The sequence below is a fragment of the Methylobacterium sp. WL9 genome, from assembly GCF_008040035.1.
Lineage (GTDB): Bacteria > Pseudomonadota > Alphaproteobacteria > Rhizobiales > Beijerinckiaceae > Methylobacterium > Methylobacterium thuringiense.
Genome location: NZ_VRVE01000010.1, coordinates 1 through 56,820, shown reverse-complemented (window position 1 = coordinate 56,820; position 56,820 = coordinate 1). Strand labels below are relative to the sequence as shown.

The following is a 56,820-nucleotide window of genomic DNA, read 5'->3' as shown; positions in this document are numbered from 1 at the left end:
CCGCGGTTGGGCCCGAAAAGATAGGCGCGCGAGAGCATCGCCCGGAAGGCCGATCGAGGCCGACCGGCACTCTTTCGCCATAGCCTGGATGATCCAAGCGCCGGGATCGCCCTACGCATTCCTGTCGAAATTCGCGAGCTGGTCGCGGCGCAGCTGGGGCTCCGCGGGGCGACCGCGCTATCGGACGCGGATACGACGCCCTGCTTGAGCAGGGCAGGCGTGACCGTTAAAAGGCGGGCACCCAGACAGAAAAAAAGGCCGCCCCGGTGAGGGAGCGGCCCAAGTCTAGGGAGGAAACGCCCAAGAAGGGCTGCGAGACCGCGACGCCATCGCGATCTCACTCAGCAAAGCTAAGATGCTGCGGCGCAGCATGCAACTATGGCTTAACGCATGACTGCTGCGGCGCAGACGCAGGTGCATGCAGTCAGATTATGCCTTTCGATCACGATCGAGCTGTTGAAGCAGCTCGGCCAGGCGGGGATCCAGCGCTTCGTCGATCACGGGTTCGTACATCGCCTGCAACTGCCGGCCGAGGCGCTGGCGGGTCAAAGCGTTCAGCATCGGCTGGGCTTCGGCATCTGGCACGGATGACGGGACTGGTTGGGTGGCATCGGTCATAGCTGGCTAGATTGCCTCGGACCGGCGCACGACAACCGGGGCGGACGTATGATGTCCTGATGCGCCCTTGCATTCCGCAACGTGATCGACCCCTTGCCTCCGGCCCGACAGCACGTCATCCCCCGACCACGAAACGGCAAGGAGCCGCCCGGTGGACGTTACGCAGATCAGCCATCACGACCTCGACGGCTACGGAGCCTGCATCGTCGCGGGCAACTTCGCGGATGTGAAGCGCGTGGTGCACGTCCCGCGCTATTCCGATGTCGGCGCCGTCCTGCAGGCGGAAGGCGAACGGCTGGCGAAGGCATCCGCCGCCGAACTCCTGCTCGTCACCGACCTCAGCCTCGAAGGCGACGCGGTCCGGTTCATCAAGGGCTTCGCCGCGGCAAACCTAAAGCGCCCGGAGGAGCGCCGGCATCGCCTCGTGGTCCTCGATCACCATGCCTCGTCCGTCGAACACCTGACCGCCCAGGGGCTGGCCGCCCTTGCGTCCGAGGCGGAGGGTGGGCCGGCCGTCTACGATGCAGGCGATCCCCTGGTCCACGTCGCGATCGACACCGGCCGTTGCGCGACGCGCATGGTCTTCGAGAACCGCGATCTCATCTCCAGCCGCGAACTCGAGACTGGGCTGGAAGGGCGGCTGGCCGCGCTCGTCTCGGCGATCGACGCCTTCGACCTCTGGCGCAAGCCCGATCCGGCCTTCCGGCAGGGCATCCTCGCCAACGAGGTGCTGTGGGAAAGCACGGCCGCCTACGTTCCGGCCGGACATCCGTGGCACGACCGTTTCATCGGCGACCTGCTGATGGCGATCGCCGGCGAGTTGCAGGCGCGCGTGCCCCCGGCCGAGATCGAGCTCCAGGTGCCGGCCCTCCGCAAGCGGGTCGTGGACGCGCTGCTCGCCGGCGAGCCCGACGATGATGGCGCGCTCACCACGCGGGCGAGGCTCCACGCCGCGCTGTCCCGATCGCCCGTCCTGTTCAGGACCCTCTCCGACGGCACCAAGCTCTCGTTCGGCCTGGACGGCGGCGTCTTCCAGTCGGTGTCGGATCACATCATGGAGCGCGGGGACACCGACCGTGTGATCAACGCGGCGCGCGGCGGCGGCATGTCGTTCCGCTCGAGGAACGGGACCGCTCTCGAAGCCGCCCGAAAGTTCAGGGGCGGCGGCCACGCAGATTCCGCAGGCGGCAAGCTGCCCAACGGATCCGCATTCTCGCTCGCCGACGCGGCCGCGCAGATCGAACCCATCCTCTGCCCGCCGCTCCCGAAGGAGTCGGACAGTCCGTTCGCGGCCTTGAAGGGCTGGAAGAGCTGAGGCCGGCACGGCTCCCGTCGACGACGGGTCCGTGGGCGAAGCGGCGTCGGGAGGATGGTCCGGCCCCGCCCTCCCGGCCGTTCACGGCGCTCAGCGCCGAACCGATCCTGCGGCAACCCGCCGCCGCGTGGATCGACGACGATCGGGTTGCGCATAAGTCGAGGCGATTGCCGAAGGCCGGCTGCCGCTGCTATCGCGGTCGGCGGAGGCGAACGGGGTCTGGTGGCCCTCCTGGTCTTCAAAACCAGTGGTACGCCAACAGCGTACGGTGGGTTCGATTCCCATCCGCTTCCGCCAGGATTATCGTCCGGCCGCTTTCTTCCGTCACGGCCGGCAGGAGCCGGCCGTCATTTCCCGCACTCGCCCTCGGCCTTCGGGTCGGCCTTGGCCATGTCGAAGCGGGTCACGGTCCCGTCGATGGCGAAGTCGCCGTAATCGAGATGGAGGCCGCCGCTGACGCCGTTCTCGTAGAGATCGAAGCTCAGGGTGTAGATCGGCATGCGCTCGCCCTCCCCTTGCGTGAAGTAACTCAGCGTCACCGGCCAGCGCCGCATCGTGGCCATCTCGCCCTCGCGCAGGGGCTTGTCGCGGTCGCTGCCGGCGGCGGCCGGCGTGGCGGAGGCCCGGCCGATCACGGCCAGCGTGTCGTAGACCTTGCGGCCATCGTCCGAGCCGTCGAACACCTTCACGGCGACGGTGGTCTCACCCTTTCGGGCCGCCTCGATCAACCGCAGCATGTGATGGCTCGGAAACAGCACGAGGCCGTCGGCCGTATACTGGTCGCGTTTCGGCTCTTTCAGTTTGACCTTGAGCGCCTCAGCCGAGGCTTCGGCGGTACCGTCGATCGGTGGGGACGCGGTTCCGTTCAGGACAGCGCCGGTCTTGAAGCGCAGGCTCTTGCCGTCGCCGGTCTCGAAAGTGGTGTTGCGCAGATCCGAGGTGCGGTCGCCGGCTTCGCCCGAGCCGATCACCGTCACCTGCCGGGTCTGGATCGTGTAGCCCTTGCAGGCGTCGCCCGCGAAATCGATGACGATGCGCCCCTGCGCGCTCTCGACGGCGCGGGTACCCTGGCTCTTGGCCAGCGAGAGATCGTAGACCGCGCGGTGGTTGGCGAGGCGGATCGGCGCCGCCTCGGGCGTCGCAGGCGCACCCTGCGTCGCCGCCGCGGCGGCGGGCATCGCGGACGCGACGAGGAAGCAGGCGGTCGCGAGGCTGGGGCGCATGAGGTCTCCCGAAGCGGTCAGGGGGGCGATGACGGGACGGCCGCCGATCGTTGCGAGAACCCGCGGCCGAACCGGCATGCAGAAGGTTCCGAGGGCTTCACATAGGCGTTCGACGGCGCCCGGCAAACCGGGCCTGCCGCTTCCCGACAATACTATCCGACCGGCACTGACAGCCGCGAAAACGACCGTTCTGCAACAGAATACGAAAATTGTGTCGCGGACACCGACTTTGGCCGGACTATCCGGCTCTTTCGGATCGCTCGAAATCTGCATTGTTTCACATGTGAATCGTGCGTGATGCGGACTTGACGCTCGAAAACCGGGCCTGAGGTTTATTCTCCTCGCGCGATCCGCTTTTCGCGTCTCCCTTTGCCGTTGGAAACCATCACGCCCCCCAACGCGACGCTTGCACCGGGATCGAGCCGTCCTGTAGGTTCGCCTTGTCTGCGGGGCGACACCCGGCGGACCATTCGACAGGTCGCCGGAACGCGCGTGGCGGGCTTGTTTTGCGTATCGCCGTCCAACACCACCGCGCGGAGCACCGGGCCATCGATGAGCGCGACTGAATCGGAGGGGGCCATGGTGGAAGCTGTCCCGAGCTGGACCGACGAGCGCGTCGAGTCGCTGCGCCGCCTTTGGGAAGAGGGCTTGAGCGCGAGCCAGATCGCCGCGCAGCTCGGCGGCGTCACCCGCAACGCGGTCATCGGCAAGGTTCACCGGCTCGGCCTCGCCGGCCGCGTCAAGCCAAACGGCGCCGCCGGACAGGTGACGGGCCGCAAGAAGCCCGGCCTCGAGGCGGAGGCCGCCGTCGTTCTGGCCGAAGAGCCGACGCTGCCGGAACCGCCGGCCGTGATCTCGCACCGGCCTGCACCCAATTTTCCGCTGGTAGCCCCGGTGGCGGTGGCCGAGCCCAACGGTCTGGCCGTCTCGGAGCGGGTCACGATCATGGATCTGCGGGAGTCGATGTGCCGCTGGCCCCTCGGCGACCCGACCTCGCCGGATTTCCGCTTCTGCGGCGGTCGCGCGATCACCGGCCTGCCCTATTGCACGGCGCATGCCCAGATCGCCTACCAGCCCGCGGCAGAACGCAAGCGCGACAGGCGCGTGGCCGGAATCCGCTGATTTTTCGAGGATGCCCGGCTGAGCTGCGCCGGGTTCCGCTCCATTCCGTCCTTGCTTCGCTGCGCCCGCGATGACGGTGGAGAGGCCTCGATCAGGCTGCAAAAAAGTGGCAACGGTTTCTTGCGCGGAGCCTGTTCTAAACTTTTGAATCGATGACGTTTTCTGCGTTTTGATCGATTCGATCAACACGCCGCGTGATCTACGCCTCCGAAAACATCTCGTCGAACGAGTAACCCGAGCCGCGCACGGTGCGGATCGGATCGTTCTGCTTGGCGCGGTTGATGGCCTTGCGCAGCCGGCCGACATGGACGTCGACGGTGCGCTCGTCGATGTAGACGTCGTGGCCCCAGACACCGTCGAGCAGTTGCTCGCGGGAGAAGACGCGGCCGGGGCTGCGCATCAGGAATTCGAGCAGCTTGAACTCCGTCGGACCGAGATGGATCTCGCGGCCCGAGCGCCGGATGCGGTGGCTGAGGCGGTCGAGCTCGATGTCGCCGGCCGCAAGCGTGCTGGAAACGTGCGCGGGCTTGGTCCGCCGTAGCAGCGCGCGCACGCGGGCCAGCAACTCCGGCACCGAGAACGGCTTGACGATGTAGTCGTCGGCGCCGGTGGCGAGACCGCGGACCCGGTCGCCCTCCTCGCCGCGCGCGGTGAGCATGATGATAGGCAGGCGCTCCGTCTCGCGCCGGGCGCGGATGCGCCGGCACAGCTCGATCCCCGAGAGGCCCGGCACCATCCAGTCGAGCAGGATCAGGTCGGGCAGCTGCTCGCGCAGCAGCAGGTCGGCCTCGTCGCCGCGCGTGGCGCAGACGACCTCGAAGCCCTCGGCTTCGAGGTTGTAGCGCAGGAGGGTGGTGAGGGACTCTTCGTCCTCGACGATCAGGATACGCGCGTTCATGGGTCGCCCGGCGGGCTCGTTTCGCTCCAAACCTTAGACGCTCGGCTCGACGGTCGCATAGTTCGACGCATCGTTCTTCGGACGTTCTCCCGCCAGCGTTTCCCCGGTGACGAGGTAATGGATCGTCTCGGCGATGTTGGTGGTGTGGTCGCCGATGCGCTCGACGTTCTTGGCGCAGAACAGGAGGTGCGTGCAGAACGAGATGTTGCGCGGATCTTCCATCATGTAGGTCAGGAGCTCGCGGAACAGCGAGTTGTAGAGCGCGTCGATGGCGCCGTCGCGCTCCCAGACGTCGTGCGCGGCATCGAGGTTGCGGCTCGAATAGGCGTCGAGCACGTCCTTGAGCTGCTCCTGCACGAGGTCGCTCATGTGCTCCACGCCGAGCACGATCTTCTGCGGCTGGGGCTGGTCGGCGATGGCGACGACGCGCTTGGCGATGTTCTTGGCGAGATCGCCGATCCGCTCGAGGTCGCCCGAGACGCGGATGCCGGAGATGGTCTCGCGTAGGTCGATGGCGAGCGGCTGGCGGCGCGCGATCAGCAGCACCGAGCGCTCCTCGATCTCGCGCTGGAGGATGTCGAGGCGCTTGTCGGCGGCGATGACCGCCTGGGCCAGCGCCGTGTCGCGGCGGACCAGCGCCACGGTGGCATCGGTCACCATCTTCTCGGCGACGCCGCCCATCTCGGCGATCTGGCGGCGCAGGTCTTCGAGATCCTGATCGTAGGACGAGACGATGTGGTCGGGCATGTCGAGGCTCCGGCGCGGGCCAAATCGATGAAGGGAAACCAGGCTCAGCCGAAGCGGCCGGTGATGTAGTCCTGGGTCTGGCGCTGGTCCGGGTTCATGAAGATCTTCGTCGTCGGCGCGAACTCGACGAGTTCGCCGAGATACATGAAGGCCGTGAACTGCGAGATTCGCGCCGCCTGCTGCATGTTGTGCGTGACGATGACGATCGTGAACTCGGAGCGAAGCTGCTCGATCAGTTCTTCGATGCGGCCCGTGGAGATCGGATCGAGGGCCGAGGTCGGCTCGTCGAACAGGATCACCTCGGGGCGCTGGGCCACCGAGCGGGCAATGCAGAGGCGCTGCTGCTGGCCGCCGGAGAGCCCGGTGCCGGCCTGCTTCATCTTGTCCTTGACCTCGTCCCAGAGCGCGGCCTTACGGAGCGCGTCCTCGACGCGGCCGTCGAGCTCGGACTTGGGCAGGCGCTCGTAGAGGCGCAGGCCGAAGGCGACGTTGTCGTAGATCGACATCGGGAAGGGCGTGGGCTTCTGGAAGACCATGCCGACGCGGGCGCGCAGCTCGTTGAGGTCGACCTTGGGGTCCAGCACGTTCTGGCCGTCGAGCAGGATCTCGCCGGTGGCGCGCTGCTCCGGATAGAGCGAGTAGATCCGGTTGAAGGTGCGCAGCAGCGTCGACTTCCCGCAGCCGGACGGGCCGATCAGCGCCGTGACCTGACGGTCGTGGAAGTTGAGGTTGACGTTCTTCAGGCCGTGGAACTGGCCGTAGTAGAAGTTCAGGTCCTTGACGGCGATGCGGACCGGCGCGGATTCGTTGGCCGGGTTGCGGCCGGCGAGCTGGCCGCTCATCGAGGTGGTCGGGCTCATGAGGTCAGAGTCCTTGGGCTGTTGCGGAGCGGGGCGCGGTCAGCGCGCCCGCGTGTCCTTGATGACGAGGCGCGCGACGATCGACAGCGCCAGGATGGTGACGGTGATGAGCAGCGCGCCGGCCCAGGCGAGGCTCTGCCAGTTCTGGTAGGGCGAGAGCGCGAACTGGTAGATCATCACCGGCAGGTTCGGGATGCCGCCGAGCAGGTTGGCGTTGAACCAGCTGTTGTTGTTGAGCGCGGTGAAGAGCAGCGGCGCGGTCTCGCCGGCGATGCGGGCGAGCGCCAGCAGGATGCCGGTGACGATGCCGGCCGACGCCGCCCGCCAGGTCACGCTCTTGATCACGTGCGAGGGCGGTGCGCCCAGCGCCACGCCGGCCTCGCGCATCTGGCTCGGCACCAAGCGCAGCATGTCTTCGGTGGTGCGCACGATGACGGGTGTGGCGATGATGGCGAGCGCCACGCCGCCGGCCCAGCCCGAATAGGTCCCCATCGGCCGCACCATCAGGGTGTAGACGAACAGGCCGATCAGGATCGAAGGGGCCGAGAGCAGGATGTCGTTGAGGAAGCGGATCAGGTCGGCGAGCCGCGAGTTGCGGCCGTACTCGGCGAGATAGGTGCCGGCCATCACGCCGACCGGCGTCGCGATGACGATGCCGATGACGGTGAGTACGAGGCTGCCGAGGATCGCGTTGGCGATGCCGCCGCCTTCCGAGCCCGGCCCAGGGGTCGGCTGCGTGAAGATCATCGGCGAGAAGCCCTTGATGCCTTCCACGATCAGCATCAGCAGGATCGAGCCGAGCACGACGATCCCGATGATCGTCGCCAGGGTGCTCCCAGCGATCAGGATCTTGTCGGCGACGCGGCGGCCGGGACGCACACGGTTGGCGCGCGGCGGGTACGCGGCGGCCGGGGCGGTGGCGAGGATGGGGTTGCGGGCGTCCATGGGTCGAGGCTCCCGGTGCTCAGGCGAGCTTCGCGCGGCGCGTCAGCAGCCGGGCGATGATCAGGACGATGAAGGTGATGACGAAGAGCAGGCAGCCCAGCGCCATCAGCGCGTTGAGCTGCATCCCGTCGGCCTCGTTGAACTCGTTGGCGATGCGGGAGGCGATGGTCGAGCCCGGATCGAAGATCGAGGCCGAGAGCCGGTTCGCGTTGCCGATCACGAAGGTGACGGCCATGGTCTCGCCCAGCGCCCGGCCGAGGCCGAGCATGACGGCGCCGATGATCGAGACCGAGGCCTGGGGCACCAGCACGTGGCGCACGACCTCCCAGGTGGTGCAACCGATGCCGTAGGCGCTCTCGCGCAGCACGGTCGGGATCTGGTCGAGCATGTCGCGGGTGATCGAGGCGACGAAGGGCACGATCATGATCGCGAGGATGATGCCCGCGGTGAGGATGCCGACGCCCGAGGGTACGCGGGCATAGAGCAGCGAGCCGACGATCGGCAGGCCCTCGAAGACGTTGGAGACCGGGGTCTGCACGAACCGCGCGAAGAGCGGTGCGAAGATGAACAGGCCCCACATGCCGTAGATGATGCTCGGCACCGAGGCGAGCAGCTCGATGGTCATCGAGACAGGCTTACGGGCCCAGCCGGGGCAGAGCTGAGTCAGGTAGATCGCGATACCGAGCGAGATCGGCACGCCGATCAGCAGTGCCAGGAAGGCGGAGGCGAGCGTACCGATCACGGCGACGAGGGCGCCGTATTGCTCGGTGCCGATGTTCCAGGCGCTCGAGGTGATGAAGCCGAAGCCGAACTCGCGAAACGCCGGCCAGCCGCCGTAGATGATCGAGCCGAGGATGCCGGCGAGCACCAGGAGGACGAGCAGCGCGGAGCCGAGGGACGCCGCCTGAAAGGCGCGGTCGAGGCCCTTGCTGGGGCCCTTGCGGACCGACGCTGTCTCACGGGCCAAGGCGAGGGATTGGGTCAACGCGGTCATCCGCTGGAGCTCTTCAATGCGGGGGCGTTTAGCGCGGGTTGAGCGGGCTGTCCCCTCTCCCCACAGGCCTCGGGCTTGCCCGAGACCTGAACCTTGGTGCCAAAATCGGGCATGCCCGATTTTGGTTGGGGAGAGGATGGCCCCTGCGTCGGCAGGGGTCGGGAGAGGGGAGCGCGTTATCCGGAGAGTGCGGAGCCGCCCCTCTCCCGCCTCGCATCCGCGAGGCACCCTCCCCCGCAGTGGGGGGAGGGTTGAACCGTCTCACATGCCCGAGACGGGCTTCCCGTCCTTGCCCTTGATGCCCTTCCACTCGTCGTGGATGAGCGCGACGACGTTGTCCGGCAGCGGCACGTAGTCGAGGTCGACGGCGAGCTTGTCGCCGTTCTTATAGGCCCAGTCGAAGAACTTGAGCACGTCGGCGGCCTTGGCCGGGTCGGCCGGCTCCTTGTAGACCAGGATGAAGGTCGCGGCCGTGATCGGCCAGGCATCCTCGCCGGGCTGGTTGGTCAGCGAGATGCCGAAGCCGGGCTGGGACTTCCAGTCGGCGCTGGCGGCGGCGGCCTGGAAGGCCTTGTCGTCCGGCTGCGGGTACTTGCCGGCCTTGTTCTGGATCAGCGCGTAGCCGAGCTTGTTCTGCTTGGCGTAGGCCGATTCGACGTAGCCGATGGCGTTCGGGACCTGCTTGACAGTGGCGGTGACGCCCTCGTTGCCCTTGCCGCCCTGCCCGGCCGGCCAGGAGATCGTCGTCGCGGCCCCGAACTCCTTCTTCCAGCCCTCGGAGGCCTGGGAGAGGTAGGTCGTGAAGATGTTCGTCGTGCCCGACGCGTCCGAGCGATAGACCGGCGTGATGTTGGCGGCGGGAAGCGTGACGCCCTCGTTCAGCGCGGCGATCTTCGGATCCGACCACTTCAGGATCTTGCCGGCGTAGATGTCGGCGATGATCTCGCCGGTGAGCTTGAGCTTGCCCGGCTCGATCCCGGCGATGTTCACGACCGGAACCACGCCGCCCATGACGGTCGGGAACTGGACGAGGCCGTCCTTCTCGAGCTGCGCGCCCTTGAGCGGCGCGTCGGTGGCGCCGAAATCGACGGTCTTGGCCTGGATCTGCTTGATGCCGCCGCCGGAGCCGATCGACTGGTAGTTCAGGCCCGTGCCGGTATCCTTGCGGTAGGCTTCGGCCCACTTCGAATAGACCGGGAAGGGGAAGGTGGCGCCCGCGCCGGTAATGTCGCCGGCAAGAGCCGGGGCGGCGAGCTGGAGGGTCGCGAGACCAAGGGCCAGCGCGAAGGTGAAGGGTTTCACGTGCATCTCCGTGTCTGTCGGGCGAACGGCCGCGGCGCAGTCGCCAGGCTGTCCGGGCTTCTGCCCTGCCCGTTTCGGCAGTGCGGCATTAGCCTCTCGACGAAGCCGGCCATATGACGACGACATGACACGCCGATGACATGTACCGGCAACGCTCAGGAACGCGTGCGGACGATACTGGAACGTCGTCCCGAAAAGGCGCTGCCGGTCGTCGGCAAAGCCGATGCTTTAAAAGGCTGAGCTCTCCGGCGATCATGCCGACGTCCCCGCTGTCGGATCTTCAGCCAAGCAGCGTCGGTGACCGGCTGCCGTGTCATGCTCTTGGACGGCGTCATGATCGCCCCGTGGCGGGGGATGTCGATATGCGATGACGGTCGGAAAAATCTGGCGTCATCGAAAATACGAACCGCTTCATGCATCCGCGCGTTGCTTCTCGTCAGGTCCGACGATGGCGATTGCGTGCGGGTCCAAATGAGCGAGTATCGCTGTTCGTGAGGCCGAGTCTCGTGAGGCCAAGTGTGGAGAAGTTCGACGTGGCGGCAAAACCGCCATCTCCCGTCGACGGCGTCGTGCCGGTCGATCCGCCAGACGCGGCCTTTCTCGCCCTGCACGGCGAGCGGGAAGCGCTCGAGCGTGAGCTGACGCTGGCTCAGCAACAGCAGCGGTTCGGAACCGACGACGCGGAGATTGCGGGAGCACACCGACGCGAGGCGTCGCTGCTCAAGGATCTCGACCGTGTGATGACGTTGATCCGGGCCGCCGAGTATCGGCGCCAGCCCGGTGCGCGACGCTGGTAGAGGCCGATCAGAGCAGGCTGCGAAAAAGTGGCAACGGTTTTTCGCGCGAAGCCTGCTCTCAACTTTTGAATCGATCACGCTTTCTGCGTTTTGATCGATTCGATCAAAGCGTAGCGTGATCTATGCGGCGGAGCGCCGCTGATCCCGCTCCTTGTGCCGAAGGCGCAGCAGCAGATCGATCTGGGCGTCGGGGATCGGTTGGGTCTCGACCGCGCCCTCGTAGACGGCCCGCAGGGCGGTGCCGAGACGTTCACGCGTCTCACCGCTGAGAGCGGGATGCCTCCGCTCGGAGCCGGTGGCGTCGGTCTGCCGCGCAAACTGTGCCATGGACGGAACCCTGATTCTGCTCTTCGGTGCGGTTAACCACCGCGCGAAAATATCGCCTCGGACCAAACTCGCCGGACATGGTTAACAAAGGTTTATCGTTAAGGTTATCTTTTTGTCGCGGCCTGGATCAAACCTCCGACGACTGTAGCAATCTGGCCGCAGCCGCGCGGGCCTCGTCGGTAATTGTCGCGCCTGCGAGCATCCGGGCGATTTCTTCCCGCCGGGCCTCGCTCGCCAGCGAGGCGACGCGGGTGGCAACCCGGTCGGCACCCCGCACGGCGTCCTTGGCGATCAGGAAATGCGTGTCGGCGCGGGCCGCGACTTGAGGGGCGTGGGTGACGGAGACCACCTGTACCCGCTCGGATAGTCGCGCCAGGCGCGCTCCGATGGCGTCGGCGACGGCGCCGCCGACGCCGGTGTCGATCTCGTCGAAGATCAGCGTCGGGGCCGAACCCTTGTCGGCGAGCACTACCTTCAATGCCAGCATGAACCGTGAGAGCTCGCCGCCCGAGGCGACCTTCATCATCGGCCCGGGCTTGGTGCCGGGATTGGTCTGGGCGTGGAATTCCACGCGATCGATGCCGGCGGTGTCTCGTGACTCCGGATCGACGACGATCTGGGTAATGAAGCGGGCGCGCTCCAGCTTCAGCGGCGGCAACTCGGCCTTCACCGAGGCGTCGAGGGACTTTGCCGCGCGTGCGCGGCCCTCGCTCAGGGTCTTGGCTGCCTTGGCGAAGAGCGACTCGGCCTCGTCGAGATCGCGTTCCAGGCCGCCCAAGGCCTCCTCGCCGGCGTCGATGGCGGCCACATCCGCCTCGTAGCGGCCGCGCAGCATCGCGAGGTCGTCGGCGGCGACGTCGTATTTCCGCGAGGCGGCGCGGAGGGCGAACAGCCGTTCCTCGGCTCGCTCCAATTCGCGCGGGTCGAACTCGGCCTCGAGGATCGCGGCGTCGATGACGGCGCGGGCCTCGTCGAGGGCCGTGAGGGCGGCATCGAGCGCCGCGACGCACGGCTCGACCAGGGTGGGGGCTTGGCCCGCACGCCGTTCGAGCTTGCGCACGGCCGAGGAGAGATGCGCCGCGCCCGCATTCGGGCCGCCGACCGCGTCCAGCGCTTCATGCAAGTCGCGGGCGATCTTTTCGCTCTGCTGCATCACGGTGCGGCGCTCGGCCAGCGCGGCCTCCTCGCCGGCCTGCGGATCGAGCGTCGCGAGTTCGTCGACGGCGTGGCGCAGGAAGTCGGCCTCCTTGCGTGCGGCCGCGACGCGGGCGCGATGCTCGCCGAGTTTTTCGCGCGCGGCGCGGACGCGCTTCGCTGCCTGAGCGGTCGCGGCGAGCGGCTTCTGGAGCCCGCCGAAGGCATCGAGGATGGCGCGGTGCGTGGCTGGGTCGGCGAGCGCGCGGTCGTCGTGCTGGCCGTGGATCTCGACGAGCGCCGTACCGATGGCGCGCAGCACCTGCACGCCGACCGGCTGGTCGTTGACGAAGGCGCGGGTGCGGCCGTCGGCGAACTGCGTGCGGCGCAGGATCAGGTCGCCCTCGGTGTCGATCTCCGCTTCCTGCGCGATCTTGCGGGCGGGGTGGTCGAGGGGTGCGTCGAATACCGCGGTCACGCCGCCCTGCGGCTGGCCGTGGCGCACGAGGCCGCCGTCGCCGCGGCCGCCCAGCGCCAGCGCGAAGGCGTCGAGTAGGATCGACTTGCCCGCACCGGTCTCGCCCGTGAGGACACTCAGTCCTTCGGAAAAGTTCAGCGCGAGCTTGTCGATGAGAACGATGTCGCGGATCGCGAGCTGGACGAGCATGCCGCGCGGCGGGACCAAGCTGTGAAAGGACGTCGCTGTTTAGAGCGCGCTCCGCCTAAGTGGAACCCGGTTCGGCGTGAGAGCGCGCGACAAGGCGTAATACCGGAACCAACGCAGAACTCACGCTCAAAATGAGAAAGGCGGAAGCGTTCCCGCTCCCGCCTTTCCAGATCCCGTGAGGCGCCCTGCCTATTCGGCGGCGGCGGTGCGGCCGATGACGCCGCGGTAGATCTTGGAGAGCCACGAGCCCTTTTCCTCGCGCGGCTCCAGGCCGCCGGTCTGCAGGAGCGCGAAGGCGTCCTTGTACCAGGGGCTGTCCGGGAAGTTGTGGCCGAGCACGGCGGCGGCGGTCTGCGCCTCCGCGGTGATGCCGAGCGCCATGTAGGCCTCGGTCAGGCGCTCCAGCGCCTCCTCGGCATGGCGGGTGGTCTGGTACTTCGAGACGACATCGCGAAAACGGTTGATCGCGGCCGGGAAGTTGCGCTTCTCGAGATAGTAGCGGCCGACTTCCATCTCCTTGCCGGCGAGCTGGTCGCGGGTGATCTGGATCTTGGCCTTCGCGTCCGCGGCGTATTCCGACGTCGGATACTTCTGGACGAGCTCGGTCAGGGCGACGAGCGCCTTCTCGGAGCGGTCCTGGTCGCGGGTGACGTCGGGGATCTGCTTGTACTGCGACATCGCCATCAGATACTGCGCGTAGGCAGCATCCTTGGTGGCGGGATGACGCTGCAGGTAGCGCTTCGAGGCGCTGATCGCGTCGTCGTATTTCTGGCCTTCGTAGTTCGAATAGGCCGTCATCAGCAGCGCCTTGCGGGACCAGTCCGAATAGGCATAGCGCTTGTCGAGGTCGTCGAATTTTTGGGACGCGATCTCGAAGTTGCGGTCCTCGAGATTGGCCAGGCCCTCGCTGTAGAGCTTGTCCGCCGGAATGTCCGCCTGGACTTCGGGCTTGTACTTCTCGGCGAACCAGTTGCTCGGGTCCAGATTGTCGAGAAAACCGCAATAGCCCGGGGTCGTGCCGAGCAACATGAGCGTGGCCGCAAGGGTGACGCTCTTCACGGTGGCGCTCTTAACGCCGTTACGGGCAAAGGTCAGAGGCATCCCTGTCACGTCCTCTCACGGGAGCGACCTCTACGGGCCGGGATCCCTACGCCATCATGTCGCCGGACGAGCGGCAGGATGCCGTCTCTCGCCGTTCACGTGACTTTAACCGTGGCTATCGATTCGGGCGCGAAAGCGGCGGCGATGGGGCGGAGACGGTGTCGTCCCCAGTCGCGGCCCAGTGTGTCTTGCGAGTTACAGATCGGCCGCGAAGGCGGCGATGCCGAGGCCGGCGCCGAGCTCCACCAGGGAGGTCTCGCGGCGCGTGTTCTGGGCCTCGATGATGCGGTAGTTGGCGCGGTCCGAGAACAGGGCCGAGAGGACGCCGACATTCATGCGGTGGCCACCGCAATAGGAGCGGTATGCGCCCTGAAGCGGCAGGCCGGCGAGCGCGAGGTCGCCGACCGCGTCGAGGATCTTGTGGCGGACGAATTCGTCGGCGAAGCGGAGGCCCTCGGGGTTGACCACGGAGTTCTCGCCGACGGCCACGGTGTTCTCGAGGGAGGCGCCGAGCGCGAAGCCGGCTTTCCAGTAGCGCTCGACGTCCTTCATCATGCCGAAGGTGCGGGCGCCGGCGATGTCGCGGCGGTAGCTCGCCGGGGTGAGGTCCATGGCCTTGCGGCTGCGGCCGATGACCGGGCTCTCGAAATCGATCTCGACGTCGAGGCGGAAGCCGCGGTCGATCGGGCGGAGTTCGGCGAAGGAGCGGCCGACCTCGATGCGGACCGGGCGGAGGACCTTGATCCAGCGCTTCGGAGCGGAGCAATTCGCGAGGCCGACGCTGTCGATGGCCCGTACGAAGGGAAGCGCGCTCCCGTCGAGGATCGGCATCTCGGGGCCGTCGATCTCGACGAGGACGTTGTCGAGGCCGAGACCGTAGAGCGCCGACATCAGGTGCTCGATGGTGGCGACCGCGCCGCTCTCGACGTCGCCGATCACGGTGCAGAGTTCGGTGGCCGACACGCAGGCGTGGTGGGCCTTGATGAGCCGGTCGTTGCCGTTCGGCATGCCGGTCCGGAGAAAGCAGATCCCGTCGTTGGCGGGAGCCGGGTGGAGCGTGATCTCGACCGGATTGCCCGAATGGACACCGATCCCGCTCAGGGAGATGGACGCCTTCAGCGTCGTTTGTTGGTTCGTCCGCATTCCCTTAGCCCTCGGGCAGGACCCGGCCCACACACCCTCGAACGAGAGCGTACCGCCTGAAAAGTCCGTCCGCTGCTTGAAGCCCCTGCGAGCGCTAACCGTCCGAAAACCGTCGCGCCTTTTTCGTTCCGGGGAAATTTATAGCTGCGCTGCAAACGCTGGCCAAATCACGGTTTCTTACGTTCTGTTACAGCCACGGTTCCGCCACAAAGTTTCAAAAGCGGAAATCTTTCAAGGACTTAACGCATAGTTAAGCCCGGGACCTTTCGGTCCCGGGCCTGTGGCGCAAAAGCTTCAGCCGAACGGTGGATCGGCGCTCAGTTGGCCTGCCGGCGCAGGAAGGCCGGGATTTCGAGGTGGTCGTCGTCCATCAGCCGCGGCTGGGGGGCGACTCGGCCCTGCGCGTCGAGGTTGCCCTGGGCCGGGCGGTACTGCGGAGCCTGGACCACCGGAGCGCGAGCCACGGGAGCCTGCGCGACCGGGGCGGCGGGCTGACGCATCTGCGGCAGCGGCGCGGCCTCGGCTTCCTCGCGGCGTCCGCCGAAGCCGACCGTGGCGAGGCGGCGCAGCAGGGACATCCGCTTCGAATCCTGCTCGGGCTCGGCCTGAACCGGGGCCTCGCCGCGATTCTGACGGATCTGAGCCTGCGTGTGGGGCGGCAGATCGGAGATCTGCGGCATCCGCGGGGCGCGGGCGACCTGCGGGCGCGGCGGCACGAACGGGCCGGCCTGGAGCGGCGCCGCCTCGGGAGCGGGCGCCTGGGCCTGGGGCTGCTCGTAGGACATCTGCGTACGCGGGGGGGCCTGCGTCAGCACGACGTCGTCACGCCCCACCGGCGCCGGGGCTGGCTCGGCGGCGACGGGCTGCGGTGCGGGAGCCTGGATCGCCGGTGCGGCGGTCTGGAAGTCGGAGATCGGGCGCGGCGTCTGGGCGATCTGCGGAACCGGCTGGGCGGCGCGGATGCGGGCCTCGGCGCGGAGCTTCTCGGCGACTTCGGCGATGCGCTGCTCGGTCTCGGCGACGACCATGTTGTTCGGCGAGTTCGCCGAGATCAGGGCCGGCTCGATGCCCGTGGCGACCACCGACACGCGGATGATGCCTTCCAGGCTCTCGTCGAAGGTGGCGCCGAGGATGATGTTGGCCTCGGAATCGACCTCCTCGCGGATGCGGGTGGCGGCCTCGTCGAGCTCGTAGAGGGTCAGGTCGGCGCCGCCGGTGATCGAGATCAGCAGGCCGCGGGCGCCCTTCATCGAGACTTCGTCGAGGAGCGGGTTGGCGATGGCGGCTTCCGCGGCGCGGTGCGCGCGGTTCTCGCCGGAGGCCTCGCCGGTGCCCATCATCGCCTTGCCCATGCCGCGCATGATGGCGCGGACGTCGGCGAAGTCGAGGTTGATCAGGCCTTCCTTAACCATCAGGTCGGTGATGCAGGCGACGCCCGAATAGAGCACCTGGTCGGCCATCGCGAAGGCGTCGGCGAAGGTGGTCTTCTCGGTGGCGACGCGGAACAGGTTCTGGTTCGGGATCACGATGAGGGTGTCGACGGCGGCCTGAAGCTCGGCGATGCCCGAATCGGCCGTGCGCATGCGGCGGGTGCCCTCGAACTGGAAGGGCTTCGTCACGACGCCGACGGTGAGGATGCCCATGTCGCGGGCGGCGCGGGCGATGACGGGAGCCGCACCGGTGCCGGTGCCGCCGCCCATGCCGGCGGTGATGAAGCACATGTGCGCGCCCGAGAGCTGGTCGCGGATCTCGTCCATGACCTCTTCGGCGGCGGCCGAGCCGACTTCAGGGTGCGAGCCGGCGCCGAGGCCCTGGGTCACGCCGAGACCCATCTGGATCACGCGCTCTGCCTTCGAGGAGGTCAGCGCCTGGGCATCGGTGTTGGCGACGACGAACTCGCAGCCGAGCAGGCCGGATTCGATCATGTTGTTGACGGCGTTGCCGCCGGCGCCGCCGACACCGAAGACGGTGATGCGGGGCTTGAGTTCCCGGATGTCCGGCGCCTGCAGGGAGATGGCCATGGTGTGAAGCCCCTTCAAACTCTTAGCTTTGGGTGTGCGCCCTGGAGCGCCCGGTTCGTTGTCGATCGGCCATCCTCGCGGGCGGCCGGGTCAGTCCGTTTCAGAAGCTCTCGCCGATCCACTGCTTGAGCTGGTCGAAATATCCGCCCGTCCCGGTCGCCGCCAAAGCGCGCTGCCGGCGTGGCTCGAAGTGCTCCGCATGGGCGACCTGCGGGTAGACCAGCAGCCCGACCGCGGCCGAGAAGCTCGGCCCCTTGGCCGCCTCGGGCAGGCCGCGGATGCCGAGCGGGCGCCCGATCCGGACCTGTCCCTGCATCACGCGCCGGGCCGTCTCCGGCAGGCCGACGAGTTGGCTCGCGCCGCCCGTCAGCACCAGCCGGTTGCCGGCCTGCGCCGCGTAGCCGGCCTTGCGCAGCCGGTCGCGGACGAGTTCGAGGATTTCCTCGACCCGCGGCTTGATGATCCGCACGAGCTGCGAGCGCGGAACGTGGCTCGGCGTGTCGCCCTCGTCCTCGCCGACGCCGTGGACCGCGATCATGTCGCGTTCGTCGGACGGCGTGGAGATGGCCGAGCCGTAGAGCGTCTTGAGGCGCTCGGCCGCCGCGACCCGGGTCGAGAGGCCGCGGGCGATATCCATGGTGACGTGATGGCCGCCGACCGCGATGGCGTCGGTGTGGACGAGGTGTCCGCCGGAGAAGACGCCGACGCTGGTGGTGCCGCCGCCCAGGTCCACCACGGCGCAGCCGATCTCGGCCTCGTCGTCGACGAGGACCGACAGGCCGGCGGCGTAGGGCGTCGCGATCACCGCCTCGACGCCGAGATGGCAATGTTCCACCGCCAGCATCAGGTTGCGGGCCGCGGCCGCCTCGCTGGTGACGACGTGGAGGTCGACGCTCAGTGCGTTGCCGATCATGCCCGACGGGTCGATCACGGCGCCCTGCCCGTCGAGGGCATAGCCGGTGGGGAGAGCGTGCAGAACGGCGCGGCCGGTGCCGACGCCGTGGGCGCTGGCCGTCTCGAGCACGCGCTCGACATCGGCGCCGGTGACGGTGCCGGAGCGGACGTTCACGCGCGCCTCGAAACGCTGCGAGGCGAGCCGGCCGCCGGACATGTTCACGATGACCGACTGCACCTCGACCTTCGCCATCCGCTCGGCGGCATGGACCGCCTGGCGGATCGCGTTCTCGGCGGCTTCGAGGTCGACGATGGCGCCGCCCTTGAGGCCGACCGAGCGCTGGTGGCCGATACCGATGATGCGGGCGATGTGGGTGCGGCCGCGCAGGGTCGAGAGGCTCTCGATCGGCTGCAGCTCGGCGATGAGGCAGACGACCTTGCTGGTGCCGATGTCGAGCACCGACAGCGTCGCGCTCCGGCGGGCTGAGAGAGGCTTCATACGCGGCGTGAGGCCGTGGTGGGATTGCATGGGACGCTTACCGAAGGGAGGACGCTGCAACGGGGTCGGCGGAAACGAGACGGCTCATGTCGCGGTCCCCTTCTTCGTCTTCTTACGTGCCTCCGCGCGTGCCGCGGCGGCCTCCTCTGTCAGTCGCAGCACCACGCGGTCGGCGAGGCGCAGGTCGACCGCGATGATGTCCTTCTCCAGGAGGCGGTTCTTCCGCTCCAGTTCGACCAGCCGGGCCAGCGCTTCGCCCGCACCGGTCTCGGGCAGGCGGATGTCGACGCCGTCGAGCTTCAGCGTCCAGCGCCGGCCGGAGACGTAGCTGCCGGCCTTGACGCGCTCGCCGAGCGGTCCGGCGGCGTCGATCAGGCCGAGATATTCCTGCAGGTGGACGTTGGCGTCCTCGCCGACCACGAGCGGCAGGTTGGCGTAGCGGTCGTCGCGCATCTCGTCGATGACGGTGCCGTCGGCGGCGATCACCCGGATCTCGCCGTTCTTCTGCCAGAGTGCGGCGGGTTCGCGCTCGACCTGCGTGATCACGATCTCGTTGGGATAGAGCTTGCGCACCGACGCCGTGGCGATGAGCGGCACGGCCATCAGTTTTTCGCGGACCTGGGCGACGTCGAGGAAGGGCACGGAGGTGCGCCAGTCGATGCCGGCAGCCTGCATGACCTCGCGCTCGTACATCCGCGAGAGGCCGGAAATGGTGACGCGGTCGACGCCGAAACCGGCGATGCGCGCTGCGATGTCGAGGGGGCGGCCGTTCTCGGCGACGAAGGCGTCGTAGCGACCGCTGGCGACGAAGCCGAAGACGGAGAGCGTGGCGATGGTGCCGGCGATCAGCGCAACACCGAAGCCGCGCGGGATCCGTGCCTCGATCGGCAGGGACGCCCGGTAGCGGCGGGACCGCAGCGCCGGCTTCAGGACACCCTGGAGCCGGCTCGCGATCGCCGAGGGGAAGCCGGCGCCGTCCGGATGCCCGGCGGCGTTCAGCGTCCCAGAGAGGCGTCCTCCACCATCCATCGAACGAGCTCACCGAAACTCAAGCCCGCATGGGCTGCCATCTCCGGCACAAGGCTCGTCGGGGTCATTCCGGGTTGCGTGTTGACCTCCAGGACGACGAGGGCGCCGGTTCCACCCGGCGTGTCGTCGTATCGAAGGTCCGCACGGCTTACGCCCCGGCACCCGAGTGCTTGATGCGCCGTTAACGACAACTCTTGGACACGCTGGTAAACATTTGGTTTAATTTCGGCCGGGAGGACGTGGATCGACCCCCCCTCGGCGTACTTCGCGTCGAAGTCGTACCACTCCCCCGAAGCGGGCTTGATCTCGATGACTCCGAGTGCCCTGTCGCCCAGCACGGCGCAGGTCAGCTCGCGGCCCGCAACGTAAGTCTCCACAAGGACTTCCTCCCCGTAGACCCACTCGTCCGAGGCGAGGATCTGAGGCGGATGCGAGCGCCCGTCACGCACGATGATGACCCCCATGGAGGAGCCCTCGGCGATGGGCTTAACCACGTATGGCGGAACCAGCGCGTGTGACTTCGCTGCAACGTAACGGTTAACGACGCGGCCCTCGGGGACGGCGACGCCTGCGGCATGCATCACCGTCTTGGCGCGCTCCTTGTGCATCGCCAGCGCCGAGGCGAGGACGCCGGAATGGGTGTAGGGAATCTTCAGGATTTCCAGAAGGCCCTGGATGGTGCCGTCCTCGCCGGCCGGGCCGTGCAGGGCGTTGAGCGCCACGTCGGGCTTCAGTTCAGTCAGCACGGTCGCCACGTCCGGCCCGACATCGACCGGGGTAACCCGGTAGCCCTCGCCTTCCAGCGCCGCGACGCAGGCATTGCCCGAACTCAGCGAGATTGGCCGCTCGGAGGACCAGCCGCCCATCAGGACGGCGACGTGCTTGGGCATGGGTGGGCTCCGAATGACGCCGTAAGGCTTGGAGGATGTGACTGGGTCAGATTGCGTCGGCTGATACGCCGATCCGCTTGATCTCCCAATGCAGCGCGTAGCCCGAGTGTTCGCGAACGCGTCGGCGCACCTCCTCGCCAAGCCCCTCGATGTCGGCCGCGGTGGCCCCATCGCGGTTGATCAGGAAGTTGCAGTGCATCTCGGAGACCTGCGCGCCGCCCCGCGTCAGCCCCCGGCAGCCGGCGGCGTCGATGAGCTGCCAGGCCTTGCCGCCGTCCGGGTTCTTGAAGGTCGAGCCGCCGGTGCGCTCGCGGATCGGCTGCGCCGCCTCGCGGGCCGCGGTGACGCGATCCATCTCGGCTTCGATGGCTTCGCGGTCGCCCGGGCGACCGCGATAGAGGGCGCTCGTGAAGATCACGTCGTCGGGTGCGGAGCAGTGACGGTAGGAGAAGCCCATTTCGGCGTGGCTGAAACTGCGCAGGTTGCCGGCGCGGTCCACGCCACGCACCTCGAGGAGAACGTCGGTGGTCTCGCCGCCATGGGCGCCGGCGTTCATGCGCAGCGCGCCGCCGACCGAGCCGGGGATGCCGCGGTAGAAGGCGAGCCCGTCGAGACCCGCCTCGGCCGCGGCTTTGGCGAGTCGCATGTCAGGCACGGCGGTGCCGGCCCGCAGCGTATCGCCGTCCACCGCCACCGAGCCGAAGGGTTTTCCGCCGAGCCGGATCGTTACGCCGGGAATGCCGCCGTCGCGCACGATCAGGTTCGAGCCGAGGCCGATCACCGTAACGGGCACGGCCGGATCGAGCGCACCGAGCAGCAGCGCCAGATCCTCCTCGTCGGCCGGGCTGAACAGCACCTCGGCCGGACCGCCGACGCGGAACCATGTCAGGTCGGCGAGCGACTGGTTGGCGATCAGGCGGCCGCGCAGGGCAGGCGCGGCGGCGCGGATGTCGTCGATGAGTGACGCGGTCATCGGGGTTCCCTCACCCCTTCAAAGCCGTCAACTCACCCGGCAGCGCATAAGCCCACTGCGTGATCGTCCCCGCCCCGAGGCATACGACGTAATCGCCCTCCCCCGCATGGCCTGCGACGATCCCCGCGAGGTCCTCCGGCTTTTCCAGCGCCACGGCGTCGCGGTGGCCGCGAGAGCGGAGACCCGAGACGAGGGAGTCTCGGTCGATGCCCTCGATCGGGGCTTCGCCGGCAGCGTAGACCGGGGCGACGATGACGGTGTCGGCGTCGTTGAAGCAGGTGCAGAAATCGTCGAACAGCGATTGCAGGCGGGTGTAGCGGTGCGGCTGCACGATCGCGATGACCTTGCCGTCGGTGGAGGCGCGGGCCGCCTTGAGCACGGCGGCGATCTCGACGGGGTGGTGGCCGTAATCGTCGAAGATGATGGCGCCGTTCCACTCGCCGGTGCGGGTGAAGCGGCGCTTGACGCCGCCGAAGCCGGCGAGCGCCTTGCGGATCGCGTCGGCCGGCACACCGAGTTCGTGGGCGACAGCGAGCGCGGCGGTGGCGTTGAGCGCGTTGTGCTTGCCCGGCATCGGCAGGACGAGGTCCTCCATCTCGAGGCGCAGGCCGGGCCGGCGGTCGCGGATCATCACGCGAAAACGGCTCTGGCCGCCTCTGAGGTCGACGTCGAGCAGGCGCACGTCGGCCTGCGGATTCTCGCCGTAGGTGATGATGCGCCGGTCCTCGATATGGCCGACGAGGTCCTGCACGATCGGGTGGTCGATGCACATCACGGCGAAGCCGTAGAACGGCAGGTTGTCGATGAAGCGCCGGAAGGCGTCCTTGATCGCGTCGAACGAGCCGAAATGGTCGAGATGCTCGGGGTCGATATTGGTAACGATGGCGACGTCCGCCGGCAGCCTCAGGAAGGTGCCGTCCGACTCGTCGGCCTCCACCACCATCCACTCGCCCGCGCCCATGCGCATGTTGGTGCCGTAGGCGTTGATGATGCCGCCGTTGATCACGGTGGGGTCGAGGTTCCCGGCGTCGAGCAGGGTCGCGACGAGGGAGGTCGTCGTGGTCTTGCCGTGCGTGCCGGCCACCGCGACGCAGGACTTGAAGCGCATCAGCTCGGCGAGCATCTCGGCGCGGCGCACCACCGGCAGGCGGCGGTCGCGGGCGGCGATGAGCTCGGGGTTGTCGCGCTGGATCGCGGTGGAGACCACGACGATGGCGGCATCCTCGACGTTTTCGGCCGCATGCCCGACGAAGGTGCGGATGCCCTTCTCGGCGAGGCGCCGCACGTTCGCGTTGTCGTTCGCGTCGGAGCCCTGCACGGTGTAGCCGAGGTTCGACATCACCTCGGCGATACCGGACATGCCGATGCCGCCGATGCCGATGAAGTGGATGGGTCCGAGTTTATCCGGCAGCTTCATAGGGTGCGTTCCGTCTTGGGCGCCGAAGCGAACATACGAAAAGAATCAGGTGCGGGCGGCGGTCTCGACGACGAGTGCCGCCAGACGCTCGGCCGCGTCGAGAATGCCCGCGGTTTTGGCGGCCTTGGCCGCTGTGGTCAATTTTTCGGGGTTTCCGAAGAAGTCGACCAACTCGGCCGTCAGCCGGTCCGGGGTGAAAGCGGTCTGCGGCAAGTGCAGCGCCGCTCCGATCGCACTGAGCGTCTCGGCGTTCGCCGCCTGATCCTGGTCGAGGGCGCCGGGGAGCGGCACCAGGATCGACGGACGGCCGATCGCGGCGAGCTCGGAGACCGTCGAGGCGCCGGAGCGTGCGACGATCAGGTGGCTGCGCGCCATGCGGCCCGGTAGATCGCGAAAGAACGGGGCGGCTTCGATGCCGGCGAGGCCCATGGCGAGGTAGCGGTTCTGAACCGCCGTCAGGTCTTCCGGCCGGGCCTGCTGGACGATATGCAGCCGGTTGCGGAGGTCCGCCGGCAGCGCCTCGATCGCGGCGGGCACCACGTCGCTCATCACCCGCGCGCCCTGGCTGCCGCCGAAGACGAGGAGGTGGAGCGGGCTGCCCGGTTCGAGCGACGGATAGGGCGTGTCGGCGACCGCCAATACGGCGGGGCGGATGGGGTTGCCGGTATGGACGCGCCGCGCGGTGGCCTTCACCGGCACGCCGCGCACATCCTTGAAACCGGTGGCGATGACGCGGGCGCCGCGGGCCAGAAATCCGTTGGCCCGGCCCATTACCGCGTTCTGCTCGTGCAGGATCGTCGGTACGCGCAGCATCTGTGCGGCGAGGACTGGCGGCACGGTCGGGTAGCCGCCGAAGCCGATCACGGCCGCCGGGTTCAGCCGGCGGATCTCCTTCGCGGCACGGCCGAAACCCCGGCCGAGCGTGCCGATCGCGCCGGCGCGCTGGAGGATCGAGCGGCCGGACGGCGTCGCCGAAGTGATCGTGACGATCTCTTCCGCAGGAAACTCGCCGGAGATCGAGTCGACCCGCGCATCGGTGGCGAGCGCCACGCGGATGCCGCGGGCCTTCAGGGCGTAGGCGAGACTCTCGGCGGGAAACAGGTGTCCGCCGGTCCCGCCCGCGCAGAGCAGAACGAGGGGTTGGAAGACCGTCACTGCATCAGACCGGGCACGGCCGAGGGGGTCGTGCCGGGCGGACGCTGGCCGAGCGCGGTGGTGCGGGGCCGCTTGCGGGTGAGCGCCACCAAAAACCCCATGCCGAGCGCCAGCGAGATCAGCGACGAGCCGCCGTAGGAGACGAAGGGCAGCGTCATGCCCTTGGCCGGCATGAGCTGCGTGTTCACCGCCATGTTGATGCAGGCCTGGAGCCCGAAGAGCGTTGTCAGTCCGGTGATGGCGAGCCTCGAGAAGGTGTCGTCGGTACGTCGCGCGAGCTTTAGGCCCCGCATGACGATGTAGGCAAACAGCGCGACGAGACCGAGGCAGACCAGCACGCCGAACTCCTCGCCGGTCACGGAGAAGATGAAGTCGGTATGTGCATCCGGAAGGTGGCGCTTGGCGACGCCCTCCCCCGGCCCGGTGCCGAGCCAGCCGCCGGAGGTGAAGGATTCGCGCGACCAGAATTCCTGGAAGCTGTCGCCGGAATCCTTGTCGAGGAAGCGGTTGATGCGCTCCTTGACGTGGTGGAGGAAGGTGTAGGCGGCCAGCACGCCGACGAGCCCGGCGGCGCCGAGACCCGCAACCCAGAACCAGTGCAGGCCGGCGACGAAGAACAGCGTGCACCAGACGATGGTGATGAGCATCGTCTGCCCGAAATCGGGTTGCAGGATCAGCGGCACGATCGTGATCGGCAGGAGCGCCATGGCGAGGATGCCGCCGGGCATGTCGCGCCGTTGCGCGCCCTCCGAAAAGGCCCAGGCGGCGACGACCACGAAGGCGGGCTTCACGAATTCCGAGGGCTGCAGGCCGAAGGGGCCGAACTGGATCCAGCGATGCGCGCCCTTGATCTCGGGCCCGAACTTGCCGGCGAGCACGCAGAGCGCGACGCCCGCGACCCACGTCACCAGGGCGAAGCGCCGGATGTGGCGCAGCGACAGGAACGAGACGGCGATGATCAGCCCGATGGTCGGCGCGAGATACATCGCCTGACGGTTCAGGAAGTAGAAGGTCGGCAGGCCGATGCGCTCGGCCACCGGCGGTCCGCCGCCCATCAGGAAGACCAGGCCCGCCACCATCAGGCAACCGAGCCCGGCGAGCAGGCCGCGATCCACCGTCCACCACCAGTCGTTCAAGGGCGTGCGCTCGGCGCGGGACATCATGGCGGGTGGTGACCTCCGGCAGGCCGCGCGAATGGGCGCCACAGCCGGCCGGGATCGTGAAAGGGAATGGTAAACACTTCCTTAGAGAGGCCCGCGCTTGGCCTGAAAATGCCCTTTCCACCAGTGGGCTGAGAGATTGGAGCACCGGGCAATGTACTTAAGGTCGTATTATGAATTACGGAGAGAGTGTGATGTCCACCAGCCCGCTTACGAACTCGATGTGTTCCTCAAAATGGGCCGGGTCGAAGTATCGGGTTCGGACTCGATGCCTTTTATCTGCTTGACTGCGGAACCGACGCAGTTTCGAACTTGGAATGAAGTAATCCAATGTTTGCATCGCAAAAGACCGCTTTGAAGGATGCCAAGCTGGCAGCGCTCGATCGCGTGCAGGGCATCATCGAGTTCGATCTCTCCGGTACGATTCTCGATGCCAACCCGAATTTCCTGGCGGCCGTCGGCTACACGCGTGCCGAGATCATCGGACGTCATCACGGCATCTTCGTCGATCCCGATTACCGGAACTCGAACGAGTATCGCGACTTCTGGGACAAGCTGCGCGAGGGCCAGTTCCAGGCCGGGCAGTTCAAGCGCGTCGCCAAGGCGAGCAACGACATCTGGATCGAGGCCTCCTACAATCCGTTGCTCGGACGTGACGGCAAGCCTTATCGCGTCGTGAAGTTCGCCACCGACATCACCGCGCAGATGAAACTGCTCGGCGACCTGCGGACCATGATCGACCGCAATTTCGGCGAGATCGATCAGGCCCTCGGCCGCTCGACCGAGGAATCGCGCACGGCCCTCGATGCGGCCCGTTCCACATCGAGCAGCGTCGGGACCATGGCCGCCGCGACGGAGGAACTTGCGGCGTCGGTCGCCGAGGTCTCCCAGAGCATGGCCAAGTCCCAGACCGCGACCGAGAGCGCCTTCGAGCGTGTGCAGGAGGCCGGCGACTACACCAAGCGGCTCTCCGTCGCCGCCAACGCGATGAGCGGGATCGTCGGCCTGATCAACACCATTGCCGCGCAGATCAATCTGCTCGCCCTCAACGCCACCATCGAAGCGGCACGGGCCGGCGATGCCGGACGCGGCTTCGCGGTGGTCGCGCAGGAGGTTAAGAGTCTTGCCGGGCAAGCCGCCCGTGCGACGGAGCAGATCAACGGCGAGATCCAGAGCGTTCAGGCGATCTCGAACGACGTCGTCGATGCGCTCGCCTCGATCCGCGGTTCGGTCGACACGATGCGCAGCCACGTGGTCGCGACGGCTGCCGCGGTGGAGGAGCAGTCGGCCGTGACCCGCGACATGTCGGCGAACATGCAGGATGCCGCTCGCGCCGTGGCGACGATCGCGGACAACATCACGGCGATTTCGTCGAGTGTCACCCAGGTATCGGACGCGGTGACGACCACGCGTGACGCGGCGCGTGTGCTGGCCCGCTGATCGGTCGGTGCAGCGCCGCTTAATGGAAGCCGCCTTCATGGACCCTCGATCCCGTGGCGGCCGGCCGTCGGGTTCCCGAGCCGACGGAGGCCGAACCGTCGACTTCTTGACTGAGTGGTGGATTTAACCTAGCAAAAGACAATTTTAAGTAATCCGGTATTATCGATCGCCGCAGGAATTCAGCTGCCGCCTTGCGATCGGAACATCGAATCACACTAACACCGGTTGTTTGACTGGTCGTCGGCGTCTTCGCGTGGGGCCGTAATCGTCGGGTCGCTCATGATAGAGTGCGATCAGATGTTTGCATTGAAAAAACATATCGAGACCGAAGCAACTCTCGCTGCGCTCGACAGGGTTCAAGGGATCATCGAATTCGATTTGTCCGGAATTATAATTAAGGCCAATGCAAATTTTCTCGGGGCAATCGGCTATTCGCTGGCCGAAATCGTCGGACAGCCTCATGGCATGCTGGTCGAGCCCGCCTACCGGCAGTCCCCGGAATACCGCGCCTTCTGGGACAAGTTGCGCGCCGGCGAGTTCCAGGCCGCACAGTTCAAGCGCATCGGCAAGGACGGCCGCGAGGTCTGGATCGAGGCCTCCTACAACCCGATCTTCGGACGGGACGGCAAGCCCACCAAGGTCGTCAAGTTCGCCACCGACATCACGCGCCAGAAGGCCGAGGACGCCGACCGCGCCAGCCAGATCGCCGCAATCCGCAAGGCGCAGGGCGTCATCTCCTTCACCCTGGACGGCGAGATCCTCGAGGCGAACGACAGCTTCCTGACGTTGACCGGCTACACGCTCGCCGAGATCAAGGGCCAGCACCACCGCATCTTCATCGATCCCGTGTATCGCGCGAGCGGTGACTACGCCGCATTCTGGGCTGCCCTGAAGCAGGGCATCTATCAGGCCGACCGCTACAAGCGCATCGGCAAGGGTGGGCTCGAGGTCTGGATCCAGGCGAGCTACAACCCGATCGTCGACGCCTCCGGCCGACCCTACAAGGTCGTGAAGTTCGCCACCGACATCACCGATCAGATCAACCTGCTCGCGCGGCTCGGCACCATGATCGAGGACATCGAGCATGCCGTGACGCGCTCGCGCCGCGAATCCGGCGCGGCGATCGGCGCAGCCCAAATGACCTCGGGCAGCGTCCAGACGATGGCCGCCGCGGCGGAAGAGCTCGCCGCCTCTGTCTCCGAGATCTCGCAGAGCATGGCGAAGTCGCAGGACGCCACCGACCTGGCCTTCGATCGCGTGCAGCAGGCAAGCGACTTCACGCGCCGGCTCTCGGATGCGGCGAGCTCGATGACCGGCATCGTCGGTCTCATCAACACCATCGCCTCGCAGATCAACCTGCTCGCACTCAACGCCACGATCGAGGCTGCCCGCGCGGGCGATGCCGGCCGCGGCTTCGCCGTCGTCGCGCAGGAGGTCAAGAACCTCGCGGCGCAGGCGGCGCGCGCAACGGATCAGATCAACGGCGAGATCAACAGCGTGCAGGCGGTCTCCAACGAGGTCGTCGGCGCCCTCGACTCGATCCGCGGCTCGGTCGAGATCGTGCGTAACCACGTCGTCGCCACCGCCGCGGCGGTGGAGGAGCAGAGCGCCGTCACGCGCGACATGTCGGCCAACATGCAGGACGCCTCCCGCGCCGTCAGCGACATCTCGGAGAACATCAACGCGATCTCGACCGCCGTCTCGGAGGTCTCCGACGCCGTCGCGACGACGCGCAACGCGGCGCAGGTGCTGGCCCGGTAGAATTCCCGCCGACGTGATTCCGGGGCCGCGAAGCGGTACCCGGACCCGAACGGCGCGCGAGGCGTGAAATCGATGACGGGTTGCGGCGCGTCGAGGCGGTCAACCCGCCTCTTGCGCGCCTCAGCCCAGCGCCTTGACCAACTCTCGGAAGCGGTCGCCCCGGATCTCGAAATTCCGGAACTGGTCGTACGAGGCGCAGGCCGGCGAGAGCAGAACCACGGGTTCGGCCGCTTCGGAAGCAGCGGCGGCTTCCGCCGCTTTCGCCGTGGCAATGTCGAGCGTCTCGCAGAGCGTGAAGGGCACGCGCCCGTCCAGCGTCTGCGCAAACGCCGCGCTCGATGCGCCGATCAGGTAGGCGTGGGCGACGCGGTCGAACAGTGGAGCCAGTCCTACGATCCCGCCCTCCTTCGCCTTGCCGCCGACGATCCAATGGACGTCGCGGAAAGCGGTGAGCGCCTTCTCGGTGGAATCGGCGTTGGTCGCCTTGGAATCGTTGACGAACAGTACGCGCCCGCGCCGTCCGACCTGTTCCATGCGATGCGCGAGACCCGGGAAGCTTTTCAGGGCGGCGGCCAGCGACTCGCCCTCGACGCCGAAGGCGCGCACGGCCGCGGCGGCAACGGCCGCGTTCTGCCAGTTATGGGCGCCGCGGAGCGACCCGATTCCGTCGAGGTCGGCGAGCACCGCCCCCTCCCCCTCGGTCACCCGGCCCTCTCGCGCGATCAGCTCCGCCTCGGCTTCGCCGTGACCCGCGACATGGACGCGGACCATCGGTCCCGTCCGCCGCCCGGCGATGGCCCTGCAATGCGCGTCGTCGACGCCGACGATGGCGAGGTCGGCCGATGCCACCACGCGCTCTTTGATGGCGGCATAGGCCTCCATGGTGCCGTGCCGGTCGAGATGGTCGGGGGTGAGGTTGAGCAGGATGCCGACGCTCGGCTTCAGCGACGGCGTCAGGTCGATCTGGAAGGTCGAGAGCTCGACGACGTGGATGCGTTCGCGCGACGGCGGTTCCAACAACAGGATCGCGGTGCCGATATTGCCGCCCATCTGCACGTCGTAGCCGGCTTGGGCCAGCACGTGGGCGATCAGCGCCGTCGTGGTCGATTTGCCGTTGGTGCCGGTGATCGCGACGAATGGGGCATCCGGCGCAACCGCCGCGCGCTCACGGCAGAAGATCTCGATGTCGCCGATGATCGGGATGCCGGCCGCCTTTGCCAGTTCCACCGTCCAGTGCGGCTCGGGATGGGTCAGCGGCACGCCGGGCGAGAGTACGAGCGCGGAGAAGCCGGACCAGTCCGCCTCGCGCGGGTCCGAGACGGTGATGCCGAGGCCGCGCGCCCGCTCGGCGCTCTCGGGGCTGTCGTCCCAGGCGATCACGTCGGCGCCGCCGGCCTTCAGCGCGTGGACCGTGGCGAGGCCGGAGCCGGCGAGGCCGAACAGGACGAGCTTTTGGCCGGCGAAGGTGGTGGCGGGCGTCATCGTCTCAGCGCAGCTTCAGCGTGGCGAGGCCGGCGAGCGCCAGGATCACGGCGATGATCCAGAAGCGGATCACGACCTGTGCCTCCTTCCAGCCCTTCTGCTCGAAATGGTGGTGGATCGGCGCCATCCGGAAGACGCGCTTGCCCGTGAGCTTGAACGAGGCGACCTGGATGATCACCGACATCATCTCCAACACGAACAGGCCGCCGACGATGGCGAGCACGATCTCGTGCTTCGTCGCCACGGCGATGGTGCCGAGAAGGCCCCCGAGCGCCAGAGAGCCGGTATCGCCCATGAAGATCTGCGCGGGCGGCGCGTTGAACCAGAGGAAGCCGAGGCCCGCTCCGATCACCGCGCCCGTGACCACCGCGAGCTCGCCGGTGTCGCGGACGTAGTTCACCTGCAGGTAGCCGGCGGTGAAGGAATTGCCGACGAGGTAGGCGATGACGCCGAAGGTGCCGCAGGCGATCATCACCGGCACGATGGCGAGGCCGTCGAGACCGTCGGTGATGTTCACTGCGTTGCCGGCGCCGACGATGACGAAGGCCGCGAAGATGACCCAGAACCAGCCGAGGTTCAGCAGCGCGTCCTTGAAGACCGGGAAGGCGAGTTCGTTCTGCAGGCCGGCGGGCGAGTAGATCGAGATCAGCAGGCAGGCGGCGCCGGCGATGGCGGCTTCGAGCGCCAGCCGGAACTTGCCGGAAAATCCGAGATGGGACTGCTTCGTCACCTTGAGGTAGTCGTCGTAGAAGCCGATCGCGCCGAAGCCGACGGTGACGGCCAGCGTCACCCAGACGTAGTGGTTGCGCGGGTTGGCCCATAGGATCACGGCAACGAGAAAGCCCGCCAGGATCATCAGCCCGCCCATGGTCGGCGTGCCGCGCTTCACGAGGTGGGTCTGCGGGCCGTCCTCGCGGATCGGCTGGCCCTTGCCCTGGCGCAGGCGCAGCAGGGAGATGATCCAAGGGCCGAACCAGAACACGAACAGGCCCGCCGTGAACAGCGCGCCGCCGGTGCGGAAGGTGATGTAGCGGAACACGTTGAGCGCGTTGACGCTGCTCGACAGTTCCGAAAGGAGATAAAGCATGTCGGGGGCCGCGGTGTCAGGGAACGTGGCCGCGCTGCGTGACGGCCGGCGTCATTCGGTCAGGGCGCTACCTTGAGTGGTGCTTCCCGCGGATCGGTGCCGACCGCATAGCGGGCCTTCACCGCTTCGACAATCCTGCCCATCCGGATCGAGTTCGAGCCCTTCACCATCACGGCGTCACCCGGGCGCAGGCTGTCGAGCACCGCGTCGACGAGGTCCGCCGAGGTCGCGGCGGCGATGCCGCGGTTGGCCACCGGCAGAGCCTCGAACAGGTGGCGCATCATGGAGCCTGCCGTGAAGACGAGGTCGATGCCGCTGGCGCGGACCGCGTCGGCGAGTTCGCGGTGGCGCTGCTCGGCCGAGGGCCCGAGTTCCAGCATGTCGCCGAGCACGGCGATTCGCCGTCCACGTCCGCTGGTCTCGATGCCGCTGAGCGTCGCCAGGGCGGCGCGGATCGAGGCCGGGTTCGCGTTGTAGCTCTCGTCGACCAGAAAAGCCGCGCCGTCTCCGATGGTCAGCGCCGTGCGCTCGCCGCGCCCGACTGGGGGTTTGAGCCCAGCGAGCGAGATTGCGGCGCGGGCGAGATCCGCGCCGAGGGCGTGAACGACGGCGAGAACCCCCAGAGAATTCATCGCGGTGTGCCGGCCGGCCGTGCCGAGCTGATAGGTGACCGGCACGCCCATCACGCTCGCGTCGACCACCGACAGGTCGGGCCGGGTGACGATGCGGTTCGCCCGCACGTCGGCCTCCGCGTGCTCGCCGAAGCTGATCACGCGGCCGGCCTGCGAGGCGCGGGCATGGGCCAGCAACCGCTCGAAATTGGCGTTGTCGCGGTTGAGGATCGCGACCCCGCCGGGCTCGATCCCCGAGAATATCTCGCCCTTGGCGTCGGCGATGGCCGAGAGCGAGCGGAAGTGCTCGATATGCACCGGCTCGACGGTGACGACGAGCGCCACCTGCGGCCGGACCTGCGCCGCCAGCGGCACGATCTCGGCCGCGTGGTTCATGCCGATCTCGAAGACGCCGTAGCGGGCGCTCGAAGGCATGCGCGTCAGCGTCAGCGGCACGCCCCAATGGTTGTTGTAGGAGGCGACCGAGGCGTGGGTCTCGCCTTGGGCCGAGAGCACGTGGCGCAGCGCCTCCTTGGTGCCGGTCTTGCCGACGGAGCCCGTCACCGCGACGATGCCGGCGCTTGAGCGGGCGCGGGAGGCGATGCCCAGCGCACGCATGGCGTCGAGGACCGGGTCTTCGCTGCCGGCGGCGACCGCGAGCACCGGGCCGGCGTCTGCGAATTCTTTCGCGCGGTCCTGGGAGACCACGGCCGCACCGGCGCCGTTCTCCAGGGCACCGCGCACGAAGGCGTGCCCATCGCGGGCTTCACCCCTGATCGCGAAAAAGAGGTCGCCGGGTTGCAGCGTGCGGGTGTCGATCGAGGCGCCGGTGATGGCGCGTGCGTCGCCGTGAAGGAGGCCGCCGGTAGCCGCTTCGAGCGCGGCCGGCGTCCAGAGGGAGGTCGTGTCGGTCATGCGGCCTCCGATTGATCGTGACGGACGCGAGCGCCACCCTCCCCCGCAGAGGGGAGAGGGTTTTGCGAGACTATGGCGCGCGAGGCGAGCAACCCAAAAATCACGTCAGCTCCGCAATCGCAGCGCGGACCGCGTCGTGGTCCGAGAAGGGGAGCACGCGGTCGCCCACGATCTGGCCGGTTTCATGACCCTTGCCAGCGACGACGAGCACGTCGCCCGGCTGGAGGCCCCGCACGGCTTTGCGGATCGCCTCGGCCCGGTCGCCGATCTCCTCCGCACCCGGCGCCTGGGCAAGGATGGCGGCGCGGATCGCGCCCGGCTCCTCCGTGCGCGGGTTGTCGTCGGTGACGATGACGCGGTCGGCGAGGCGCTTGGCGATCTCGCCCATGACCGGCCGTTTGCCGGTGTCGCGGTCGCCGCCGCAACCGAAGACGAGGACGAGACGTCCGCTGGCGAAGAGACGGAGCGCCGCCAGCACGTGCTCCAGCGCTTCGGGCTTGTGCGCGTAGTCGACGAGGCAGAGGCCACCATTCGCTTCGCCGATTCGCTCCATGCGGCCGGGCACGCCGGTGAGGGATTCGAGCGCCGAGAACACACCGGCCGGATCGGCCGCGCCGCCCGGTGTCGCCAGGGCGAGGCCGGCTGCGACCAGCGCGTTCTCGACCTGGAAGCCACCGACCAGGGGCAACTTCACGGTGTAGGTCGTCTCGCCCTCCAGACCGGGGCCGCGCAGAGTCAACGCCTGCGAAAACCCTTCGGTGCGGGCATCCTCGAGACGGATGTAGTGGCCGCCGCGACCCGTGGTGCGGATCTCGTGTCCGGCCGCGTCTGCGGTGTCGACGACCCGCTCGGCATACGCGCCGTCGGCGTTGACGATCACCGGCCGGCCCTTGGGCAGCAGCGTCGTGAACAGCCGAAGCTTCGCCTGCAGATAATCCTCGATCGTCGGGTGATAATCGAGATGGTCGCGCCCGAGATTGGTGAAGCCGGCGGCCGCGAGTTCCACGCCGTCGAGCCGGCACTGCTCGATACCGTGCGACGAGGCCTCCATGGCGAGGTCGGTGACGCCGTCATCGGCCAGCCGCGCCAGCGTCTCGTGCAGCGTCACCGGGTCGGGCGTGGTCAGCGAGCCGTAGGCCGCGCCCGCATTCGTGACGATGCCGACCGTGCCGAGGCTCGCGGATTCGCGGCCCAGTGTCGAGAGAATCTGGCGGACGAAGTCGGCGACCGAGCTCTTGCCGGAGGTGCCGGTGACGGCGACCACGGTTTCGGGCTGGCGGCCGGAGAAGCGGGCGGCGGCGAGCGAGAGGGCGCGGCGCGCGTCGGGCACCGCGATCCAGGCGGTTGCGGCCGGCAGATCCGCCGGCCGCTCGCCCTCGCCGACGATTGCAACCGCACCGGACGTGGCGGCCTTCGCGGCAAACAGCCGGCCGTCGGCCTTGGTGCCGGGGATCGCGACGAAGATGCCGCCCGGGACGACCTTGCGGCTGTCTGCGGTGATGGCGGTGACGGCTTGATCCGCGACGTCGGCGTCGGGGAACAGGCTGGCGAGCCGCGCCCCGCTCACCGGCCGTCGACCATGTTGGCGTGATAGGCGCCGAGCTTCGTCATCAGCGGGAACGGCTTGGCGGGCGGGTCGAATTGCGGCGGCAGGCCGAGGATCGGCGCGACGCGTTCGAGGATCTTACCCGTCACCGAACCCGAATTGTAGGCGGCGGTGGCGTAGCCGCCAGTCTCGGGCAGGCCCTGCGGCTCGTCCATCAGCGTCACGAAGAGATACTTCGGCTTGTCCATCGGGGCCGCCGCGAAGAAGGTCGTGAACAACCGGTTCTTGTTGTAGCGCCCGCCGATGACCTTCTCCGCCGTGCCGGTCTTGCCGCCGACGTAGTAGAGCGGCACGGCAGCCTTTCGGGCCGAGCCCTCGACGGCGTTGAGGCGCATGATGAAGCGCATCGCTTCGCTGTTCTGGGTCGAGATGACGTGGGTCGACTTGGCGCGGGCGGTGGCCTCGTCGGTCTTGAGGAAGGTCGGGACGATGTAGTCCCCGCCGTTGATGATCGCGCCGACGGCGGCGGTGGCCTGGATCGGGGCGACGGCGATGCCGTGGCCGAAGGCGATGGTGATCGTGTTGATCTCGCTCCAGCGCTGCGGAAGGATCGGCGAGGCGCTCTCGGGCAACTCGGTCCGCATCCGGTCGAGCAGGCCCATCTTGCGCAGGAAGGCCTTGTGGCCAGGGATGCCGACGCCCAGCGCCATCTTGGCCGAGCCGATGTTGGAGGAGTGGGTGAACACCTCCGGCATCGTCAGCACGCGGCCGGTGGCGTGGTAGTCGTGGATGCGCTGGCGGCCCCAGTTCAGCACGCCGCCGCGGGTGTCGAAGGTCGAGTTGACGTTGTACTTGCCGGAATCGAGCGCCATGGCGAGGGTCATCGCCTTGAATGTCGAGCCCATCTCGTAGACGCCGACGTTCATCCGGTTGATGCGGTCGGCCGAGAGCGCGTCCTTCGGCTCGTTCGGGTCGAAATCCGGATAGGAGGCGAGCGCGATCACCTCGCCGGTGTTCACGTCGAGGATCATCGACGCGCCGGCCTTGGCCTTGAAGTGCTCGATGCCCTTCACGAGCTCATCGCGCACCGCGAATTGCGCCCGCAGGTCGAGGGAGAGCTGCACCGGCGCCAGGTCGGCCTGCTTGGCGACGAAGCCGAGGCTGTTGAGGGCGCCGTTGCCCTGGTTGTCGATGTACTTTTCCATACCGGCGATGCCGATATTGTCGAGGTTGGTCGCGCCGATGATGTGGGCGGCGGCGACGCCGTTCGGGTAGACGCGCTTGTGGTCGGGTAGGAAGCCGACGCCGGGGATGCCGAGGCGATGCACCTCGAGCTGCTGCTTCGGCGTGATCTCGCGCTTGACCCAGACGAAGCCCTTCTTGGTGGAGAGCTTCGTACGCAGCTCCGAGGCATTCAGCTCGGGCAGCACTGCGGTCAGAAGCTCGACGGCCTCGTCCTTATCGTAGATCTTGCGCGGCTCGGCGAAGACCGAGACCGTGCGGATATCGGTGGCGAGGATCTCGCCGTTGCGGTCGATGATGTCGGGGCGGATCGCGGTGGTGGCCGCGGCGGCGACACGGTGGTCGTCGGTACCGGAGCCCGGCGTCGCCGCCATGATGACGAGGCGGATGCTGATCGCGCAGAAGACCATGCCGAAGCCGAGGCCGACGATGCCGACGCGGGCGAAGGACCGCTCGATCGCGAGCCGGAACATCTTCCGGTAGAGGCCGACGAGAAAGGGCGCGCGAGGCTCGACGGCAACGAAGCGCTCGGGCGCGTCGTCCCCTTGCACATCACTTTCATGCGCGGCGGCCTCGGGCTCTGCCTGGTCCGCCACCTGGTGGTGCGCAACCTGCGACGCGTCCATCGCGGCGTGGGCGTCCGAGGCCGGCACGTCCTGATCCTGCGGAGGGTGTTCGGACACGGGATTTACCTCGAAGCCGTATTCGGCGTGCGGGTGCTGACGGTGCGGGTCGTCGTGGAGCGCGTGATCGAGCCGGTGGTGCGCGGCTCGTCGGCCTTCGCCGTCGGCTTGTCCTTCGGCGTCGCGGTGGCGGCGAGCAGCCGGCCGATCTCGTCGCCGCGATCGGGGCGGGCCGGCAGGTCGGACATCCGCGCCAGATGGTCGGTGCCGATCGGCTCCAGCGCGAGATGGCGCTCGACCGCAGCCTGCAGGCGATCCGGGCGGGTGAGCAGCTGCCATTCGGCGCGCAGCACCGCGATGGCCTGACGCTCCTTGTGCAGCTCGGTCTTCCGCTTCGAGACCTGAGCCGACTGGTACAGCGTGTCGTACTTCGTCGAGTAGGCGTAGACGGCCGCCGCCATCAGGCCGAAGACCGCCAGGAAGTTCAGAAGACGGATCATCGTGCTGAACCTTGATGCTGGCGCCTCAAGGTCCGTCCGCCGTGAAGGCGGCGGCGCGCATGCGCGCTTGCCAACGGCCGAAGGCAGAAAGACCCGTAGTGGACGGCCGTTGGTGTCACCGGCGCGATCCTCCGCGAAGGCCGGCGGTTGCCGGAAGGATGGCGAGCGCCTGGACCGCGTCGAGCGGCTCGGGCACGGGGGCGTCGGTGCGCTCGGCGGCACGAAGTTTTGCGGAGCGCGCGCGCGGGTTGACGTGGCACTCGTGCTCGGAGGGCAGGACCGGCCCTTTGGTGACGGGCGAAAAGCTCTTCGGCGCCGGCCGCTCGACGCTCGGCACGTGGCGCGAGGCCTGGACGGCACGGCCGCTGCGGGCCGAGAGGAACTGCTTGACGATGCGGTCTTCCAGCGAATGGAAGCTCACCACCGCGAGACGGCCGCCGGGCTTCAGGATGCGCTCGGCCGCGTGAAGCGCAGCGACCAGTTCGCCGAGTTCGTCGTTCACCGCGATGCGCAGGCCCTGGAAGCTGCGTGTCGCGGGGTTTAAGTGACTGCCGGGATCGACCCGGACCACGCCGGCGATCAGTTCGGCGAGCTGGCCGGTGGTCGTGATCGGTGCACGGCGGCGAGCCTCGATGATGGCGCGGGCGACGGCGCGGGCGCGGCGCTCCTCGCCATAATGGAAGAAGATGTCGGCGAGCCATTCCTCGTCGGCCTCGTTGACGAGGTCGGCCGCGCTCTGGCCTTCGCTCGACATGCGCATGTCGAGGGGGCCGTCGTTGCGGAACGAGAAACCGCGTTCGGCCTGGTCGAGCTGCATCGACGAGACGCCGATATCGAGCACCACCCAGTCGGCATGCGGTTCGCCCTCGGCCTGCACCAGCGTGTCGAGGCTGCCGAAGCGGCCCTGGACGAGGCGGAGCCTGTCGCCGGATTTGGCCTGAAGTGCCGCGCCGTCGGCGATGGCGCTGGCGTCGCGGTCGATACCGATGACGCGGACATCCGGGTCGCAATCGAGCAGCGCGCGGGTGTAGCCGCCGGCTCCGAAGGTGCCGTCGACGGCGAGGCCCGGTCCCTTGGGATCGAGGGCGTCGAGCACTTCGGCCATGAGAACCGGTACGTGCGGCCCCTCGCCGGGCGTGCCCCTGCGCGGCGGCCGGGTCATCGCGCGACCTCGCGCACCACCGAAGGCGGAATCGCTGCGAATCTCGTCGTTTCCGAAGACAACCGGCTCATGCGATCCTGCAACGCGCGGGGACCGCACCAGGGCGGTCCGGGCAGAAGTGGCGGCACCGAGCGCACGGCGGCCATGGACCCGCGCACGAACCCTCGTCCAGCAACCTAGACGAGAGTCCGCCGATCCGAAAATCACCTTGAGCGGGTTCGATTCGGGTACCATGAGCCTTCGAGCGCCGTCAACGAGCGTGGCCTTGCGGAGCGGGCCTCGTCGAAACAGACCTCAGCAAGGTTAACCGAGCGTCAAAACGGCTGCGGATTTCGGGGTGATCGACCTGAAATCCGCGTGTCGAAAAATGATGGAATCAGCCGGCCTTTAAGCCGGGTTCTGTAGGGCCCGGGCGCCTTGCGGCACCCGGACGTGGCGGCCATTCCTCTGGGACGATCGTCACCGACCGCCTCGAGCAACCAACCCGGGCGACGGGCCTGGAGAGCGGGCCTGCTTGTCCCCTCGCGGGGATAAGCGTGTCGCCCCTATTCGGTCTTGCACCCGGTGGGGTTTGCCGTGCCGTCCGCGTTGCCGCGTCCGCGGTGCGCTCTTACCGCACCCTTTCACCCTTACCTCGCAAGCGAGGCGGTCTGCTCTCTGTGGCACTGTCCCTAGGGTCGCCCCCGCCGGACGTTATCCGGCACCGTCTCTCCATGGAGCCCGGACTTTCCTCCCCGCACCTGTCGCGAGACCTGCGCGGAGCGGCCGCCCGGCCGACTGATCCGGGGCGGATGTGCGCCGCGGTCGCCTCGGCGGTCAAGGAGATTCGCCGGATGCCGGCCTGCCTGCTTTTCGGGCCTGCCCGGATTTTCGGCGGCCGGTTGCGAGCCCTGGCCGACGGGATCACTCTTCCGGTCGTCGAGGCCGCGGGCCGTCGGGCCGGGTCTCTCACCATGCAGGAGGTCGCGCCATGTCGACGGAAACGCAATGGAGCCTGGACGCCGTTCACGCCCTGCGGGAGATGGCCCGCGAGGGTCTGACGCTTCCGCTGATCAGCCTGAAGCTAAAGCGCCCGGTCGACGCCGTCGCCGCCAAGCTCGCCGAACTCGGTATAACGCCGGCAGCCAGTCCCTAACCGACTGTCGTCCCGGGACTCGCCGAAGGCGAGAATCCAGGATCTACGACTGGCCGCAGCGTGTTGGGCGGATCCCCGGGTTCCGGTACGCGGCCCCAGGATGACGGCGGGGTGCCTGCGAGTGAGCAAAAACCCCAAAAATTACCAGCTGCCGGTGTTCTCCATCGAGGCCCACGGTTCCTGCGGAGGCTTACGCTCACCCTTCTGGAGAAGCTCGATCGAGATCCCGTCCGGCGACTTCACGAAGGCCATGTAGCCGTCGCGCGGCGGCCGGTTGATGGTCACGCCCTTGTCCTGCAGGTTCTTGCAGAAGGCATAGATGTCGTCGACCTGATAAGCGAGGTGCCCAAAGTTGCGGCCGCCGGAATAGCTCTCGGGATCCCAGTTCCAGGTCAGCTCGATTTCTGGAGACTTTTCGGAGGTCGCACGGCCGGCATCGTCAGGGGCGGCGAGGAAGACGAGCGTGAAGCGGCCCTTCTCGTTCTCGACCCGGCGGATTTCCTGAAGCCCGAAGGTGTTCACGTAGAAGTCCAGCGCCATATCGAGGTCCGCCACGCGGACCATCGTGTGCAGATACTTCATCGCTGACCTAACCCATTGTTAATGCAGAGAATATTTCGTTGCCTGGCAAGATGTTGGTACGCCGAACTGCCCAATCGCCAGACTGCGGCAGACGAACGTCGGTTAAATATCTAGCGTCTGGCCGTGTGACGAATAGGTCGAACTCATCCTTCAAACATGAGGCAGATGCATTTTTTCTACCCGGTCGAATTCGACAGGTGATGCCGTGATGCCCTGTCTCGATAGACGCCATTGTTCGTATAACTTCTTGCCAAGCAAGCCAAATTTTGGGGGTGGGAGGACACTGGCTGCTGAGGCGATAATGAGCAGTGTCGTTAATATGGTCCGGTCACGCTCTAGAGCCGTATCCGATCATGCTGGGTCGAATGCATCGTATCCGGCGGCGGTGAGATAGTTGCGACATTCGCCCGGGGTAAACGCGGCGATGGCCTGCCGGATCGCCTGCCTGAGGTCGATGACGGTTCGTGCGGCGGCAGTGCGGAGGAGCGCCTTGAGCTTTGCGAAGGCCTGCTCGATCGGATTGAGGTCGGGCGAGTAGGGCGGCAAATAAAGGAGGCGCGCACCGGCCGCTTGGACGGCCTTGCGCACGCCCGCGACCTTGTGGGCCGGGAGGTTGTCCAGGATCACCGTGTCGCCTGGCCTCAGGGCCGGGACCAGGATGTCGGCCACGTAGGCCCGGAAGCGCTCGCCGTTCGTCGCTCCGTCGAACATGGTCGTGGCGACCAGACCGCTGGTGCGGAGCGCGGCCGTGATGGTCGTGGTTTTCCAATGTCCCTGTGGGACGCCGACCCGGCAGCGCTCGCCCCGTGGGGCACGACCATAGCGGCGTGCCATGGCTGTGGTCGCCGCGGTCTCGTCGAGGAAGACGAGGGTGTCGGGATCGAGTTCGTCCTGGGCCTCGAACCAGTCCTCGCGCTCGGCCTTCACATCGGACCGATCCTGCTCGGCCGCGTGCGCCGTGTTTTTTTACGCGTGATCCCGTGACGTTTGAAGAAGCGCGACAGGCCGCTCTCGCTCGTCGCCACGCCCTGCTCGGCCAGCAGGCTCCGCAACTCCGACAGGAAGATCGTCGGCTGCGCCTCATAGAGGCTCAGGATCAGGTCGGCATGGGCCTCGACGTGCTGCGAGCGCCGGTCGCCGCCTTGCGGCTTGGCCGCCACCCGACCCTCCTGCGCGAAGCTCTCCTGCCAGCGTATCGCGCTAGACGGGCTGACCCCGAAGCGCCGCGCTGCACCACGACGTGAGGATCCTTCCTCTACGGCGGACACAACGCGCTCACGCAGATCCGACGACAACGGTGACGACATCGACCCCCCTGTCGAAAGCCGACAGGGAATCAGATCAGCCCGTGTGTGAAAACCCAGCCCGACTCCGCCTGGTCGGCGGCCGCTCTAATGCTAAATCTCGGATCTAATCGGGCCCCTCGAAGCGTCTGAAGTCGACCGAAAACAGAATGTCAGCTTATTGTAATGACGTATGACGAAGCGGACATAGCCCATCCGGCCGCTTGCGACCCCTTGCCGACCCTCGAAAGGTCCGCTTCCAGGCTGCTGAGGCAAAGGCCAACGTCCGGGTTGGGTGGGTAGCGGTCTGGCTGCTTTCGGTGGCGTAATGTCTTCAAGCAGACATAGGTCCTATCGACAGAGGCCTACCCCTCCGCTCAGATGCAGTCATCGTTTAAGCCGAGAATGCTGCGACGCTGATGGAACTAACGACCCATACCCAGGCGGTCCTACACCTGGCGCGAACCCGGAGATTAATATCACCAACATCATGGTGGTCCTGGATTACGGCAGTGCTGATACACCCGCTTTGATAGCCGACCCAATGATCCGATTTTCAACCTCAAAGTTATACGCAAAATCAACCTAGAGTAAGCGGGCCACCTGATGCTATTCGGGTGGCCCGTTTCATTGCGTGGCAGGCTGCAAACGGTTTGTGATGTGCAGCGGGCAGGACATAGATCGTTCCCACATGCTGGAGCGGCTCTGTCGGCGAAAATCAAATCCTTATGCCGAACCGTCTCGCACCCTCTCGAACGCTTATGCGGGTTCGAGGATCGTAGTCGGCCGCCCCGATGGGGTGCCAGGTTGATTTCCCGTGGACCTTCCCGACCGACGACCGGCCCGATGCAATGGCGACGGCACCATCGGCCGATCCCAGACCCTTGAATGTCTGCGGCGCCTGCGCTCCCGGTGCCGGGCATGCGGGACCGCATTCCACGGCTATCGTCTCGGTGTCGATGGCGTAGTCCAGGTCGACCGTTCGAGGTGGCGGATCGAATGCCCCCGGGCCGCCCAGGCAGGCTGCCCGCTCGGGTGTGCCGAGTTCCGTCTCGCCCTGCACACGGCCGCGCCTACGGACTGAAAGACCACCGTCCCAGGGTCGACCAGCGAGCCCCACGCAATCCTAATGCGACCCTTATAAAATCGTCCTCGCTTCCGTCTCGAACCCTAATGCGGTTCGCGTCCACATTGGTCCTGGGTGAGACCGGTCCCGCATCGGCCCCCGAACCGAAACGGACCGACCATGCTCGACATCGCCTTCATCGCCGCGGGGCTCGCCTTCTTCGGCCTGGCCGCCGGCTACGCCGTCCTCTGCGAACGCCTCTGAGGCTCGCCATGATCCTCGACCTGACGCTTGGCGCCCTCGTGACCCTGGGGCTGCTCGGATACCTCACCTACGCCCTCGTCCGCCCCGAGCGGTTCTGAAGGAACGCCTCCCATGACCATCAACGGCTGGATACAGATCGCGCTGTTCTGCGCGGTCGTCCTCGCGCTCGCCCGCCCACTCGGCGGCTACATGACCTGTGTCTTCACGGGTGAGCGAACCTTCCTTTCGCCCGTACTCGCCCCCGTCGAGCGCGGGCTTTACCGCGTCGCCGGCATCTACGCCCGCCAGGAGCAGCACTGGCTCACCTACGCCCTGGCCATGCTCGCCTTCCACGTGCTCGGCTTCCTCGCCCTGTACGCGCTGCTGCGCTTCCAGGCGGTCCTGCCGTTCAACCCGGACGGGCAGTCCGCCGTCGCGCCGGACCTCGCCTTCAACACGGCGGCGAGCTTCGTGACCAACACGAACTGGCAGAACTACGGCGGCGAGACGACGATGTCGTACCTCACGCAGATGCTGGGCCTGACCCACCAGAACTTCCTGTCGGCGGCTACCGGCATCGCCCTGGCCGTCGCCCTGGTGCGCGGCTTCTCGCGCGCCTCAGCCGCCACCGTTGGCTCGTTCTGGGTCGACCTGACCCGGACCACCCTCTACGTGCTGCTGCCGATCTGCGTCGTCTACACGCTGTTCCTGGTCTCCCAAGGCATCCCCCAGACCTTCGGCGGTGCCGTCGAGGCCACCACCCTGGAAGGCGCCAAGCAGACCATCGCGGTCGGCCCGGTGGCGAGCCAGGTCGCGATCAAGATGCTCGGCACCAACGGCGGCGGGTTCTTCAACGTCAACGCCGCCCACCCGTTCGAGAATCCCACCGCCCTCTCGAACTTCGTCGAGATCGTCTCGATCTTCGCCATCGGCGCTGCGCTCACCAACGTCTTCGGCCGGATGGTCGGCGACGAGCGCCAGGGCTGGGCGATCCTCGCCGCGATGGCGGTGCTGTTCCTGGCAGGCGTCACCGTCGTCTACTGGGCCGAGAGCGCCGGGAGCCCCGTCCTCAACGGCCTCGGCCTGGCCGGCGGGAACATGGAGGGCAAGGAGGTCCGCTTCGGCATCGTCGCCTCGGCCCTGTTCGCGGCCGTCACCACGGCGGCCTCGTGCGGCGCGGTCAACGCCATGCACGACAGTTTCACCGCGCTCGGCGGCATGATCCCGCTGATCAACATGGAGCTCGGCGAGATCATCGTCGGCGGCGTCGGGGCCGGCCTCTACGGCATCCTCGTCTTCGTCATCGTGACGATCTTCGTCGCCGGCCTGATGGTCGGTCGCACGCCCGAGTACCTCGGCAAGAAGATCGAGGCCAAGGAGGTCAAGATGGCGATGCTCGCCATCCTGTGCCTGCCGCTGATGATGCTGGGGTTCACGGCGCTGGCCACCGTGGTCGCGGCCGGCCTTGCCGGCCCGGCCAACGCCGGCCCGCACGGCTTCTCGGAGATCCTGTACGCCTTCACCTCGGCGGCGGCGAACAACGGCTCGGCCTTCGGCGGGCTCACCGGCAACACCCTGTTCTACAACACCACGCTCGGCCTCGGCATGCTGTTCGGCCGGTTCTTCGTGATCGTCCCGGCGCTCGCCATCGCAGGGTCGCTCGCCTCCAAGAAAACGGTGCCAGCCTCGGCCGGGACGTTCCCGACGCATGGGGGCCTGTTCGTCGGCCTGCTGGTCGGCGTGATCCTGATCGTCGGCGGCCTGACCTTCTTCCCGGCGCTGGCGCTCGGACCCATCGTCGAGCACCTCGCCGGCGGCCTCGGCCAGACCTTCGCGGCGGGGGGCTGAGATGAGCCATGGAGCCCAAACGCTGAGGCGCACCGCCATACGCCGTGCCCTGGCCCGTCACAGGCCGCGATCGCCATCCTGGGATCAGGTCGAACGGAATCGAAGATCCATCCGCCTCTCGGACGTCATCCTCGGCATGCTCGGCCTGACGCTGCTCGGCGCCCTCGGCATCATGGCCGGGGCGGCCCTCCTCGGCACCGCCCTGGCCCCCTGAGCCCCCACTCGGCGGCGCGTGACCGCGCCGCCGCCCGAGATGCCTCAACCATCCAATCGGACAACCGCAATGGACCGCCCAAACTCCACGAGCCTGTTCAGCGCCGCCCTAGTCGGGCCGGCGCTCGTCGGCGCCCTGACCAAGCTCGACCCCCGCAAGATGATCAAGAACCCGGTCATGTTCGTGGTCGAGGTGGTGGCCGCGCTCACCACCGTCCTGTTCGTCCGCGACGTGCTGACGGGCGGTGCCAACCTCGCCTTCTCCGGCCAGATCATCCTGTGGCTGTGGTTCACCGTTCTGTTCGCCAACTTCGCCGAGGCCATCGCCGAGGGTCGCGGCAAGGCCCAGGCCGACAGCCTACGGCGCACCCGTACCGAGACCATGGCCAAGCGCCTCACCGGCACGGGCCGGGACTTCGAGACCATCCCCGGCAACGACCTGAAGGTCGGCGACGTGGTCCTGGTCGAGGCCGGCGACATCATTCCCTCGGACGGCGAGGTCATCCTTGGCGTGGCATCGGTGAACGAGGCCGCCATCACCGGCGAGTCCGCCCCGGTGATCCGCGAGTCGGGCGGCGACCGCTCGGCGGTGACCGGAGGCACGCAGGTGCTTTCCGACGAGATCCGGGTCCGCATCACCGCTGCCGCCGGTTCGACCTTCGTCGACCGGATGATCGCCCTCGTCGAAGGCGCGTCGCGGCAGAAAACCCCGAACGAGATCGCGCTCAACATCCTGCTCGCCGGGCTGACCCTGATCTTTGTCTTCGCCGTCGCCTCGATCCCGAGCTTTGCCTCCTACGCCGGCGGATCGATCCCGCTCATCGTGCTGGTGGCCCTGTTCGTCACCCTGATCCCGACCACCATCGGCGCGCTCCTGTCGGCCATCGGCATCGCCGGCATGGACCGGCTGGTGCGCTTCAACGTGCTCGCCATGTCGGGCCGCGCGGTGGAGGCGGCCGGCGATGTCGACACCCTGCTGCTCGACAAGACCGGCACGATCACCCTCGGCAACCGGCAGGCCACCGAGTTCCGCCCCGTCCGCGGCGTGACCGAGCAGGACCTCGCCGACGCCGCCCAGTTGGCGTCGCTGGCCGACGAGACCCCGGAGGGGCGCTCCATCGTCGTCCTGGCCAAGGAGAAGTACGGCATCCGGGCCCGCGACATGGCGAGCCTCAACGCGACCTTCGTACCGTTCACCGCGCAGACCCGGATGAGCGGCGTCGATCTCGACGGTTCTTCCATCCGCAAGGGCGCCGTCGATTCCATCATCGCCTCGGTGAGTTCACAGCCGATGGCGACCCGTGGCTCCGGTGCGGCGCTGGCTTTCAGCCCAGGCGTCGCCGACGAGACGGTGCGCGAGATCCAGGCCATCGCCGAGGACGTGGCCAAGGCGGGCGGCACCCCGCTCGCCGTGACGCGGGACGGCCGGCTTCTCGGCGTCGTCTACCTCAAGGACATCGTGAAGGGCGGCATCCGCGAGCGCTTCGCCGAGCTCCGGCAGATGGGCATCCGCACGGTGATGATCACCGGCGACAACCCGATGACCGCGGCTGCCATCGCGGCCGAGGCCGGCGTGGACGACTTCCTCGCCCAGGCCACCCCGGAGGACAAGCTGGCGCTGATCCGCAAGGAGCAGTCCCAGGGCAAGCTCGTCGCCATGTGCGGCGACGGCACCAACGACGCCCCGGCACTCGCCCAGGCCGACGTCGGCGTGGCCATGAACACCGGCACGGTGGCCGCGCGCGAGGCCGGCAACATGGTCGACCTCGACAGCGACCCGACCAAGCTCATCGAGATCGTCGGCATCGGCAAACAGTTGCTGATGACACGCGGGGCGCTGACCACCTTCTCCATCGCCAACGACGTGGCCAAGTATTTCGCCATCATCCCGGCGATGTTCCTGGTGCTCTACCCGCAGCTGCAGGCCCTCAACGTCATGGGTCTCGCCTCGCCCGAGAGCGCGATCCTGTCGGCCATCATCTTCAACGCGCTCATCATCGTCGTCCTGATCCCGCTGGCGCTGAAGGGCGTGTCCTACCGTGCGGTCGGGGCCGGGGCGCTGCTGCGCCGGAACCTGCTGATCTACGGCCTGGGCGGCATCCTGGTGCCCTTCGTCGGCATCAAGGCGATCGACCTGGCCATCACCGCCCTTCACCTCGTCTGAGCCCCGCGAAACTCCAAATCAGGCCAACGTCCATGCTGAACCAGCTTCGCCCCGCCCTCGTCCTGCTGATCGCCCTGACGGCCATCACCGGGCTCGCCTACCCCCTCGCGATGACCGGCATCGCAGGGGCGATCTTCCCGGCCAAGGCCGCCGGCAGCCTGATCGAGCGCGACGGCAAGGTCGTCGGCTCCAGCCTGATCGGGCAGTCCTTCACGCAAGCCGGATACTTCCACGGTCGCCCCTCGGCCACGAGCGCCGCCGATCCGGCCGACGCCGCCAAGACCGTCCCGTCGCCCTACAACGCCGCGAACTCGTCGGGCTCGAATCTCGGGCCGACGAGCGCCGCCCTGGCCGAGCGGGTCAAGGGCGACCTCGACGGCCTCAGGGCCGAGAATCCCGGTAAGCCCGTCCCGGTCGACCTCGTCACCGCCAGCGGCTCGGGCCTCGACCCGGACATCTCGCCGGACGCCGCCCTGTTCCAGGTGCCCCGGATCGCCAAGGCGCGCAGCCTGCCCGAGGATCGGGTGCGTTCCCTCGTGGAGGCGCAGGTCCAGGGTCGTCTCCTCGGCATCCTCGGCGAGCCCCGCGTCAACGTGCTCGCCCTCAACCTCGCCCTGGACGGTTCGGGGTCGAAGTAGAACCGCCGGATGACAGGCCGCCCCATGTCGACGCCGCATCGCGATCCGGACCGTCCCTCCCCCGACGCCCTGCTGGAGGCCGCGCGTCGGGAGGAAGGCGGACGGGGTCGCCTCAAGATCTTCCTCGGGGCGGCCCCGGGGGTCGGCAAGACCTACGAGATGCTCACCGTCGGGCGCGCGCGGCTCAAGGCCGGCACCGACGTGGTCGTCGGCGTGGTCGAGACCCACGGGCGCGCGGAGACCCTGGCGCTCGTCGAGGGCTTCGAGGTGCTCGGCCGGCGGTCGGTCGCGTACCACGGCACGGCGCTCGACGAGATGGACCTCGACGGCCTGCTGGCCCGCAGGCCCGCCCTGGCGCTGGTGGACGAGCTCGCCCACACCAACGCGCCGGGCTCGCGCCATCCGAAGCGCTACCAGGACGTCGAGGAACTGCTCGACGCCGGCATCGACGTCTACACCACCCTCAACATCCAGCACGTCGAGAGCCTGAACGACGTCGTCGCGCAGATCACCCGCATCCGTGTGCGCGAGACCGTCCCCGACGGCATCCTCGACCGCGCCGACGACATCGAGGTGGTCGACCTCAACCCCGACGACCTGATCCAGCGCCTCCGGGACGGCAAGGTCTACGTGAAGGGCAACGCCGAGCGCGCCCTCAAGCACTACTTCTCCCGCGGCAACCTGACGGCCCTGCGCGAGCTGGCGCTCCGCCGCACCGCCGACCGGGTCGACGACGAGCTCATCAGCCACATGCGGGCCAACGCCATCGCGGGCCCGTGGGGAGCCGGGGAGCGGGTGCTCGTCTGCGTCAGCGAGGACCCGAACTCCGCCGGCCTCGTGCGCCACGCCAAGCGCCTCGCCGACCGCCTGCACGCGCCTTGGACCGCCATCACCGTGGAAGGACCGCGCAGCCTGTCCCTCGACGAGGCCGCGCGCGACCGCATCGCCGACACCCTGCGCCTCGCCGACCGGCTGGGCGGGGACGCGGTCACGCTCCCCGGCGGCCGGCGCGTCGCCGACGACATCCTCGCCTATGCCCGCTCGACCAACGTCAACCACGTCATCCTCGGCAAGGCCGAACGCTCGCCGCTGTTCGAGCTCCTCAACGGCTCGGTGGTGCACGACATCATCCGCCGGTCCGGCAACATCAGCGTGCACGTCATCACCGGCGAGGCCACCAGGGCCGATCCGGTCCCGGCGAAGACGGTCGCGACGGCGGTCGAGAAGCGGCCCGTCGAGATCCTGCCCTATGCCGTCGGGCTCCTCGGCACGGGTGCCGCCCTCGGGCTCGCGCTGCTGGTCGAGCCCTATCTCGGCGTCGAGAACGCCGACCTTATCCTGCTGACCGCCATCGTCGCCGTCGCGGTGCGCTTCGGGCTGGGGCCGTCGCTCGTGGCCGTGGTCGCCGCGTCGCTGGCCTACAACTTCTTCTTCCTGCCGCCGGTCTACACCCTGACCATCGCGGACCCGACCAACATCGCCGCGTTCCTGCTGTTCACGGTGGTGGCGGTGGCCGTCTCGAACCTGGCGTCCCGATCCCGCCGCGAGGCGGTGGTCTCGCATGGCAGGGCGCGGGCCACCGAGCGGCTCTACGGCTTCAGCCGCAAACTCGCCGGCTGCGCCACCCTCGACGACGTGCTCTGGGCGACCTCCGCCCAGATCGCCGCCATGCTGAGGGTTAGGGTCGTCGTCCTGCTCCCCGACCAGGGAGCGGTCTCCGTCCGGGCCGGCTTCCCGCCCGAGGACACGCTCGACGCGGCCGACCTGGGCGCCGCGAAGTGGACCTTCGACAACGAGCGGCCCGCGGGGCGGGGCGCCGACACGCTGCCGGGGGCCAAGCGGCTGTTCCTGCCGATGCGGACGGGCCGCGGCATCGTCGGGGTGATCGGCCTCGACACCGACGGCACCGGACCGATCCTCTCGCCGGAGAGCCGGCGCCTGTTCGACGCGCTGGCCGACATGGCGGCGCTGGCCATCGAGCGGGTCCGCCTGGTCGAGGACCTCGACCGGGCGGAGCGCGCCGCCGAGACCGACCGGCTGCGCCAGGCCCTGCTCACCTCGATCTCGCACGACCTGCGCACCCCTCTGTCCTCGGTGCTCGGGGCGGCCACGACCCTGCGCGACCTCGACGAGGCCTTGGCCGTAGACGCCAAGAGGGACCTTCTCGACACCATCATCGAGGAGTCCGAGCGGCTGAACCGCTTCATCGTCAACCTCCTCGACATGACCCGGCTTGAGGCGGGGGCCGTGGCGGCGAGCCTCACGCCGCAGGACGTCGGGGAGACCGTCGACACCGCCCTGCGCCGCTTAGGCTCCATCCTCGCCTGCCATCGGGTGGAACTCGATCTTCCGGCCACCCTACCGGCCCTGCGCCTGGATCCGGTGCTGTTCGAGCAGGTGCTGGTCAACCTGCTCGACAACGCCGCCAAGTACGCCCCCGAGGGGTCCACCGTCACCGTCAGGGGCTCGGTCGAGCGTGCGCAGGTCCGTCTCACGGTCCTCGACGAGGGCGATGGCCTGCCCGAGGCCGACGTCGAGCGCGTGTTCGACAAGTTCTACCGCGTCCGGAAGGGCGACAGCGTCCGGGCCGGGACCGGCCTCGGCCTCGCCATCGCACGGGGGTTCGTCGAGGCCATGGGCGGCACGCTGACGGCCGGCAACCGCCGCGACCGCCTGGGCGCCGTCTTCACCATCCTCCTGCCCGTCCCCCCGGCGGGAAACGCCCACGCGGACCTGGCGGCATGAGCATGAACATCCTCGTCATCGACGACGAGCCGCCGATCCGGAAGCTCCTGCGCATGGGCCTTGCGACCCAGGGCTACGAGACCTTCGAGGCACCGAACGCACGCGCCGCGCTGGACGTCCTGTCCCGTGAGACCGTCGACCTAATCATCCTCGACCTCGGGCTGCCCGACATGCGCGGGCACGACCTGCTGCGCCTGATCCGCAAGGACCATCGCGACCTGCCCGTGGTGGTCCTGTCCAGCCGGGACGACGAGGCGGGCAAGGTCGAGGCGCTCGACCTCGGGGCCGACGACTACGTCACCAAGCCCTTCGGCATGGGTGAGCTGCTTGCCCGCATCCGCGCGGCCCTGCGCCACCAGCTCGCGGTCCAGGGCGAACGCGCCCTGTTCGAGGTGGACGGCCTCAGCGTCGACCTCGTGCGCCGCCTGGTCCGGGTCCGCGGCGAGGAGGTGAAGCTCACGCCGCGCGAGTACGACTTCCTGCGCGTCCTGATCCAGCATGCCGGGAAGGCCTTGACCCACGCCCAACTCATGAGCGAGGTCTCCACCTCGTCCGACCCGCAGTACCTGCGGGTCTACATGCGCCAGCTTCGCCTCAAGCTGGAGGCCGATCCCGAGCGCCCGCGCATCCTCCTGACCGAGACCGGTGTCGGCTACCGGCTGCGGGCCCCTGACGACGAGGCCCGGGCCTGATGGCGGGTTCCGTCATGCATGAAGGCAAACCCTTCGAGATCCTTCCGGACCCGGGCGCTTGAGCGAGCCCTTCGACCCTTACCGCAGTCCCGCGACCGAGCCGACCCGAATGACCATCGACGAGATCCTATCGCCCGACCAAGTCGCCGTCGGGGTCCGCACGCCGAGCAAGGCCGCGCTCCTGGACGACCTGGCGCGCCGGGCCGCCCAGGCGCTCGGCCTCGATGCCGCGTCGCTGCGGACCGCGCTGGAGAAGCGCGAGGGGCTCGGTTCGACCGGGGTCGGGGACGGCATCGCGCTGCCGCACGCCCGGCTGGAGAGCGTCAGGCGCCCGTTCGGATGCCTGGTACGCCTGCGCGATGCGGTGGACTTCGACGCCATCGACGAGCGGCCGGTGGACCTCGTCTTCCTCCTGCTCCTTCCGACCGATGGACAGGGCTCGCAACTCAACGCCCTGGCCTGCGTCGCCCGCCGGATGCGCGATCCCGAGGCGGTGGCGGCGATGCGGGGAGCCCGCGATGCCGGCGCTCTGTACGCGACCATGAGGGGCAGCCGGACGGCACCGTGACGGTCTACAGGCTGTTAATCCAGTGACACTGGATGCCGTGCACCCTAACCGTCCATGATGGGTGGAATTCAGCCGATCCGCTTTGGAGCAGCGATGCAGAGAAGCGGACATCGTCGCAGTGCTTGGTTGCGACCCCAAGCCGAAGTCGCGTTACACCCGACGAATAGGCGCTCTCGGGAAGCGTCGACGTGGACCTTTACGGTTGGGTCGGGTCCAATATGTCGACCGCGCGCCTACGCGAACACATGCCGAGCTGCAGGCCGCTCGGTGTCGCGACACTATCTGGCCAAGCGCTCCGGTTTCACAAGCGCAGCGTGGACGGCTCGGGCAAGTGCAACCCTCTAGTCGAGAAGCTAGGGCGTCTTCTTCTCTGCAATCCATTCCGCGAGCCGGTTGTAGAGCTCGTCAAACGTCTGAAGCGTCAAAGTTAAGCCGTCGACCTTGACCTTTCGCGAGCGCCACAGCCACCGATCCTCACCCACGCTGGACGCGCTGATCGCCGTCGCGCGACCAATGACGAGGACACCGTGAATGTTCGGCCTTTCGCTACCGAAGGCGTCTAGGTAGTCTTTGTTTGTGCGGTAGTGGTCGAACGCCCAAGTCCAGTCGACCACCTGACTGAAGCCTGCTTCAAAGGCTGGCGACCATGCCTCTGCTCCGCGTTCCTCGCTCGGCTTGAAGATATGACGGTCGGAGGCACCTTCGAACTCTACCAGACACAAATTGTCCGTGCCCTTTTTCCTGACTGTCAGATCCGTCCGAAAGTGAGGCGGAATCTTGAGTTCCAACTTGATCAGATTGCCTGTACCTACAAGCGGGTTGTACTGCCCCATCAAGGCGCATAGGTTTGGCCAAGTCTTGAAGCTTGCTAAGACCTGCCTTCGTTCCGCCAAGTCGGTATTGGTAGTCAGCAGCAAATCGAACTCAGCAAGCTCGCACTCAGCCGCCACAAGATCGAAGGCGTGCTCGTCGAAAAAGACTTTTGGCATCAGCCGCGCTTAACAACCGATTGAATGACTAGGCTTGCGCCTTCGCGCTTGAAAATTACCCGTAGGTCGCCAGACCTCGCGACGTAGGCGTTTTCCAAGCCCTTGAGGGGCTCGGCTTTGCTTTGGTCCTTCACCGTGAAGGTCAACTGCCGGATCGTCTTTTCGACCCGCTCCTTGTCAGCATGATGAAGCGATGAGATCATGTTGATCGCGGTGTTACTGATGAGCACTTGCGGGCTCCCCACGCTGTCACCGTCACGCTGCGCCGTAGGCATCAAGCTTGCTCCTGCCCACGCCTTGGGCTCGCTTCAATATATGATCGTCTGACCGCAACGTCCACGCTGCGGGCTCATTGCCGTCACCCTTGCGTTTCCTTTCCACCCCGAGCCGAAGTTGCCAGACAGCCGACGAATGGCTGCTCTCGGGAAACTCCGACGGCGATGCGAGCAACTGGGTTGGGTCGGGATTCGCCCGTCCGCTCTACGACTGGAGTGGGTTGAGAAGTGTCCGTCTGCCCTTGAGAGCTTTTTGACTGATGCATTCTTCCATCGGCGTTTAACTCGCCCCGTGGTCGCCCATGTCACATCTGCCGACGCACTCTCGTCCCTGTAAGATGGCGCGCGTTTTGTGATCCTGGTAAGCCAGATGCCCGCGCGTCCCACGAAAGGGACGACCATGAACACCTTAGTGAACGGCCAATCTGATTCGAGAAATCCTGACCGACTGCGTCCAGGCTAGGAAGAGTTGGTTACGTCGCGCTACGCATTGCGGATCGGCGAGATCGACGTGCTGGTGGTGAGCGATGGGGTGCTGCCGCTCCCGACCGCGATGCTGGCCCACAACGCGGATCCGGCGCTTCGGGCGGCCTGGCTGGGCGACAGTTTCCTGCCGCCTGACGCATTGGACTGGCCGCTGAACGTCGTCGTGGTGCGGAGCGGCGAGCAAACCATCCTCATCGATGCAGGGCTGGGTTTTGACCCCAACCTGGACCTCCCGCGCGCCGGGCAGCTGGTCCGCCGACTTGACGCGGCCGGCATCGATCTTGCGTCTGTGACCGACGTGGTGCTGACCCACCTGCACATGGACCACATCGGCGGCCTGCTCGTCGACGGCGTGAAGGCGCAGCTCTCGCCGGACTTGAAGATCCACGTGGCGGCCGCTGAGGTCGCGTTCTGGAGGGCGCCGGATTTCTCCCTCACTGCCATGCCGCCGGGTTTCCCCGACGCGCTTCGCTCGACCGCTACCCGGTTCCTGGCCGAGTATCGCAGCAACCTGCGGACGTTCGAGGACGTATACGAGGTAGTCCCCGGGGTGGTTGTCCACCGCACCGGTGGCCACACCCCCGGCCATAGCGTGGTCCGCTTGGCCTCTGGGCGCGACCGACTGACGTTCGCGGGCGACGCCATCTTCCCAGTCGGTTTCGACCAACCCGACTGGCACAACGGCTTCGAACACGACCCCGAGGAGGCGGCCCGCGTCCGGATCCGCCTGTTGCGCGAGCTGTCGGCGACCGGCGAACAGCTGGTGGCCACGCACTTGCCCTTCCCGTCCGTTGGCCGGGTGGCGGCGGAAGGCGACGCCTTTCGGTGGGTACCGGTGTTCTGGGACTACTGATTGCGTAGCGCGCAAGGGTCGAACTCGCAGCCCGCGCGGAAGCCTCCGCGACACGCTGTCTTCCGGAACTATGATTGTCCTCGGGCTCGCCCCGGCGACACGCATCCGCGGGGTCGCGCGTCGGTCGAAAGGGGACGTCGTCTCCACAAGTCTGGGTTCCCCGTGCTCCTCCTGCGGAATCAGTCCTGCGTCATCGCACGTCGTCCGGCACATCAATTTTTCCGCGGCGATGTCACATCGGAAGGCACGTGGCTCGTCTTCCCTGTGAACGTCCCGATGGGGACCGGACAGAAGGCCGAGCATCACATGAAGATCGTCGTTGTCGGCGGCACCGGGCTCATTGGCTCGCAAGTCGTCACCACCCTGAAAGCCGCAGGCCACGAGGTCCTCCCGGCCTCGCCGAACACCGGCGTCAACGCTGTCACGGGGGAAGGTCTCGCGGAAGTACTGAAGGGCGCCAGCGTGGTAATCGACGTCGCCAACTCACCGTCCTTCGCCGACGAGGCTGCGATGGACTTCTTCGTCCGCGCCGGACAGAACCTCGCCGCTGCCGAGAAGGATGCCGGTGTCTCGCACCACGTCTCGCTCTCGGTTGTTGGAACTGAACTCCTGCTCGACAGCGGCTACTTCCGCGCAAAACTCGCGCAGGAGGAGTTGATCGCCTCGGCTGGCGTGCCCTGGACCCTTGTCCGCGCCACGCAGTTCTTCGAGTTCGTCGCCGCGATTGCCGGAGCCGCAATCGGCGACGGCGTAGCGCGCGTGACCTCCGCGTCGATCCAGCCGATCGCATCGGCGGACGTGGCGGCGAAGGTCGCCGAGGCCGCGTTGGCGCCCCCCCAAAACGGCATGATCGAGATTGCCGGCCCTGAGCGGCTGCCGATGGTCGAGCTGGTGAAGCGCCACTTCGATGGCCTTGGAGAGACGCGTGACGTCATCACGGACGATGCGGCACCGTATTTCGGGGTGGTCCTCGGAGGCCCCTGGCTGACGCCCACAGGTGATGCATGGCTGTCGGAACGGAGTTACGGCGACTGGTTGGCAGCGCAGCCGAAGCGCGTGGCCTGAGGCCTCCCGCCGATGGATGCGGCCTACATCTCGGCGCTGTCCGCGCTAGCCGGGTCGGCCATCGGCGCGATGGCCTCCTTCGCGACCACATGGCTGACGCAACACAGCCAGGAGCGCGCAACCCTCCTGGTGCAGGACCGAGCGCGACGGGAAGCGCTATATGGCGAGTTCATCCGGGAGGCGTCGACCTTGTTCGGCGACGCCTTCCGGCACGACCTGGACGACCCGGCCAAGCTGGTGAACCTCTAAGCTATCGTGAACAAGATCCGGCTCTTCGGAGAGCCGGAGACGCTTGAGGAGGCCGAGCGCGTCATGCGGCGCATCGGTGAGACCTACTTCGCCCCGAACAAGGATCTCGCCTCCTTCGCGGACATCCGCCACGCCAGCGACCTCGACCCGCTCTGCGGGTTCTCGATGGTCTGCCGCAGGGAACTCGCAATCGCCCGGCGTTGAGGCTCAGTGAGGCGTCGGCGCTCCCGCTGGCCCACCGAACAACTTTGCCATTCGCTGGAGCTTGTCCGGGTTGCGGGTGAAGTAGATGCCGACGATCAGCCCGCCCTCGATGTCGAGAGCGACGGTCTGGAGCGTTCCGCCCGGCTCCAGGCTGAAATAGCCTGGCAGGCCGTCAATCCAGAGGTCCTGCAGCTTCTGGGCATGCTGAATCCATGATTTGCGCGCGACCCCCTCGAACATGCGCGTGACCTTGTCGATGCCGACGATAGGCCTCGGGAACGCGAGCACCTTTCCGCCTCCATCGGAGTGCACAACGACGGCATCAGCGAGCATGCTGCGCAGCGCCGCGACGTCGCCGGTCGCCGACGCCTCGAAGAAGGCCTTCGCGATGCGCGCACCCTCCTCCCTCTCGACGGGGAAGCGCGGGCGTGCGGACTGCACGTGTTTCCTGGCCCTCGCGGCGAGCTGACGGACCGCCGGCGGCTCACGCCGAAGTGTCGCCGCGACCTCATCGAGGGGGATCGCGAAGACGTCGTGCAGGATGAACGCCGCCCGCTCCAGCGGTGAGAGCCTCTCTAACGCGAGCATCAGCGTGAGCGTCAGGTCGTCGGCGGGCGCTTCGTCCGGGACCATGGCGACGGGCTCGGGCAACCAGGTTCCGACGTAGGTCTCACGCCGAACCCGGGCGGACTTCATGAGGTCCAGGCAAAGCCGCGTGACCGTGCGCGACAGGAAGGCACCGGCCGAGGCCACACCAGCATGGTCGACGTGCCGCCAGCGGAGCCAAGCGTCCTGTACGACATCCTCGGCCTCGCCGAGGGAACCGAGCATGCGGTAGGCGAGCCGGACGAGCCGCGTCCGCTCCTGTTCGAAGACGAGGGTCGGATCATCAATGGTCGGCATGACGGAACGACCAGACGCTGAGAGCGACCGCAATAAGCGCAGGCAGTGTCACTGCAGGGAAGTCGCGGGGCAGAACCTCCAGTCCGCAGATGCCAACCGCGACCTCCCAGAAGTGGAACAGCGCGTGACCCGAGAGCCAGATCGCCCCCATGCTCCAGAGCAGCGCACGCGAGCCGGGTCTCACGGCCCCGTACACGAACCCTGACCCAATCAACACGAAGATCAGACCGATGTCGCGCAGGAAGTGCTGATTGAACGGTCCCGTCGAGGTTACGCCCGGCACCGCGAAGTACCAGGCCTCGGGTGAGGCGAGCATGAAGAGGCCGTTGCCGGCCAATCCTGCGCCCAGAAGTCCGGCCAGCACCGGAATGGTTTTGCTCATCGCGCTTTCCCCACGTGATTGGTTCACGAGGGTGACGAAGTGCGAAGGCGCGATGTGACATTGAACACAGATTCCCGCCGGGCCCTGGTCAAAGCCTTGGCCTCGCCAAGACTACCTTACGGAATTCTGGTCGCTTGAGCCGAGGTTCGAGCATCGCGCCGAAGCACTCGATGCAAGGCACGATACGGAACCAAGAGGCGCACCGACCTAGACGACGCCCATCGACGAACGACCGCTTTCGAGAGGCCCAGGTTTGGGCATAAACGGCAACGTTGGGTCCAGGCCGTGTCAAAACTCGGGAATTGGGGCTTTTGCGGTCGGGTGACGTTCGGGTCTCGCGAGACTGGTCTGTTCATCGCGTCGAACGGGTTCTTACGGTCGGGAGACGGCCAGTTTTTGGTTGAAAGCGCCTACTGGACGGTCTCTGGGCCTCTTTGGCGGACGATCCGAGCCTTCGCTCAAGTGGGGATCGCCGCCAGGAGCTTCCGGCTTCCCAGGATGTTGAGAACTCGCGTCAGATTGTAGGCCAGGACCTGAAGCGCCATCTCGGTCGAGACGCGCGGCAGGGTCTTGGTCAGGAAGTGCGTGGCCCCCATCCGTGCTTTGAGCGTGCCGAAGGGATGCTCGACCGTCTCGC

The 56,820-nt window shown here is 67.5% G+C and carries 53 protein-coding genes, 1 tRNA gene and 1 other RNA gene; 20 read left to right on the top strand and 35 right to left on the bottom strand.

Annotated features, from left to right (window positions below):
- Positions 1-429: 429 nt before the first annotated feature.
- On the bottom strand, positions 430-618 hold the full coding sequence (locus tag FV217_RS06370) for a hypothetical protein (protein ID WP_147816133.1): 189 nt from the start codon (positions 616-618) through the stop codon (positions 430-432).
- Between the two features lie 151 nt (positions 619-769).
- Between FV217_RS06370 and FV217_RS06365 the strand changes: the two genes are divergently transcribed.
- On the top strand, positions 770-1,933 hold the full coding sequence (locus FV217_RS06365) for a dimethylmenaquinone methyltransferase (RefSeq protein ID WP_147816131.1): 1,164 nt from the start codon (positions 770-772) through the stop codon (positions 1,931-1,933).
- A 204-nt stretch (positions 1,934-2,137) separates the two neighbouring features.
- Positions 2,138-2,230: transfer RNA gene (locus tag FV217_RS06360), tRNA-Sec, on the top strand.
- A gap of 50 nt (positions 2,231-2,280) precedes the next feature.
- Here the strand turns inward: FV217_RS06360 and FV217_RS06355 are convergent.
- A complete protein-coding gene (locus tag FV217_RS06355; protein ID WP_147816129.1) occupies positions 2,281-3,156 on the bottom strand; it encodes a cell envelope integrity EipB family protein in 876 nt (291 codons plus the stop codon).
- Positions 3,157-3,735: 579 nt separating this feature from the next.
- Here FV217_RS06355 and FV217_RS06350 point away from each other — a divergent pair.
- The gene (locus tag FV217_RS06350) at positions 3,736-4,278 is read left to right on the top strand and encodes a GcrA family cell cycle regulator (RefSeq protein WP_147816127.1); all 543 of its coding nucleotides are present in this window, start codon (positions 3,736-3,738) and stop codon (positions 4,276-4,278) included.
- Between the two features lie 199 nt (positions 4,279-4,477).
- On the opposite strand, the gene phoB is transcribed toward FV217_RS06350, so the two are convergent.
- From phoB to pstS, 6 genes are all read right to left on the bottom strand, one after another.
- Positions 4,478-5,176 carry a phosphate regulon transcriptional regulator PhoB gene (gene phoB / locus FV217_RS06345; protein ID WP_147816125.1) on the bottom strand — a complete coding sequence of 233 codons (699 nt, stop codon included), beginning with the start codon at positions 5,174-5,176 and terminating at the stop codon, positions 4,478-4,480.
- A 33-nt stretch (positions 5,177-5,209) separates the two neighbouring features.
- Positions 5,210-5,923: a phosphate signaling complex protein PhoU gene (gene phoU, locus FV217_RS06340; RefSeq protein WP_147816123.1), complete on the bottom strand. Its 714-nt coding sequence runs from the start codon at positions 5,921-5,923 to the stop codon at positions 5,210-5,212.
- Positions 5,924-5,967: 44 nt separating this feature from the next.
- Complete coding sequence (pstB, locus tag FV217_RS06335) at positions 5,968-6,783, bottom strand: phosphate ABC transporter ATP-binding protein PstB (RefSeq protein WP_147816121.1); 816 nt, start codon at positions 6,781-6,783, stop codon at positions 5,968-5,970.
- 39 nt (positions 6,784-6,822) lie between these two features.
- Positions 6,823-7,728, bottom strand: coding sequence for a phosphate ABC transporter permease PstA (gene pstA, locus FV217_RS06330; RefSeq protein ID WP_147816119.1), 906 nt, complete (start codon positions 7,726-7,728; stop codon positions 6,823-6,825).
- Positions 7,729-7,747: 19 nt separating this feature from the next.
- On the bottom strand, positions 7,748-8,722 hold the full coding sequence (pstC, locus tag FV217_RS06325) for a phosphate ABC transporter permease subunit PstC (protein WP_147816117.1): 975 nt from the start codon (positions 8,720-8,722) through the stop codon (positions 7,748-7,750).
- A 261-nt stretch (positions 8,723-8,983) separates the two neighbouring features.
- On the bottom strand, positions 8,984-10,024 hold the full coding sequence (gene pstS / locus FV217_RS06320) for a phosphate ABC transporter substrate-binding protein PstS (RefSeq protein ID WP_147816115.1): 1,041 nt from the start codon (positions 10,022-10,024) through the stop codon (positions 8,984-8,986).
- 533 nt (positions 10,025-10,557) lie between these two features.
- Here pstS and FV217_RS06315 point away from each other — a divergent pair.
- Positions 10,558-10,821 (top strand): hypothetical protein, encoded by a 264-nt coding sequence (locus tag FV217_RS06315; protein ID WP_147816163.1) that lies wholly within the window; start codon positions 10,558-10,560, stop codon positions 10,819-10,821.
- Between the two features lie 120 nt (positions 10,822-10,941).
- Here the strand turns inward: FV217_RS06315 and FV217_RS06310 are convergent, their stop codons facing one another.
- From FV217_RS06310 to FV217_RS06255, 12 genes are all read right to left on the bottom strand, one after another.
- Positions 10,942-11,148 carry a hypothetical protein gene (locus FV217_RS06310; protein ID WP_147816113.1) on the bottom strand — a complete coding sequence of 69 codons (207 nt, stop codon included), beginning with the start codon at positions 11,146-11,148 and terminating at the stop codon, positions 10,942-10,944.
- Between the two features lie 127 nt (positions 11,149-11,275).
- Positions 11,276-12,949 carry a DNA repair protein RecN gene (gene recN / locus FV217_RS06305; protein ID WP_147816111.1) on the bottom strand — a complete coding sequence of 558 codons (1,674 nt, stop codon included), beginning with the start codon at positions 12,947-12,949 and terminating at the stop codon, positions 11,276-11,278.
- Positions 12,950-13,138: 189 nt separating this feature from the next.
- A complete protein-coding gene (locus FV217_RS06300) occupies positions 13,139-13,978 on the bottom strand; it encodes an outer membrane protein assembly factor BamD (RefSeq protein WP_147816161.1) in 840 nt (279 codons plus the stop codon).
- A gap of 267 nt (positions 13,979-14,245) precedes the next feature.
- The gene (lpxC, locus tag FV217_RS06295) at positions 14,246-15,193 is read right to left on the bottom strand and encodes a UDP-3-O-acyl-N-acetylglucosamine deacetylase (protein ID WP_147816109.1); all 948 of its coding nucleotides are present in this window, start codon (positions 15,191-15,193) and stop codon (positions 14,246-14,248) included.
- 317 nt (positions 15,194-15,510) lie between these two features.
- Entirely contained in the window at positions 15,511-17,214 is a 1,704-nt protein-coding gene (gene ftsZ / locus FV217_RS06290; protein ID WP_147816107.1) for a cell division protein FtsZ, read from the bottom strand.
- A gap of 100 nt (positions 17,215-17,314) precedes the next feature.
- On the bottom strand, positions 17,315-18,637 hold the full coding sequence (gene ftsA / locus FV217_RS06285; RefSeq protein ID WP_147816105.1) for a cell division protein FtsA: 1,323 nt from the start codon (positions 18,635-18,637) through the stop codon (positions 17,315-17,317).
- A gap of 54 nt (positions 18,638-18,691) precedes the next feature.
- On the bottom strand, positions 18,692-19,636 hold the full coding sequence (locus tag FV217_RS06280) for a cell division protein FtsQ/DivIB (protein ID WP_147816103.1): 945 nt from the start codon (positions 19,634-19,636) through the stop codon (positions 18,692-18,694).
- On the bottom strand, positions 19,603-20,526 hold the full coding sequence (locus FV217_RS06275) for a D-alanine--D-alanine ligase (protein ID WP_147816101.1): 924 nt from the start codon (positions 20,524-20,526) through the stop codon (positions 19,603-19,605). The genes FV217_RS06280 and FV217_RS06275 overlap by 34 nt, the downstream gene beginning before the upstream one ends.
- A 46-nt stretch (positions 20,527-20,572) precedes the next feature.
- Complete coding sequence (gene murB, locus FV217_RS06270) at positions 20,573-21,499, bottom strand: UDP-N-acetylmuramate dehydrogenase (protein ID WP_147816099.1); 927 nt, start codon at positions 21,497-21,499, stop codon at positions 20,573-20,575.
- 10 nt (positions 21,500-21,509) lie between these two features.
- Positions 21,510-22,916: a UDP-N-acetylmuramate--L-alanine ligase gene (gene murC / locus FV217_RS06265; protein ID WP_147816097.1), complete on the bottom strand. Its 1,407-nt coding sequence runs from the start codon at positions 22,914-22,916 to the stop codon at positions 21,510-21,512.
- Between the two features lie 45 nt (positions 22,917-22,961).
- The gene (locus tag FV217_RS06260; RefSeq protein WP_147816095.1) at positions 22,962-24,071 is read right to left on the bottom strand and encodes a UDP-N-acetylglucosamine--N-acetylmuramyl-(pentapeptide) pyrophosphoryl-undecaprenol N-acetylglucosamine transferase; all 1,110 of its coding nucleotides are present in this window, start codon (positions 24,069-24,071) and stop codon (positions 22,962-22,964) included.
- On the bottom strand, positions 24,068-25,234 hold the full coding sequence (locus tag FV217_RS06255; protein ID WP_147816093.1) for a putative peptidoglycan glycosyltransferase FtsW: 1,167 nt from the start codon (positions 25,232-25,234) through the stop codon (positions 24,068-24,070). The genes FV217_RS06260 and FV217_RS06255 overlap by 4 nt, the downstream gene beginning before the upstream one ends.
- 327 nt (positions 25,235-25,561) lie before the next feature.
- Here FV217_RS06255 and FV217_RS06250 point away from each other — a divergent pair, with 327 nt between their 5' ends.
- Entirely contained in the window at positions 25,562-26,671 is a 1,110-nt protein-coding gene (locus FV217_RS06250; protein ID WP_147816091.1) for a methyl-accepting chemotaxis protein, read from the top strand.
- A gap of 297 nt (positions 26,672-26,968) precedes the next feature.
- On the top strand, positions 26,969-28,432 hold the full coding sequence (locus tag FV217_RS06245; RefSeq protein WP_147816089.1) for a PAS domain-containing methyl-accepting chemotaxis protein: 1,464 nt from the start codon (positions 26,969-26,971) through the stop codon (positions 28,430-28,432).
- 120 nt (positions 28,433-28,552) lie between these two features.
- Here the strand turns inward: FV217_RS06245 and murD are convergent, their stop codons facing one another.
- The 8 genes from murD to rnpB all read right to left on the bottom strand — a co-directional run bounded on the left by murD (position 28,553) and on the right by rnpB (position 38,381).
- The gene (gene murD, locus FV217_RS06240) at positions 28,553-29,914 is read right to left on the bottom strand and encodes a UDP-N-acetylmuramoyl-L-alanine--D-glutamate ligase (RefSeq protein WP_147816087.1); all 1,362 of its coding nucleotides are present in this window, start codon (positions 29,912-29,914) and stop codon (positions 28,553-28,555) included.
- Between the two features lie 4 nt (positions 29,915-29,918).
- On the bottom strand, positions 29,919-31,001 hold the full coding sequence (gene mraY / locus FV217_RS06235) for a phospho-N-acetylmuramoyl-pentapeptide-transferase (protein ID WP_147816085.1): 1,083 nt from the start codon (positions 30,999-31,001) through the stop codon (positions 29,919-29,921).
- Positions 31,002-31,060: 59 nt separating this feature from the next.
- Entirely contained in the window at positions 31,061-32,527 is a 1,467-nt protein-coding gene (locus FV217_RS06230; RefSeq protein ID WP_147816083.1) for a UDP-N-acetylmuramoylalanyl-D-glutamyl-2,6-diaminopimelate--D-alanyl-D-alanine ligase, read from the bottom strand.
- A 100-nt stretch (positions 32,528-32,627) separates the two neighbouring features.
- Entirely contained in the window at positions 32,628-34,094 is a 1,467-nt protein-coding gene (locus tag FV217_RS06225; RefSeq protein WP_147816081.1) for a UDP-N-acetylmuramoyl-L-alanyl-D-glutamate--2,6-diaminopimelate ligase, read from the bottom strand.
- Positions 34,091-35,998, bottom strand: a complete 1,908-nt coding sequence (locus tag FV217_RS06220; RefSeq protein ID WP_238230382.1) for a penicillin-binding protein 2 — start codon at positions 35,996-35,998, stop codon at positions 34,091-34,093. The genes FV217_RS06225 and FV217_RS06220 overlap by 4 nt, the downstream gene beginning before the upstream one ends.
- Positions 35,999-36,003: 5 nt before the next feature.
- A complete protein-coding gene (locus tag FV217_RS06215) occupies positions 36,004-36,438 on the bottom strand; it encodes a hypothetical protein (protein WP_147816079.1) in 435 nt (144 codons plus the stop codon).
- A gap of 115 nt (positions 36,439-36,553) precedes the next feature.
- The gene (gene rsmH / locus FV217_RS06210) at positions 36,554-37,600 is read right to left on the bottom strand and encodes a 16S rRNA (cytosine(1402)-N(4))-methyltransferase RsmH (RefSeq protein ID WP_147816077.1); all 1,047 of its coding nucleotides are present in this window, start codon (positions 37,598-37,600) and stop codon (positions 36,554-36,556) included.
- Between the two features lie 372 nt (positions 37,601-37,972).
- Positions 37,973-38,381, bottom strand: an RNA gene (gene rnpB / locus FV217_RS06205) — RNase P RNA component class A.
- Between the two features lie 189 nt (positions 38,382-38,570).
- Between rnpB and FV217_RS22735 the strand changes: the two genes are divergently transcribed.
- Entirely contained in the window at positions 38,571-38,735 is a 165-nt protein-coding gene (locus FV217_RS22735) for a hypothetical protein (RefSeq protein ID WP_187272447.1), read from the top strand.
- A 141-nt stretch (positions 38,736-38,876) separates the two neighbouring features.
- Here FV217_RS22735 and FV217_RS06200 read toward each other — a convergent pair whose 3' ends face one another.
- Both FV217_RS06200 and FV217_RS06195 read right to left on the bottom strand, forming a co-directional pair.
- Positions 38,877-39,317 (bottom strand): VOC family protein, encoded by a 441-nt coding sequence (locus tag FV217_RS06200; RefSeq protein WP_147816075.1) that lies wholly within the window; start codon positions 39,315-39,317, stop codon positions 38,877-38,879.
- Positions 39,318-39,668: 351 nt separating this feature from the next.
- Positions 39,669-40,624 (bottom strand): IS630 family transposase gene (locus FV217_RS06195; protein WP_147816073.1). Its coding sequence is split into 2 segments (ribosomal slippage): positions 39,669-40,285 and positions 40,285-40,624, totalling 957 coding nucleotides; the frame shifts between segments, so codons are not numbered across the junction.
- A 1,177-nt stretch (positions 40,625-41,801) separates the two neighbouring features.
- Here FV217_RS06195 and FV217_RS23650 point away from each other — a divergent pair.
- From FV217_RS23650 to FV217_RS06155, 9 genes are all read left to right on the top strand, one after another.
- Positions 41,802-41,930 carry a hypothetical protein gene (locus FV217_RS23650; RefSeq protein WP_281407156.1) on the top strand — a complete coding sequence of 43 codons (129 nt, stop codon included), beginning with the start codon at positions 41,802-41,804 and terminating at the stop codon, positions 41,928-41,930.
- Positions 41,931-41,938: 8 nt separating this feature from the next.
- Positions 41,939-42,028: a K(+)-transporting ATPase subunit F gene (locus tag FV217_RS06190; protein ID WP_091973029.1), complete on the top strand. Its 90-nt coding sequence runs from the start codon at positions 41,939-41,941 to the stop codon at positions 42,026-42,028.
- A gap of 13 nt (positions 42,029-42,041) precedes the next feature.
- Positions 42,042-43,757: a potassium-transporting ATPase subunit KdpA gene (kdpA, locus tag FV217_RS06185; protein WP_147816071.1), complete on the top strand. Its 1,716-nt coding sequence runs from the start codon at positions 42,042-42,044 to the stop codon at positions 43,755-43,757.
- 1 nt (position 43,758) lies between these two features.
- Entirely contained in the window at positions 43,759-43,971 is a 213-nt protein-coding gene (locus FV217_RS06180; RefSeq protein WP_147816069.1) for a hypothetical protein, read from the top strand.
- A 69-nt stretch (positions 43,972-44,040) separates the two neighbouring features.
- Positions 44,041-46,134 (top strand): potassium-transporting ATPase subunit KdpB, encoded by a 2,094-nt coding sequence (kdpB, locus tag FV217_RS06175; protein WP_147816068.1) that lies wholly within the window; start codon positions 44,041-44,043, stop codon positions 46,132-46,134.
- A gap of 32 nt (positions 46,135-46,166) precedes the next feature.
- On the top strand, positions 46,167-46,772 hold the full coding sequence (locus FV217_RS06170) for a K(+)-transporting ATPase subunit C (RefSeq protein ID WP_147816066.1): 606 nt from the start codon (positions 46,167-46,169) through the stop codon (positions 46,770-46,772).
- Positions 46,773-46,796: 24 nt separating this feature from the next.
- Positions 46,797-49,517 (top strand): sensor histidine kinase KdpD, encoded by a 2,721-nt coding sequence (locus tag FV217_RS06165; protein ID WP_147816064.1) that lies wholly within the window; start codon positions 46,797-46,799, stop codon positions 49,515-49,517.
- On the top strand, positions 49,514-50,209 hold the full coding sequence (locus FV217_RS06160; protein ID WP_147816062.1) for a response regulator transcription factor: 696 nt from the start codon (positions 49,514-49,516) through the stop codon (positions 50,207-50,209). Before FV217_RS06165 ends, FV217_RS06160 begins: the two co-directional genes overlap by 4 nt.
- A gap of 109 nt (positions 50,210-50,318) precedes the next feature.
- Complete coding sequence (locus tag FV217_RS06155) at positions 50,319-50,777, top strand: PTS sugar transporter subunit IIA (protein ID WP_147816157.1); 459 nt, start codon at positions 50,319-50,321, stop codon at positions 50,775-50,777.
- Between the two features lie 353 nt (positions 50,778-51,130).
- On the opposite strand, the gene FV217_RS06145 is transcribed toward FV217_RS06155, so the two are convergent.
- Positions 51,131-51,766 carry a Shedu anti-phage system protein SduA domain-containing protein gene (locus tag FV217_RS06145; protein WP_147816060.1) on the bottom strand — a complete coding sequence of 212 codons (636 nt, stop codon included), beginning with the start codon at positions 51,764-51,766 and terminating at the stop codon, positions 51,131-51,133.
- Complete coding sequence (locus FV217_RS06140; RefSeq protein ID WP_147816058.1) at positions 51,766-52,041, bottom strand: hypothetical protein; 276 nt, start codon at positions 52,039-52,041, stop codon at positions 51,766-51,768. Before FV217_RS06140 ends, FV217_RS06145 begins: the two co-directional genes overlap by 1 nt.
- Positions 52,042-52,510: 469 nt before the next feature.
- On the opposite strand from FV217_RS06140, the gene FV217_RS06135 reads away from it, so the two are divergent.
- From FV217_RS06135 to FV217_RS23330, 4 genes are all read left to right on the top strand, one after another.
- A complete protein-coding gene (locus FV217_RS06135) occupies positions 52,511-53,380 on the top strand; it encodes an MBL fold metallo-hydrolase (RefSeq protein WP_147816056.1) in 870 nt (289 codons plus the stop codon).
- A 306-nt stretch (positions 53,381-53,686) separates the two neighbouring features.
- Positions 53,687-54,445 (top strand): SDR family oxidoreductase, encoded by a 759-nt coding sequence (locus tag FV217_RS06130; RefSeq protein ID WP_147816155.1) that lies wholly within the window; start codon positions 53,687-53,689, stop codon positions 54,443-54,445.
- Positions 54,446-54,457: 12 nt separating this feature from the next.
- Positions 54,458-54,694 (top strand): hypothetical protein, encoded by a 237-nt coding sequence (locus tag FV217_RS23335; protein ID WP_246682728.1) that lies wholly within the window; start codon positions 54,458-54,460, stop codon positions 54,692-54,694.
- A 6-nt stretch (positions 54,695-54,700) separates the two neighbouring features.
- On the top strand, positions 54,701-54,898 hold the full coding sequence (locus FV217_RS23330; protein WP_246682727.1) for a hypothetical protein: 198 nt from the start codon (positions 54,701-54,703) through the stop codon (positions 54,896-54,898).
- Between the two features lie 3 nt (positions 54,899-54,901).
- Here the strand turns inward: FV217_RS23330 and FV217_RS06120 are convergent, their stop codons facing one another.
- The 3 genes from FV217_RS06120 to FV217_RS06110 all read right to left on the bottom strand — a co-directional run.
- Complete coding sequence (locus FV217_RS06120) at positions 54,902-55,801, bottom strand: sigma-70 family RNA polymerase sigma factor (protein WP_147816054.1); 900 nt, start codon at positions 55,799-55,801, stop codon at positions 54,902-54,904.
- The gene (locus FV217_RS06115; RefSeq protein ID WP_147816052.1) at positions 55,788-56,183 is read right to left on the bottom strand and encodes a hypothetical protein; all 396 of its coding nucleotides are present in this window, start codon (positions 56,181-56,183) and stop codon (positions 55,788-55,790) included. Before FV217_RS06115 ends, FV217_RS06120 begins: the two co-directional genes overlap by 14 nt.
- A gap of 458 nt (positions 56,184-56,641) precedes the next feature.
- A partial coding sequence (locus FV217_RS06110) for a transposase (RefSeq protein ID WP_147816050.1) occupies positions 56,642-56,820 on the bottom strand: 179 nt, incomplete at its 5' end.

Coding starts and splice junctions, on each gene's coding strand:
- FV217_RS06370 (WP_147816133.1), bottom strand. CDS start 618: ATGACCGATGCCACCCAACCAGTCCCGTCATCCGTGCCAGATGCCGAA.
- FV217_RS06355 (WP_147816129.1), bottom strand. CDS start 3,156: ATGCGCCCCAGCCTCGCGACCGCCTGCTTCCTCGTCGCGTCCGCGATG.
- FV217_RS06350 (WP_147816127.1), top strand. CDS start 3,736: ATGGTGGAAGCTGTCCCGAGCTGGACCGACGAGCGCGTCGAGTCGCTG.
- phoB (WP_147816125.1), bottom strand. CDS start 5,176: ATGAACGCGCGTATCCTGATCGTCGAGGACGAAGAGTCCCTCACCACC.
- phoU (WP_147816123.1), bottom strand. CDS start 5,923: ATGCCCGACCACATCGTCTCGTCCTACGATCAGGATCTCGAAGACCTG.
- pstB (WP_147816121.1), bottom strand. CDS start 6,783: ATGAGCCCGACCACCTCGATGAGCGGCCAGCTCGCCGGCCGCAACCCG.
- pstA (WP_147816119.1), bottom strand. CDS start 7,728: ATGGACGCCCGCAACCCCATCCTCGCCACCGCCCCGGCCGCCGCGTAC.
- pstC (WP_147816117.1), bottom strand. CDS start 8,722: ATGACCGCGTTGACCCAATCCCTCGCCTTGGCCCGTGAGACAGCGTCG.
- FV217_RS06310 (WP_147816113.1), bottom strand. CDS start 11,148: ATGGCACAGTTTGCGCGGCAGACCGACGCCACCGGCTCCGAGCGGAGG.
- recN (WP_147816111.1), bottom strand. CDS start 12,949: ATGCTCGTCCAGCTCGCGATCCGCGACATCGTTCTCATCGACAAGCTC.
- FV217_RS06300 (WP_147816161.1), bottom strand. CDS start 13,978: ATGTTGCTCGGCACGACCCCGGGCTATTGCGGTTTTCTCGACAATCTG.
- lpxC (WP_147816109.1), bottom strand. CDS start 15,193: ATGCGGACGAACCAACAAACGACGCTGAAGGCGTCCATCTCCCTGAGC.
- ftsZ (WP_147816107.1), bottom strand. CDS start 17,214: ATGGCCATCTCCCTGCAGGCGCCGGACATCCGGGAACTCAAGCCCCGC.
- ftsA (WP_147816105.1), bottom strand. CDS start 18,637: ATGCAATCCCACCACGGCCTCACGCCGCGTATGAAGCCTCTCTCAGCC.
- FV217_RS06280 (WP_147816103.1), bottom strand. CDS start 19,636: ATGGATGGTGGAGGACGCCTCTCTGGGACGCTGAACGCCGCCGGGCAT.
- FV217_RS06275 (WP_147816101.1), bottom strand. CDS start 20,526: ATGCCCAAGCACGTCGCCGTCCTGATGGGCGGCTGGTCCTCCGAGCGG.
- murB (WP_147816099.1), bottom strand. CDS start 21,499: ATGACCGCGTCACTCATCGACGACATCCGCGCCGCCGCGCCTGCCCTG.
- murC (WP_147816097.1), bottom strand. CDS start 22,916: ATGAAGCTGCCGGATAAACTCGGACCCATCCACTTCATCGGCATCGGC.
- FV217_RS06255 (WP_147816093.1), bottom strand. CDS start 25,234: ATGATGTCCCGCGCCGAGCGCACGCCCTTGAACGACTGGTGGTGGACG.
- FV217_RS06250 (WP_147816091.1), top strand. CDS start 25,562: ATGTTTGCATCGCAAAAGACCGCTTTGAAGGATGCCAAGCTGGCAGCG.
- FV217_RS06245 (WP_147816089.1), top strand. CDS start 26,969: ATGTTTGCATTGAAAAAACATATCGAGACCGAAGCAACTCTCGCTGCG.
- murD (WP_147816087.1), bottom strand. CDS start 29,914: ATGACGCCCGCCACCACCTTCGCCGGCCAAAAGCTCGTCCTGTTCGGC.
- mraY (WP_147816085.1), bottom strand. CDS start 31,001: ATGCTTTATCTCCTTTCGGAACTGTCGAGCAGCGTCAACGCGCTCAAC.
- FV217_RS06230 (WP_147816083.1), bottom strand. CDS start 32,527: ATGACCGACACGACCTCCCTCTGGACGCCGGCCGCGCTCGAAGCGGCT.
- FV217_RS06215 (WP_147816079.1), bottom strand. CDS start 36,438: ATGATCCGTCTTCTGAACTTCCTGGCGGTCTTCGGCCTGATGGCGGCG.
- rsmH (WP_147816077.1), bottom strand. CDS start 37,600: ATGACCCGGCCGCCGCGCAGGGGCACGCCCGGCGAGGGGCCGCACGTA.
- FV217_RS22735 (WP_187272447.1), top strand. CDS start 38,571: ATGTCGACGGAAACGCAATGGAGCCTGGACGCCGTTCACGCCCTGCGG.
- FV217_RS06200 (WP_147816075.1), bottom strand. CDS start 39,317: ATGAAGTATCTGCACACGATGGTCCGCGTGGCGGACCTCGATATGGCG.
- FV217_RS06190 (WP_091973029.1), top strand. CDS start 41,939: ATGATCCTCGACCTGACGCTTGGCGCCCTCGTGACCCTGGGGCTGCTC.
- kdpA (WP_147816071.1), top strand. CDS start 42,042: ATGACCATCAACGGCTGGATACAGATCGCGCTGTTCTGCGCGGTCGTC.
- FV217_RS06180 (WP_147816069.1), top strand. CDS start 43,759: ATGAGCCATGGAGCCCAAACGCTGAGGCGCACCGCCATACGCCGTGCC.
- kdpB (WP_147816068.1), top strand. CDS start 44,041: ATGGACCGCCCAAACTCCACGAGCCTGTTCAGCGCCGCCCTAGTCGGG.
- FV217_RS06170 (WP_147816066.1), top strand. CDS start 46,167: ATGCTGAACCAGCTTCGCCCCGCCCTCGTCCTGCTGATCGCCCTGACG.
- FV217_RS06165 (WP_147816064.1), top strand. CDS start 46,797: ATGTCGACGCCGCATCGCGATCCGGACCGTCCCTCCCCCGACGCCCTG.
- FV217_RS06160 (WP_147816062.1), top strand. CDS start 49,514: ATGAGCATGAACATCCTCGTCATCGACGACGAGCCGCCGATCCGGAAG.
- FV217_RS06155 (WP_147816157.1), top strand. CDS start 50,319: ATGACCATCGACGAGATCCTATCGCCCGACCAAGTCGCCGTCGGGGTC.
- FV217_RS06145 (WP_147816060.1), bottom strand. CDS start 51,766: ATGCCAAAAGTCTTTTTCGACGAGCACGCCTTCGATCTTGTGGCGGCT.
- FV217_RS06140 (WP_147816058.1), bottom strand. CDS start 52,041: ATGCCTACGGCGCAGCGTGACGGTGACAGCGTGGGGAGCCCGCAAGTG.
- FV217_RS06130 (WP_147816155.1), top strand. CDS start 53,687: ATGAAGATCGTCGTTGTCGGCGGCACCGGGCTCATTGGCTCGCAAGTC.
- FV217_RS23335 (WP_246682728.1), top strand. CDS start 54,458: ATGGATGCGGCCTACATCTCGGCGCTGTCCGCGCTAGCCGGGTCGGCC.
- FV217_RS06120 (WP_147816054.1), bottom strand. CDS start 55,801: ATGCCGACCATTGATGATCCGACCCTCGTCTTCGAACAGGAGCGGACG.
- FV217_RS06115 (WP_147816052.1), bottom strand. CDS start 56,183: ATGAGCAAAACCATTCCGGTGCTGGCCGGACTTCTGGGCGCAGGATTG.